This is a genomic window from Cupriavidus sp. P-10 (genome assembly GCF_003402535.2).
Classification (GTDB): Bacteria; Pseudomonadota; Gammaproteobacteria; order Burkholderiales; family Burkholderiaceae; genus Cupriavidus.
This window is the reverse complement of sequence record NZ_AP025172.1, coordinates 1-57,532: the sequence shown is the minus strand read 5'-3', so window position 1 is coordinate 57,532 and position 57,532 is coordinate 1. Positions and strand designations below refer to the sequence as shown.

The 57,532-nt window shown below is 64.1% G+C and carries 51 protein-coding genes (1 of these 51 cut by a window edge); 17 read left to right on the top strand and 34 right to left on the bottom strand.

The window, feature by feature from the left end:
* Window positions 1-1,091 carry the 5' portion of an acyl-CoA dehydrogenase family protein gene (locus CTP10_RS30325; RefSeq protein WP_116318610.1) on the bottom strand. 142 nt of this gene lie to the left of the window's left edge, so 1,091 of the gene's 1,233 nt are visible here — the first part of the coding sequence; it begins with the start codon at window positions 1,089-1,091; the stop codon falls past the left edge of the window.
* Window positions 1,092-1,227: 136 nt separating this feature from the next.
* On the opposite strand from CTP10_RS30325, the gene CTP10_RS30320 reads away from it, so the two are divergent.
* Together CTP10_RS30320 and CTP10_RS30315 are read left to right on the top strand one after the other, a co-directional pair.
* Window positions 1,228-1,923, top strand: a complete 696-nt coding sequence (locus tag CTP10_RS30320; RefSeq protein ID WP_116318417.1) for a TetR/AcrR family transcriptional regulator — start codon at window positions 1,228-1,230, stop codon at window positions 1,921-1,923.
* 428 nt (window positions 1,924-2,351) lie between these two features.
* A complete protein-coding gene (locus tag CTP10_RS30315; RefSeq protein WP_116318416.1) occupies window positions 2,352-3,518 on the top strand; it encodes a porin in 1,167 nt (388 codons plus the stop codon).
* 180 nt (window positions 3,519-3,698) lie between these two features.
* On the opposite strand, the gene CTP10_RS30310 is transcribed toward CTP10_RS30315, so the two are convergent.
* The 10 genes from CTP10_RS30310 to CTP10_RS30265 all read right to left on the bottom strand — a co-directional run bounded on the left by CTP10_RS30310 (window position 3,699) and on the right by CTP10_RS30265 (window position 14,673).
* Window positions 3,699-5,036: an MmgE/PrpD family protein gene (locus CTP10_RS30310; RefSeq protein ID WP_116318415.1), complete on the bottom strand. Its 1,338-nt coding sequence runs from the start codon at window positions 5,034-5,036 to the stop codon at window positions 3,699-3,701.
* A gap of 128 nt (window positions 5,037-5,164) precedes the next feature.
* Window positions 5,165-7,267, bottom strand: a complete 2,103-nt coding sequence (locus tag CTP10_RS30305) for an acetate--CoA ligase family protein (protein ID WP_116318414.1) — start codon at window positions 7,265-7,267, stop codon at window positions 5,165-5,167.
* A gap of 4 nt (window positions 7,268-7,271) precedes the next feature.
* On the bottom strand, window positions 7,272-8,066 hold the full coding sequence (locus tag CTP10_RS30300; RefSeq protein WP_116318413.1) for an enoyl-CoA hydratase/isomerase family protein: 795 nt from the start codon (window positions 8,064-8,066) through the stop codon (window positions 7,272-7,274).
* Between the two features lie 58 nt (window positions 8,067-8,124).
* On the bottom strand, window positions 8,125-9,120 hold the full coding sequence (locus tag CTP10_RS30295; protein WP_116318412.1) for a tripartite tricarboxylate transporter substrate binding protein: 996 nt from the start codon (window positions 9,118-9,120) through the stop codon (window positions 8,125-8,127).
* Between the two features lie 296 nt (window positions 9,121-9,416).
* Entirely contained in the window at window positions 9,417-10,376 is a 960-nt protein-coding gene (locus tag CTP10_RS30290; RefSeq protein WP_233528011.1) for a Bug family tripartite tricarboxylate transporter substrate binding protein, read from the bottom strand.
* 33 nt (window positions 10,377-10,409) lie between these two features.
* Window positions 10,410-11,369 (bottom strand): SMP-30/gluconolactonase/LRE family protein, encoded by a 960-nt coding sequence (locus CTP10_RS30285; protein WP_116318411.1) that lies wholly within the window; start codon window positions 11,367-11,369, stop codon window positions 10,410-10,412.
* A gap of 29 nt (window positions 11,370-11,398) precedes the next feature.
* Entirely contained in the window at window positions 11,399-12,238 is an 840-nt protein-coding gene (locus tag CTP10_RS30280) for an amidohydrolase family protein (RefSeq protein WP_116318410.1), read from the bottom strand.
* A complete protein-coding gene (locus CTP10_RS30275; protein WP_116318409.1) occupies window positions 12,238-13,230 on the bottom strand; it encodes a Bug family tripartite tricarboxylate transporter substrate binding protein in 993 nt (330 codons plus the stop codon). Before CTP10_RS30275 ends, CTP10_RS30280 begins: the two co-directional genes overlap by 1 nt.
* 45 nt (window positions 13,231-13,275) lie before the next feature.
* A complete protein-coding gene (locus CTP10_RS30270; RefSeq protein ID WP_116318408.1) occupies window positions 13,276-14,076 on the bottom strand; it encodes an SDR family NAD(P)-dependent oxidoreductase in 801 nt (266 codons plus the stop codon).
* 42 nt (window positions 14,077-14,118) lie between these two features.
* The gene (locus tag CTP10_RS30265) at window positions 14,119-14,673 is read right to left on the bottom strand and encodes a carboxymuconolactone decarboxylase family protein (RefSeq protein ID WP_116318608.1); all 555 of its coding nucleotides are present in this window, start codon (window positions 14,671-14,673) and stop codon (window positions 14,119-14,121) included.
* Window positions 14,674-14,895: 222 nt separating this feature from the next.
* Between CTP10_RS30265 and CTP10_RS30260 the strand changes: the two genes are divergently transcribed.
* Window positions 14,896-15,780, top strand: a complete 885-nt coding sequence (locus CTP10_RS30260) for a LysR substrate-binding domain-containing protein (RefSeq protein WP_116318407.1) — start codon at window positions 14,896-14,898, stop codon at window positions 15,778-15,780.
* 7 nt (window positions 15,781-15,787) lie between these two features.
* Here CTP10_RS30260 and CTP10_RS30255 read toward each other — a convergent pair whose 3' ends face one another.
* Together CTP10_RS30255 and CTP10_RS30250 are read right to left on the bottom strand one after the other, a co-directional pair.
* Window positions 15,788-17,173 carry an MmgE/PrpD family protein gene (locus CTP10_RS30255; RefSeq protein ID WP_116318406.1) on the bottom strand — a complete coding sequence of 462 codons (1,386 nt, stop codon included), beginning with the start codon at window positions 17,171-17,173 and terminating at the stop codon, window positions 15,788-15,790.
* A gap of 29 nt (window positions 17,174-17,202) precedes the next feature.
* Window positions 17,203-18,207 carry a Bug family tripartite tricarboxylate transporter substrate binding protein gene (locus tag CTP10_RS30250; RefSeq protein ID WP_116318405.1) on the bottom strand — a complete coding sequence of 335 codons (1,005 nt, stop codon included), beginning with the start codon at window positions 18,205-18,207 and terminating at the stop codon, window positions 17,203-17,205.
* A 214-nt stretch (window positions 18,208-18,421) separates the two neighbouring features.
* Here CTP10_RS30250 and CTP10_RS30245 point away from each other — a divergent pair, with 214 nt between their 5' ends.
* Entirely contained in the window at window positions 18,422-19,309 is an 888-nt protein-coding gene (locus CTP10_RS30245; RefSeq protein WP_116318404.1) for a LysR family transcriptional regulator, read from the top strand.
* A 21-nt stretch (window positions 19,310-19,330) separates the two neighbouring features.
* On the opposite strand, the gene CTP10_RS30240 is transcribed toward CTP10_RS30245, so the two are convergent.
* From CTP10_RS30240 to CTP10_RS30185, 12 genes are all read right to left on the bottom strand, one after another.
* On the bottom strand, window positions 19,331-20,215 hold the full coding sequence (locus tag CTP10_RS30240) for an alpha/beta fold hydrolase (RefSeq protein ID WP_116318403.1): 885 nt from the start codon (window positions 20,213-20,215) through the stop codon (window positions 19,331-19,333).
* 282 nt (window positions 20,216-20,497) lie between these two features.
* Window positions 20,498-21,235, bottom strand: coding sequence for a sulfite exporter TauE/SafE family protein (locus tag CTP10_RS30235; RefSeq protein ID WP_334223333.1), 738 nt, complete (start codon window positions 21,233-21,235; stop codon window positions 20,498-20,500).
* 95 nt (window positions 21,236-21,330) lie between these two features.
* Window positions 21,331-22,278: a Bug family tripartite tricarboxylate transporter substrate binding protein gene (locus CTP10_RS30230; RefSeq protein ID WP_233528010.1), complete on the bottom strand. Its 948-nt coding sequence runs from the start codon at window positions 22,276-22,278 to the stop codon at window positions 21,331-21,333.
* A gap of 515 nt (window positions 22,279-22,793) precedes the next feature.
* Window positions 22,794-23,708, bottom strand: a complete 915-nt coding sequence (locus CTP10_RS30225) for a LysR family transcriptional regulator (RefSeq protein WP_116318400.1) — start codon at window positions 23,706-23,708, stop codon at window positions 22,794-22,796.
* 78 nt (window positions 23,709-23,786) lie between these two features.
* Window positions 23,787-24,620, bottom strand: a complete 834-nt coding sequence (locus CTP10_RS30220) for an amidohydrolase family protein (protein WP_116318399.1) — start codon at window positions 24,618-24,620, stop codon at window positions 23,787-23,789.
* A 35-nt stretch (window positions 24,621-24,655) separates the two neighbouring features.
* Window positions 24,656-25,339 (bottom strand): fumarate hydratase C-terminal domain-containing protein, encoded by a 684-nt coding sequence (locus CTP10_RS30215; RefSeq protein WP_116318398.1) that lies wholly within the window; start codon window positions 25,337-25,339, stop codon window positions 24,656-24,658.
* On the bottom strand, window positions 25,333-26,268 hold the full coding sequence (locus CTP10_RS30210; protein WP_116318397.1) for a fumarate hydratase: 936 nt from the start codon (window positions 26,266-26,268) through the stop codon (window positions 25,333-25,335). The genes CTP10_RS30215 and CTP10_RS30210 overlap by 7 nt, the downstream gene beginning before the upstream one ends.
* A 12-nt stretch (window positions 26,269-26,280) precedes the next feature.
* Window positions 26,281-28,029 (bottom strand): L-aspartate oxidase, encoded by a 1,749-nt coding sequence (locus CTP10_RS30205; protein WP_116318396.1) that lies wholly within the window; start codon window positions 28,027-28,029, stop codon window positions 26,281-26,283.
* 1 nt (window position 28,030) lies between these two features.
* Window positions 28,031-28,378: a succinate dehydrogenase gene (locus tag CTP10_RS30200; protein ID WP_116318395.1), complete on the bottom strand. Its 348-nt coding sequence runs from the start codon at window positions 28,376-28,378 to the stop codon at window positions 28,031-28,033.
* On the bottom strand, window positions 28,375-28,710 hold the full coding sequence (locus CTP10_RS30195; RefSeq protein WP_116318394.1) for a succinate dehydrogenase: 336 nt from the start codon (window positions 28,708-28,710) through the stop codon (window positions 28,375-28,377). The genes CTP10_RS30200 and CTP10_RS30195 overlap by 4 nt, the downstream gene beginning before the upstream one ends.
* 2 nt (window positions 28,711-28,712) lie before the next feature.
* A complete protein-coding gene (locus CTP10_RS30190) occupies window positions 28,713-29,447 on the bottom strand; it encodes a succinate dehydrogenase/fumarate reductase iron-sulfur subunit (protein WP_116318393.1) in 735 nt (244 codons plus the stop codon).
* A gap of 219 nt (window positions 29,448-29,666) precedes the next feature.
* Window positions 29,667-30,632: a LysR family transcriptional regulator gene (locus CTP10_RS30185; protein ID WP_116318392.1), complete on the bottom strand. Its 966-nt coding sequence runs from the start codon at window positions 30,630-30,632 to the stop codon at window positions 29,667-29,669.
* A 187-nt stretch (window positions 30,633-30,819) separates the two neighbouring features.
* On the opposite strand from CTP10_RS30185, the gene CTP10_RS30180 reads away from it, so the two are divergent.
* Window positions 30,820-32,334 (top strand): CoA-acylating methylmalonate-semialdehyde dehydrogenase, encoded by a 1,515-nt coding sequence (locus CTP10_RS30180; protein ID WP_233528009.1) that lies wholly within the window; start codon window positions 30,820-30,822, stop codon window positions 32,332-32,334.
* A 217-nt stretch (window positions 32,335-32,551) separates the two neighbouring features.
* The gene (locus tag CTP10_RS30175) at window positions 32,552-32,881 is read left to right on the top strand and encodes a hypothetical protein (RefSeq protein WP_116318390.1); all 330 of its coding nucleotides are present in this window, start codon (window positions 32,552-32,554) and stop codon (window positions 32,879-32,881) included.
* Window positions 32,882-33,210: 329 nt separating this feature from the next.
* Here CTP10_RS30175 and CTP10_RS30170 read toward each other — a convergent pair whose 3' ends face one another.
* The 7 genes from CTP10_RS30170 to CTP10_RS30140 form a co-directional block, all read right to left on the bottom strand.
* Window positions 33,211-33,561, bottom strand: a complete 351-nt coding sequence (locus CTP10_RS30170) for a cupin domain-containing protein (RefSeq protein ID WP_116318388.1) — start codon at window positions 33,559-33,561, stop codon at window positions 33,211-33,213.
* 13 nt (window positions 33,562-33,574) lie between these two features.
* Window positions 33,575-34,957, bottom strand: a complete 1,383-nt coding sequence (locus CTP10_RS30165; protein ID WP_116318387.1) for an NAD(P)/FAD-dependent oxidoreductase — start codon at window positions 34,955-34,957, stop codon at window positions 33,575-33,577.
* A 30-nt stretch (window positions 34,958-34,987) separates the two neighbouring features.
* Entirely contained in the window at window positions 34,988-36,403 is a 1,416-nt protein-coding gene (locus CTP10_RS30160; RefSeq protein ID WP_116318386.1) for an amino acid permease, read from the bottom strand.
* Window positions 36,404-36,565: 162 nt separating this feature from the next.
* Entirely contained in the window at window positions 36,566-38,020 is a 1,455-nt protein-coding gene (locus CTP10_RS30155; RefSeq protein WP_233528006.1) for a PucR family transcriptional regulator, read from the bottom strand.
* Window positions 38,021-38,121: 101 nt separating this feature from the next.
* On the bottom strand, window positions 38,122-39,570 hold the full coding sequence (locus tag CTP10_RS30150) for a short-chain fatty acid transporter (protein WP_116318384.1): 1,449 nt from the start codon (window positions 39,568-39,570) through the stop codon (window positions 38,122-38,124).
* A gap of 31 nt (window positions 39,571-39,601) precedes the next feature.
* A complete protein-coding gene (locus CTP10_RS30145; protein WP_116318383.1) occupies window positions 39,602-40,555 on the bottom strand; it encodes an ornithine cyclodeaminase family protein in 954 nt (317 codons plus the stop codon).
* A gap of 34 nt (window positions 40,556-40,589) precedes the next feature.
* Window positions 40,590-44,018, bottom strand: coding sequence for a molybdopterin-dependent oxidoreductase (locus CTP10_RS30140; RefSeq protein ID WP_116318382.1), 3,429 nt, complete (start codon window positions 44,016-44,018; stop codon window positions 40,590-40,592).
* A 97-nt stretch (window positions 44,019-44,115) separates the two neighbouring features.
* Between CTP10_RS30140 and CTP10_RS30135 the strand changes: the two genes are divergently transcribed.
* The 10 genes from CTP10_RS30135 (at window position 44,116) to CTP10_RS30090 (ending at window position 53,560) form a co-directional block, all read left to right on the top strand.
* Complete coding sequence (locus CTP10_RS30135) at window positions 44,116-45,024, top strand: LysR family transcriptional regulator (RefSeq protein ID WP_116318381.1); 909 nt, start codon at window positions 44,116-44,118, stop codon at window positions 45,022-45,024.
* Window positions 45,025-45,512: 488 nt separating this feature from the next.
* Window positions 45,513-46,496: a tripartite tricarboxylate transporter substrate binding protein gene (locus CTP10_RS30130; RefSeq protein ID WP_411860308.1), complete on the top strand. Its 984-nt coding sequence runs from the start codon at window positions 45,513-45,515 to the stop codon at window positions 46,494-46,496.
* Window positions 46,497-46,503: 7 nt separating this feature from the next.
* A complete protein-coding gene (locus CTP10_RS30125; protein WP_147316195.1) occupies window positions 46,504-47,244 on the top strand; it encodes an RraA family protein in 741 nt (246 codons plus the stop codon).
* A gap of 70 nt (window positions 47,245-47,314) precedes the next feature.
* Window positions 47,315-48,244 carry a 2-dehydro-3-deoxygalactonokinase gene (locus CTP10_RS30120; protein ID WP_116318606.1) on the top strand — a complete coding sequence of 310 codons (930 nt, stop codon included), beginning with the start codon at window positions 47,315-47,317 and terminating at the stop codon, window positions 48,242-48,244.
* Between the two features lie 35 nt (window positions 48,245-48,279).
* A complete protein-coding gene (locus CTP10_RS30115) occupies window positions 48,280-48,918 on the top strand; it encodes a 2-dehydro-3-deoxy-6-phosphogalactonate aldolase (RefSeq protein WP_116318379.1) in 639 nt (212 codons plus the stop codon).
* A 202-nt stretch (window positions 48,919-49,120) separates the two neighbouring features.
* Window positions 49,121-49,663 (top strand): 2,4'-dihydroxyacetophenone dioxygenase family protein, encoded by a 543-nt coding sequence (locus CTP10_RS30110; RefSeq protein ID WP_116318378.1) that lies wholly within the window; start codon window positions 49,121-49,123, stop codon window positions 49,661-49,663.
* A 2-nt stretch (window positions 49,664-49,665) separates the two neighbouring features.
* Window positions 49,666-50,415: an SDR family oxidoreductase gene (locus tag CTP10_RS30105; RefSeq protein ID WP_233528004.1), complete on the top strand. Its 750-nt coding sequence runs from the start codon at window positions 49,666-49,668 to the stop codon at window positions 50,413-50,415.
* Between the two features lie 184 nt (window positions 50,416-50,599).
* Window positions 50,600-51,883: an MFS transporter gene (locus tag CTP10_RS30100; protein ID WP_442875258.1), complete on the top strand. Its 1,284-nt coding sequence runs from the start codon at window positions 50,600-50,602 to the stop codon at window positions 51,881-51,883.
* A 2-nt stretch (window positions 51,884-51,885) separates the two neighbouring features.
* On the top strand, window positions 51,886-52,611 hold the full coding sequence (locus tag CTP10_RS30095) for an SDR family NAD(P)-dependent oxidoreductase (protein ID WP_116318376.1): 726 nt from the start codon (window positions 51,886-51,888) through the stop codon (window positions 52,609-52,611).
* 97 nt (window positions 52,612-52,708) lie between these two features.
* On the top strand, window positions 52,709-53,560 hold the full coding sequence (locus tag CTP10_RS30090; RefSeq protein WP_116318375.1) for an IclR family transcriptional regulator: 852 nt from the start codon (window positions 52,709-52,711) through the stop codon (window positions 53,558-53,560).
* Between the two features lie 12 nt (window positions 53,561-53,572).
* On the opposite strand, the gene CTP10_RS30085 is transcribed toward CTP10_RS30090, so the two are convergent.
* Window positions 53,573-54,652, bottom strand: a complete 1,080-nt coding sequence (locus tag CTP10_RS30085; protein WP_147316194.1) for a YncE family protein — start codon at window positions 54,650-54,652, stop codon at window positions 53,573-53,575.
* Window positions 54,653-54,971: 319 nt separating this feature from the next.
* Between CTP10_RS30085 and CTP10_RS30080 the strand changes: the two genes are divergently transcribed.
* Window positions 54,972-55,772 (top strand): IclR family transcriptional regulator, encoded by an 801-nt coding sequence (locus tag CTP10_RS30080; protein ID WP_116318373.1) that lies wholly within the window; start codon window positions 54,972-54,974, stop codon window positions 55,770-55,772.
* A gap of 362 nt (window positions 55,773-56,134) precedes the next feature.
* Here the strand turns inward: CTP10_RS30080 and CTP10_RS30075 are convergent, their stop codons facing one another.
* On the bottom strand, window positions 56,135-57,532 hold the full coding sequence (locus tag CTP10_RS30075; RefSeq protein ID WP_116318372.1) for a replication initiation protein: 1,398 nt from the start codon (window positions 57,530-57,532) through the stop codon (window positions 56,135-56,137).

Sequence of the window (57,532 nt, the reverse complement as noted above, 5' to 3'; positions counted from 1 at the left end):
AGCGAGCCGCCCGAAGCGCTGGCGAGCAGGTCCACGGCGTCCCACATCATCTTGCTGGCATAGCCCGTGTCGCGGCGGATGCGCGCACGGGTCATGGCGTCCGGCATCTGGCCCGCGGCGGCGGCGGCCTCGATCTCGTCGACGCAGCGCTCCACCATCAGGCGGGCCGCGTCGACCATCGCCGACGCTTCGCCAGCCTGCAGGTGCGTGACGGCGGCTTCCGACTGCTTCGCGTACCACGTGTACTGGATGCCTCGGCCCGGCAACTTCTCCAGGAACATCTCCTGCGCCGCACGGGCGATGCCGAGCGCCGGGAAGGTGAGGATGATGGCGGCCACCGGCATGAAGGCCATGCGGTACAGCGCATCCTCGTCGCCGAAGTGCGAGATGTACTCGCCCGCGAGAATCGACGACAGCGGCGTGACGCGCGCGTCGGGCACGAACAGGTTCTTCACCGCGACGGAGGTGCTGCCGCTGCCGCGCAACGCGATGGTGTCCCAGTCGTTGAGGAACTCGATGTCGGCGGTGGGGATCAGTGCCATGCCCTGGTCCACCACGTTGCCGCCTTCGTCCACGAGCGGAATGCCGAGCAGGTCCCATTGCGCATGGTAGACACCACTGTTGAAGCCCCACATCCCCTCTTCGACGAAGTAGCCGCCTGGCACCCGCTTCACCACGGCCTTGCGCGGCGACAGCACGCCGGCGGTGCGCACCTTGCCGCCCGAGGCGAAGACCTCGTCGCGCGCCGGCTTCGACAGGCAGGCGGCAGCCATCCAGTTGCAGACGTTGATCAGCGCGCATGCCCATGCGGCCGAGCCATCGCCGCGGCCAATCTCGCTGACCACTTCCATGTAGGTGCGCAGCGATGCCTGCAGCCCGCCGGCGGCTTTCGGCACCATCATGTCGAGGATGCCGGCGTCGTCGAGCTCGGCGACGGTCGATTCTGGCAGGCGGGCGATCGCGTCAACTTCGCCGGCGCGGGCGCGCAGCGCGGGCACCATGGCCGCGGCACGGCGCAGCAGGTCGGCGCGGATCGATGCGTCAGCGGAGGCGTTGGTGGATCGGATATCGGTTACGGCAGCCAGCGTCATCAGGGTCTCCTTGGTCTGGTTGGTGATAAGAATGACGTTTTCGTTATTGTAGAAACGGCACCAGATCAGGCAAGATAGGGTTTTCGGCCGCTTCGGCATGAACATTCGTCACTGCAACGATCCGAGGACAGTCAACGTGCCCCCACTCACCTTCGTCCCGACCGAACGCGAAGACCATCGCACCGTCACCGCCCGCAAGAAGCGCGAGGTCATGCGCGCCCGCATCCTGCGCGCGATCATGGATCTGTACTCGGACCGGTCGAAGATTTCCACGTCAATCGAAGACGTGGCCAAGGCAGCCGAGATCTCCCGCGGCACCTTCTACAAGCATTTCGCGTCGCTCGACGAGGCACTGATCGCGGTGGGCCGTGAAGTGACCGACCAGATGACGCAGGACATGCTGCCGATCTACGACGCCGTGACGGACCCTGTGAACCGCGTCAGCACCGGCTTGCGCCTGTTCCTCACGCGCGCGCTGACCGACCACCGCTGGGCAGCCTTCGTGCTGCGTGCAGAACTGGTGGCGCAGGAGTCCGACATGCTGACGTACCTCATGAAAGACCTGCGGGACGGCGCGCTCGACGGCGTGATGGAATTCGACAACCTCCAGGCCGCCGTTGATTCCGTGATGGGCGCGACGGTCGAAGGCATCCGCACGATCCTCCTCAGGCGGACCAAGGACCCCGGGCAGTACATCGACAGTGCGATCCGCATCACACTGCGCGGCCTCGCGGTAGAGAAGCGCCGCGCGCTGAAGGCCACCGAAACCTCGCGCGAACTCGTGGCCGCGCTGCCGCAGAGCGTGCGCCAGACCTGGCGCGCCGGTTCCTGAAGCCGGCCCTCTCTATCGCGCGCGGCGATATTCGTCCATATCGCAATTGCCCGGCCTGGGCTTCGGCTGCGCAAGCCCGGTTGCGCATGACAGAAGCCCGCTACGCGCGAGCCAGTCAGGGAATGTCCCCGGCTCGGCGTGCACAGGTGTCATCGTGACGTTTCGTCGACGCGGCGCATCGGCGCCGCGGTGACACCGCCAGCCGCCCCCCAGGGCCCGCGCGATGGTGCGCCAGGCCCTTCGCACCCCTGCGCCGAAACCGATGACGGATCGTCACGGTGACGAGTGTGCACGCTCAACGCTGCGCATTCCCTAGCTTGTTCCCCGTCTCCCGCCTCATAAGAATGCACACACCGTTGACTCTTGCCGCGCTCCGTCCGCGCGTGGCGGGCATCAAGCAGGCAGACAACCAGAAACGAGGAGACAACATGAGAACGACTACCGCGACCACAGTGCTGGCCACCCTGTCGCTGGCCTGTGCCGGCAACGCCTTCGCACAATCCAGCGTCACGCTCTACGGCGTTGCCGACATGGGCATCGAGTATGTGAACCACCTTGGCAATGTCCCGACTCCGGCCAACGGCTTCAACCCCGGTCCCGCGCATGACGTCGTGCGCGTGACATCAGGGCATCGTGCCGGTTCCCGCTGGGGGCTGCGCGGCAAGGAGGATCTCGGCGGAGGATGGAGTTCCGTGTTCGTGCTGGAGAACGGCTTCAACCTGGACACCGGCACGACGCAGCAGGGACGCCTGTTCGGCCGGCAGGCGTTCGTCGGCCTGACCAGCGCCAGCGTCGGGCAGTTTTCGTTTGGCCGGCAGTACACGTCGATGTTCGAAGCGCTGGCGAATTTTTCGCCCACCCGCTACGGTGGCTACGAACCGGCCGCGCTGCAGTCCGGTGCGGCATTTCGCGAAGACAACATGGTCAAGTACACGGGGCACTTCGGCGCCGTCACCACACTCGCCCACTACTCGTTCGGCACCGGCATGGCGTTGCCGCAGGTTGTCGGCACCGGCTTCGCGGTAGGTGGCAATGGCGAGGTGCCGGGCAGTGCGCGACGCGACAGCGCATACGGTGCGGCCGTCGCCTACAACGGCGGCGCGCTGGGTCTCGTGGCGGCGTATGACCAGGTGAATCCCACCATCGGCACGAGCAGCGGCACGTTCAGGAAAGCCGCGGTGGGAGGCAGTTTCTCGACGGACTCCGTCAGCGTGATGGGCGGCTACCGCTGGGGACAGAGCAAGGGGCCGGCGGGCGGCGACATCCAGCGCGACGACTACTACTGGATCGGCGTGATCTATCAGTTCCGGCCCGCGTTCTCGGTCACGCTCGAATACACGTATGACAACCTTCGCAGCGTCTTTGCCAACACCAACCTGCCAAACCCGTGGCAGCTGACGCTGCTGGCCAGCTACACGCTTTCGAAGCGGACCGAACTCTACCTGTCGACCGCCTACTCGAAGAACGCCGGGCTGATGATGGACTCTGGCCTGACGACCTACGCCAACACGCTCGCGCTGGGCAACAGCCTGGTGCTGGGCAATGGTAAGGACTCGATGTTCGGCGCCGTGGTGGGGATTCGCCATGTCTTCTGATCGTCGCGCGAAGATGCAAGGCCGGCCAGCACCCGGCGTGGGCTGCCCGGGAAGCTGGCGACACCGGCACAGCTGCGTGCGATGGGCTGCGGCGCGGCAACCCAGGGACCAGGATGCGGGAAGTCAGCCTGTGGCAAAAATGCCAAGCATGATCTTGGTCTCCCCGGTGCCGGGGCGCCGTTACTCAGCAAACAGGCTGACCACCGGCTCCGTCTCGACGTGCCAGATCTTCTGCGCCAGCCGGCGGGCACCATCGGCGCCTAACACCGGCGATGCCAGTTCGGTCAGCTTGCCGTCTAGGTCGGCGTCGGACAGCGGGTCCTCCGGATCGCCCTTGCGATTCGGCTGCAGGTAGTCTGCCGTGGCACCGTCCAGGGTTTCGATCTCAACCCTTGCCGCGCGCTTGCCAGGAAACCAGCCATCGATTTCGGGGTCGACCTCGACAGTCATGCAGGCCATCAGCCGGCGTGTCTCGCTATCCCACAGCCGTTCCGGCGCGTAGGCTGACAAGCGTACGCTGCCGTGCACCAGGGCGGCGGCCACGATGAACTTGAGGCTGAACTTGGCTTCGTTCTCGCTCCTGGGATCGAGATAGCAGGCGATATCCAGCGCCGGACGATAAGTGGCGACGCGGATGCGACGGATTTGGGCGGCTTCGATGCCCAGCTTCGCTTTCAGCGCCAGCGCGCCGTCGATTGCCGCAAAGGTATGGCCGCAGCCAATGTGGTTCTTGTAGGTCAGCCGGCAAATATGGAAGTCTTTCCCAAGCGTCAATGCCAGCCCGTTCCAGTCAGGGCCGTCCGACATCGCGCGGCCCATGCCGGTCTCACCGTCGAGCACATCGAGCGAGCCGGTGATGCCGGCGATAGCAGCGCGGGCGGCGAGCAATCCGCCCTCCGCAGCGCGGCCCGCGTGCAGCGGCTTGGACATCGAGTCCATGCGGAACGCCTGCTGCAGTCCGGCGGCGAAAGTCGCCGCGGTCGCCAGCGCGTGGGCAAGGTGATCCTCGTTCGCGCCATAGATGAACGCCGCGGCGGCCGCCGCTCCAAAGGTGCCGACGGTGGCGGTGCTGTGCCAGAAGCGATAGTGGGCCCGGCCCAGCACGACGCCGATGCGCGTCGACACCTCATAGCCGACGACGATGCCCTTGAGCAGCGTCTCGCCGCTGGCGCCCACGTCCTGTGCGGCAGCGATGGCGGCGGCGATGGTGGCGGCACCGGGGTGGTACATTGCATCACGGAAGCTGTCGTCGATCTCGGCAGCGTGGGCGGCAGCGCCATTGAGCAGCGCCGCCGTGCGCGCCGTGGCCCGCTGCCCCATTGGCAGCGTGGCGTTGCCGCGCCCAAGCTCTTCTTCCAGCACGCCCTGCAGGCGCCGGACCGCATCGGTGCCGATGCCCGGGAACAGCGCCGCATGCCAGTCGACCAACGCGCGCTTCGCATGATGCAGCACCTCGGCGGGCAGCGGCCCTGCCTTGATGGTGCTGAAGAACGGCCCAAAGGCCTCGGTTGCGTTCAAGATAGGTCTCCTCAGCCGGCCTGCGCCGGCGTGTCGGGGGGAGTGCTGCAGGTTCGCCAGATGACCTCGCACCCATCGACCGAAGTCATCAACGAACCGTCGCGTTCGTTGCACATGCCAGGGTCTCGTCAGAGCCTGTCGTTGCCGGCCAGCACCGCCACGCCATCGGCGGCCACCACGCCCTGCCCTTCGGGCAGGACGAACACGGGATTCATCTCCGCCTCGACCAGCCGCTCTCCAAGCGTGGCAACCATGCGCGAGAAGGCGACGATCGCTTCGGCCAGCGCCTCAACATCCGCCTTCGGCCGGCCCCGGTAGCCCTGCAGCAGCGGGGCCGTTTTCAGGCGCCCGATCATTTCCAGCGCAGCCTCCCGGGTCAATCCGCACTCGCCAGGCAGCAGCCGCAGCGTGGTATCGCCGAACAGTTCCGCGGTCACGCCGCCCATGCCGAGCAGGATCCCGGTGCCGAGCGCGTCGCGGTGCATGCCGAGGATCACTTCGACGCCCCCCTTGACCATTTCCTGCACCAGGAAGCGTTGTGGCGCGATACCCGTGGCCGACTGCACGTCGCTTGCCATTCTTGCCAGCCGGCTTGCCACCTCCGCAGGCGGGACATTGACTGCCACGCCACCGACATCGCTCTTGTGGGTGATCTCGGCCGACAGGATCTTCAGCACGACATTGCCACTGAAGGCCTGCGCGGCCGCCACCGCCTCGTCGCCATCTGCAACCACAGCCTCCTTGGCAACCGGTATGCCGAAACCGGCGAACAGGGTCTTGGCCGCGGCTTCGTCGATCGAGCCGGTGCCATAGGCGGCGAGATCCGGCAACGGCAGCGTGGGGGTGCCCGTTTCGTCGACCGCGCTGAGATTGCCCGCACGCAGCATCGCGTCGATCGCCACCGTGCATGCCTCCGGCGCGGAAAACGCCGGCACGCCCCGACGATTGAGCAGCGATGCGACTTCCAGCGCATGCGGGCTTACATACGCAATCACCGGCTTGTCGCTGTCGGGGAGGCAGTCGCGAATGGCATTGGCCATCAGGTCCGGCATAGCCAGGCTGGACGAGCCCACGATCACTGCGACCGCGTCATAGCTCGGGCTTTCGAGCAGGATGCGGATCGCGGCGCGGAGCAGGTCAGGCTGCAGCCCGGCCAGTGTCACGTCGATCGGATTGCGGTCGAGCGCCGCGTGGTCGCCCTTCTGCAGCGCGCGCAGTTTCGCCGCGGTCGCCTCGTCCGGCGCCGGCGTCTCGAAGCCGGCCACGCCCAGGCTGTCCGAGACCAGCGTGCCTGCGCCGCCGGTCGAGGTCAGGATCGCCACGCGATTGCCGGTCAGTTTGCGCCCGGTAGCCAGGGCGGCGGGCATGTCGAGCAGGTCCGAGAACGTCTGCGCGCGAATCACGCCGACCTGTTCGAACAGCGCGTCATACATGCGATCCGCACCGGCCAGCGCACCCGTGTGCGACACCGCGGCGCGCGCGCCGCTCTCGGAGCGCCCGATCTTGAACGCCACCACCGGCTTGCCAGCGCGCGCCGCCTTCAGCGCCGCACGGCGGAACGTTTCCGGGTTGCGCACGCTCTCGACATACAGCGCGATCACGCGAGTGGCCTCGTCATCGGCCAGGTAATCGATAAAGTCGGCCAGGTCCAGGTCGACTTCATTGCTGGTAGAAACCAGCTTGGACAGGCCGATGCCGCGCGCCGCGGCGCGCGACAGCAAGGCGCCGAGGATGCCGCCGCTTTGCGACACCACGCCGATGCTGCCGGCCGGGAACTGGTCCATTTCCAGCGCGCCGCTCGCCGACAGCGGTATGTTGTCAGTCAGGTTGACCAGGCCGATGGTATTGGGCCCCAGCAGGCGCATGCTGCCGGCGGCCTCGATCAGTTCGGCCTGACGCCGCGCGCCCTCGGCGCCGGTCTCCGTATAGCCGCTTGCCAGCACGATTGCCGCTCCCGCGCCGCGCGCCGCCAGGTCGCGCACCGCCAGGTGCGCACGCTCGGCGCCCAGGAGCACGATGCCGACATCCGGCACTTCGGGCAGCGAGGCAATGTCAGGATAGCAACGCAGCCCGTCGATCGACTCGACCTTGGGATTGACCGGATAGATCGCCCCGCTGAATCCATGCTTGCGCAGGTAGGAAACCGGACGGCCGGCGGTCTTGGAGGGATCAGCGGAAGCGCCGATCACGGCAACGCTGCGCGGCGAGACGAGTCGTTGGATAGCATTCATGGTGTCAGGCCTTGGCTGCGGTCTTGTTCAGAAAAGCCAGCACGGACTCGCGATGCTCGGTGCTGGTGTAGCAGATGCCCTGCGCCTGGCTGCCCTGGGCAAAGACCTGGTCGGCGGGCAGTTCGAAGGACTGGTTCATGATGCTCTTGCCCAGCGCGATCGCGGTGGCCGAGCCCTGGCTCAGTTCCGACGCCCAGGTCAGCGCATCGGCGATCAGCGCTTCGGGCTTGCTCAGACGGTCGGCGATTCCGAGGGCCTTGGCCTCCTGTGCCCCGACCTTGCGGCCCGTGAAGACCAGTTCCTTTGCCGCCGACAGCCCCACGCGGCGCGGCAGGAAATACATGCCGCCACCGTCCGGGATCAGGCCCCGGTTGATATAGGACCACGAAAACGACGCCGATTCGGAGGCCAGCACGAAATCGCAGCACAGCGCGGTATCGGCACCCAGCCCGGCTGCGGCACCGTTGACCGCGGCGATGGTGGGCTTGGGCATGGTGTGGAGCAGCTTGACGGTGTGATGGACCCGCTGCTGACGGCTCCAGCCGTTGAACCCCACCTCACCCTGCGGCGCTTCCATGCGGCGCTGCATGCCGGCCACGTCGCCGCCGGCGCAGAAGCCCTTGCCGTTGCCGGTGAGCACCAGAGCGCGGATCGCCTTGTCCGCCGCCACACGCTCCAGCGCGTCGATGAATTCCGAGCGCATGTCGTCGCTCATGGCATTGCGCTTGTCGGGGCGGTTAAAGGCGAGCAGCGCGATGCCAGTTTCAATCTTCAGTTCAATCAGGGAATAGTTGTCCATGGTCCTGTCCGGTTCCTTGTTTGCGATCAGTGCGAGCGGTTCTCCACGAGTGCCGCGCTCAGTCGGCCGTGATGTTGGCGTCCTTGATGACCTTGCTCCAGCGTTCGCTCTCGGCCTTGACGTAGCGGCCAAACTCGTCTGGCGTGCCGCCACTGATGGCAAGCCCTTCCTGCTCGGCGCGCTTGCGGAACGCGTCGGTGTGCACGGCCTTCTTCGCCGCGGCGTTCAGCCGCGTGATCACCGCCGATGGCGTGCCGGCCGGCACGAACAGGCCATACCAGCTATCCGCCACGTAATTGGGCACACCGCTTTCCGCGATCGTCGGCACCTTGCTCAACGCGGGCGCCTGCGAGCGCTGCGCGGTCGTGACCGCCACCGCCCGAAGCTTGCCGCTCTCCAGGTGCGGTGCGACTGCGGCTGCGGTGGCGAACATCACATCGACCTGCCCGCCGAGCAGGTCCGTGATCGCCGGCCCGGCACCGCGATAAGGAACGTGGTTCATGTCGACCCTGGCCATACTCTTGAACAGCTCGCCGGCCAGGTGTGCCGAAGTGCCTGCGCCTTGCGAGGCGTAGTTGAGCTTGCCTGGCTTGGCCTTGGCGGCCGCGATCAGGTCCTGCACGGTCTTGATGGGGCTGTCCGGCTTCACCACCAGCACGTTGGGGGAGCGGCCCACCAGCATGACCGGCGCGAACGCCTTCTCCGTATCGAACGGCAGCTTCTTGTGCAGGCTCGGGTTGACCGCGTGGGCCATCGTGGCCATCACCAGCGTGTAGCCGTCGGGCGCGCTCTTGGCCACCGCATCGGTGCCGATGATGGTGCTGCCACCCGGCTTGTTGTCGACGATGACGGGCTGGCCCAGGTCCGCGCCCATGGTGATGCCCATCGCACGTGCGACCAGGTCAGTGCCGCCGCCGGGGGCGAACGGCACCACCATGCGGATCGGCTTGTCTGGGAAGGCCGCGAACGCGGGCAAAGGCGCTGCCGCGGCCATGAGGAACGGGATGGCTGCCTTGGCAAGCCGGCGGAAGAAGCCGGTACAGAACGGACGCATGCTTTGTCTCCTGGAATAAGTCGGAACGCCGCGATCATCAGACTGCATGCACCGGGCGCGTTTCTTTGTTAGAAACAGCTTAAGTCCAGGCGGGCGATTCCACATCCTCCCAATTCCACTGCGTGGAATTTAGTGCCGGCACACCGTCAGCAAAAAAAAAGCCCTGCAGAGCGCACAAACCCTGCAGGGCCAACCCTATTCCCCCAACCAGTCCCAGATCGCCAGCCCGGGGAATTCGGGACTGCAAACCGACGTCGCACCCGCCCCCCGAACCGGACCGGGATCCGGCAACAACATTACTCAGGCTTGACGTTCCGCTCCGCAATCAACTTGGACCACTTGGCCCCGTCCGCACGAATCCGACCGGCAAATTCCGCAGCAGTCGACGGTGCCGGCGTCAGGCCCATCTTTGCCAGACTGGCCTTGACGTCCTTGCTCTCCAACGTCTTGCGGATGGCCTCATTCAACGTCTGCACAACCTTTTGCGGCGTGCCGGCGGGCACCATCATGCCGTACCAGTTCTCCGCATGGACGCCCTTGATGCCGCTTTCATCCAGCGTCGGCACGTCCGGCAGGTATGGCAGGCGTTTGGCCGTGGTCACGGCGACAGGCTTCAGTTTCTTGCCCTCGATGAAGGGCACCAGGCCGGAGGCATCGCCGAAGAACGCATCCACCTGCCCGCCGATCGTATCGGTGATGGCTGGCGCCGCGCCCTTGTACGCCACATGGAGAAACTCCGCCGAGGTCGAGGCCTTGAACAACTCGATCGCCATGTGCGGCATGCTGCCGATGCCGGATGACGCCAGCGAAACCGGGCGGCCTGCCCGGCTCTGCGCCACCAGGTCCTTCGCCGAGCCGATCTTCGACTGCAGCGGCACCACAAGAACCTGCGGCGTGGTGACCACCAGCGAAACCGGCATCAGGTCTCGCTTCGGGTGGTACGACAGGTTCTTGTACAAGGACGGGTTGATGACAATGGCCCCGGCACTGCTCAGGAAGAACACCGAGCCATCCGCCGGTCCCTTGGTGACCGCGCTGACGGCGATGGCGCCGTTGGCCCCGGGCCGGTTGTCGATGATGACCGTGCGCTTGAGTTCCGTCTCCAGTTGCCTGGAAATCGCGCGCGCCAGCGCGTCCGCCGGCCCGCCCGCGGGGAATGCCACCACCATCCGCACCACGTCGCCGGCCATGGCCGCCTGGCCCAATGACATCGCCAGCACCGCGGCCAGCGAACCCTTCAGGAAAGTCCTTCTCATGTTGCAATGCCTCGCTTCTGTGGGTGCTTGCGGTCAGCCGCCGGCCGCGCCTTGCGTATTGACATAAAGCGTATAGATCGACGTACAGGACGCCATGAACAGCCGGTTGCGATGGCGTCCGCCGAAGCACAGGTTGGCGCAGCGCTCTGGCAGGCTGATATGCCCGATAGGTTCGCCATCCGGGGCAAAGATGCGCACGCCGTCGAGTTCGGGCGTGCCCATGCCCCAGCCGCACCACAGGTTTCCGTCAATATCGACGCGAAAGCCATCAGGGGTGCCGGGCCCGGCGTCAATCAGTACCCGGCTGTCGCCCAGCGCCTGGCCGCCTTCGCTGACCTGGAAAGCGCGGATGCGGCGCGGCCGGGTGCGCGACTCGATCACATACAGCACTTCCTCGTCAGGCGAGAATGCCAGGCCATTGGGCCCGCTGACATCATCGGCGACGATGTCAAGGCGGCCGCTGACCGGATCGATGCGGTAAATGCGCTCCGGCAGTTCCGAAGTCGCCTTCTCGCCCTGGTAGTAGCCGGCGATACCGAACGGCGGATCGGTGAACCAGATCGAGCCGTCCGACTTCACCACCACGTCATTGGGGGAATTCAGCGGCTTGCCGTCATAACGGTCCGCGAGCACGGTGATGCTGCCGTCATACTCGGTGCGCGTGACGCGCCGGCCGACATGTTCGCAGGTCACCAGCCGCCCCTGCCGGTCGCGGGTGTTGCCGTTGGCATGGTTTGACGGGCTACGGAACACGCTGGTGTTGCCGGTCTCCTCATCCCAGCGCAGGATCCGGTCGTTCGGGACATCGCTCCACAGCAGGTAGCGGCCATCACCGAACCAGACCGGGCCTTCGCTCCAGCGGCAGCCGACGGCAATGCGGTCGATCGCGGCAAGGGGCAGGTGGTACTTCTCGAAGCGCGGGCTCAGTGCCTGGACGCGCGCATCCGGGTAGCGCACCGGCTCGGCCGGTGCAAGAAGAGAGTGCATGGTCATCGTTGAGCCTGGAGGCTCCGGAAAGAGGGTTATCCGTAGAGACGGGACGGGTTCTCCGACAACACGGCGCGCAGCAGTGAGTCATTGCCGGCCGCAGCTTGCAGCCACCCCAGCAACGCACGGTCGTCCGGCACGGGATAGGACAGGTTTGGATGCGGCCAGTCTGTGCCCCAGATCGCACGGGTGGGCGCCACCGCCAACAGGTGCTCCAGTACGATGCGTGCCTGCGGTGCGTCGAGGTCACCCGCGGTGATGCGGTCGACGCCTGAGACCTTGATCCACACCGATTCATTGCGCAGCAACGCACAGACGTTGTCGAGCTGGCGCGCCAGCGCGGCCTCGGAGACCGCAACGCGCGCCATATGGTCGATGACGAGCTGGGTGCCGAGATGGCCCACGGCTTCGACCGCCCGGACCACATCCCCCGGCGTGCCATGGACCAGGGCATGCCAGCCATACGGGCGGATGCGCTCGACCGTCGCGCGCACGCGACCCGAATCGAAGGCATTGCCGAGATGACTCATCAGGCCGATGCGTACGCCCTTGACGCCCCGTTCCGCCATCTGCGCCAACAGCGTCTCGTCCATGTCCGGCGCAATCACGGCGATGCCGCGATACGCGCCATCGCCCGCATCGAGCGCAGCCAGCAGCGCGCCATGGTCACTGCCATAGCAGGCCGCCTGCACGATCACGCCGTGCGCAATGCCAAGCGACCGGTGCATTGCGCGCAGGACATCGAACGGTGCCGCCTGCGGCGCATACACTGCACCGTCGGGCAGCGGGTGCCGGTCATAGGGTCCGTAGATATGCGTGTGGCAGTCCCACACTGCTGCCGAGGCGGGCATATTGGCTTCGTCGCTGGCTGCCATCAGTTCGCCGTCGCGCCGGTGTCTTTCACCACCTTGGTCCAGCGGGCGTACTCGCCGTGGATCAGGTCACGGTACTGGGCAGGTGTGCCGCCGGTAGGCTCCGCGCCTTGCGCATGCAGCGCCTTGATCACCTCAGGCGCCTTGAGCGTGGCGTTCAACTCGCGGTTGAGCCGTTCGACCACCGGCGTGGGCGTGCCCTTTGGCGCCACAATGCCTTGCCAGGTGCCGGAATCAAACCCCGGCAGCACAGACTCAGCCAGCGTCGGCACGTCCGGCAGCACCGAAACCCGCTTGACAGTAGTGGCCGCAACCGCGCGCAGCTTGCCTTCCTTGATAAACGGCAGCACCGCGTTCAGGCTCCCCGACATCATGAAGTCGATGCGTCCGGCGAGCAGGTCCGGCAGTGCCGCTGCATTGCCTTTGTAGGGGACGTGGTTGAACCTGGTCTTGGTCTTGTCGGCAAACACCACGCTGGTCAAGTGATCGATGGTGCCGTTGCCGGACGAGCCGAAGTTGAGCTGCCCCGGTTTGGCCTTCAGCAGCTTGATGAAGTCGGCCGGTGCCTTCACCGGCGAGTCGGCGTTGACGATCAGCACCAGCGGCACGGTAGCAGCGTAGCCGACGGGCGCGAAGATCTGGTCCGGATTGAGTTTGGTGTTGTTGAAGAGCGCCGGCGAAATCGCAATCGACGAGCTGTTGTACAGAAGGGTGTAGCCATCCGCCGGCGATTTCGCCACAAACTCCGCGGCAATATTGCCGCCGGCACCGGGACGGTTGTCGACGATGATCTGCTGGCCCAGCCGCGTGCTCATATCGCGTGCGATCACACGGGCGAGGATGTCGGTCGGTCCGCCCGCCGAGAACGCCACCACCAGGCGAATCGGCTTGTCCGGGAACGTCGCGGCGTGCGCGCCGGATGCCAGCGTGCCGAGCATGACGCCGGCGATAAGGCCCAACGCCTGGCGGCGCCCGATGCCAAGGGAAGATTTCATTTGCAACTCCAAAGCTCTGCCTGCTAATTCCGCGCTTGATGCTGCTCAGTCGCAGCGTACGCTCATGCCACCGTCGACCACGATCTCCGTGCCGGTGACGAAGCGCGCTTCGTCGGATGCCAGGAACAGCGCCGCATTGGCGGTATCGCGGCCATCTCCCATGAACCCGAGCGGAATACGTGCCTGGCGCTGGGCCAGCAGTGCGTCGACATCACCGCCCGCGCGTTGCCCGGCAAGGCGCGCCTCCACCATCGGCGTATGCATCTGGCCGGGGATCACCGTGTTGACGCGAATGTTCTTCCTGGCGTACTCGACCGCGACGACGCGCGAGAGCTGGATGATCGCCGCCTTGGCCGAGGCGTAGCCGACCTGGGCCGAACCGGTCCAGCGGATGCCTGAGGTCGACGCGGTATTGACGATGGCGCCACCGCCCTGTTGCTCCATGTGCGGCAGCACGTGCTTGCAGGTCAGGAAGACACTCTTCAGATTGAAGTTGAGCTGGCGGTCCCAGTCTTCTTCGCTAAGCTGCACCGGGCCACCCTTGGCCGAGCCGCCGACGTTGTTGACCAGCACATCCACGCGCCCGAAGCGCGCCACGCAGGCATCGACCATGGCCTTGACCGCCGCGGTGTCGGTCACGTCGCACAGATGCGAGTCAAACTCTGCGCCCGCGGCGTCCAGCCGCTCCAGCGTTTCACGCATCGCATCAGCACTTTTGTCGACGGCAAAAATCTTGGCGCCCTCCTGTGCGAAGCGCACCGCAACGGCGCGGCCATTGCCCCAACCGGGGCCGACGCAACCCGCGCCGGTAACGATGACAACCTTTCCTTCGAGACGGCCAGACATACGGAATCCTTTTGTGTTTCGGGGTAACGGTTTGAACGGAAATCAGGCGCGCACCAGCTCCGGCGCGCTTCCTTCCGGGGGCACGACACCAAAGACGTTGATGGTCATCGAGATCAGCGTGTAGTAGCCCGCCAGGCCAACCAGGTCCACCACCTGGTCCTTGCCCAGCACCGCCATCGCGCGCTGGTACAGTTCGTCCGACACATTGCGCGTGGCATGCAGCTCGGTCAGGAACTCATGGATCACGCGCTCATCCTCCTTGACGAAGGCCGGCTTACGCCCGGTGCGGATCGCCTCGACCACGTCTTCGGCCACACCTGCCTTCAGCGCAATGGGCTTGTGGGCCCACCATTCGAATTCCGACATCCAGGTGCGGGCCATCAGCAGGATGGCCAGCTCCGACAGCCGCGGCGACAGCGATGAGTCATAGCGGCAGTACTGGCCCAGCGCCTGCGCACGGTTGGCCAGGCCTGGGCGGTGCAGCCACATCGCAAGCGGCCCGCGAACCTGCCCGCGCGGCCCGGCGGCAATCGCTGCGTAAACTTCCATCTGCTCGGGCGTCAGTTCTTCGGGTTTCAGTGGCTTGAGGCGTTCCATTCGCTTGCGCTCCGTGTCGACGGTTGGAAACGGAACGCAGGCCGGGGCGCTGATGGGGCGCCGGCCGCACAGGATCGGCCTGGCTGTCTCCGCTTCGTTGTTGGTTTGATGGAAGCTATTCTGGTCGCCGACGACGATAGCGTCCAATACAGTTTTAGGAAGAGACTAATTCCGTTCTAGAATAAGTCGACTTCGTCCTCAGCCTTCCGCAGTCCACGCGCCATGCTCGAACTCCGTACCCTCCGCCTCTTCCTCGTGCTCGCCGAGGAGCTTCACTTCGGCCGCGCCGCCCAGCGCCTGCTGATCTCGCAGCCGCCGCTGACCAAGCACATCCAGCAGCTCGAAGAAGACCTCGGCGTGCTGCTCTTCGATCGCAACCGCCGCACGGTGCGGCTGACGCCTGCCGGCTCGGCGCTGGTGCGCGAAGCGCGCCGCATGCTCAACCAGCTCGACGCCACCGTGGAGGCGGTGCGCAAGGCCGAGCACGGCGAGACCGGCCATCTGCGGATCGGCTTTGTCGCGGCAGTGCTGTACATGAACATCGAGCGCATCGTGCAAAAGTTCGAGCACGACATCGGCGAGATCGATATCACCTGGGAGGAGACCAGCACCGCCGAGCAGGTCGATGCGCTGCAGCGCGACCGCATCGACCTGGGGTTCGCGCAGATCGGCACGCCCCCGGGCGAGCTTCGCGCCCATGTCATCCACAAGGAGCGGCTGGTGGTGGCTTTGCCGGCATCGCACCCGTTCGCCAAACGCAAGCGCATCGACCTGGTGCGGCTGGCCGAGATGCCCTTTGTCACGATCCCGCGCGACAGCGCGCCGGCGTACTTCGACCTGGTGACCTCCACCTGCGTTCAGGCCGGCTTCAGCCCGCATATCCGGCATTACGCCAAGCACCTGCTGTCAGTGGTCAGCCTGGTGGGGTTGGGCCGCGGCATCGCGCTGGTACCGGCCACGCTCGCCAAGGCTTCGCTGCCCGGCGTGGCCTTGCTCGACCTTACCGGCGAGCCCGCCATCGCCGAATACTCCGCGATATGGAATCCCGACAACAGCTCGCCGGTGCTGCAGCGCGCGCTGCGTTCCCTCGGCGTGCCGCAGGCGTAGCCCGGCTTCAGGCGACGGATTCGGCGGCGGCCAGGATGTGCCGCACCGGCGTCGTCGCCAGCTTGCCAAATGCGTCGATCAGCATTTCCGCCTGCGCGGGCGCAAGGACGTCCGCCGTCAAGGCGCGGAACTTGTCCCGGATGGCTGCCATGCGCGCCGGATTCTCCGCGGAGCCCGACGGGTTGGCCTGGTACGCACGCAGCGGCTCGCCGTTCTTTGACATCAGTTCCACCCAGCCACAGAAGCTGGCCGGATATAGCGTGTCGAGTTCGCTGTCGCGTACGATCTCGATCGCGTTGGCCAGCGCGACGATCTGCGGGTCCGCCAAGCGGGCCTGCCCGAACTGCGCCGGCAGTACCTCGCCATCCAGCAGCGCAACCGCCAGCGCGTAGCGGGCGCTCATCTGCGCGTTCAGCACACTGCCCGGCGCGTAGCGGTAACCGCATTGCACATCGACAACAGTCGGCATGCCGACGCGAATCGGTCCCTGCCCCGCCCAGTTGGCACGCAGCCGCAGCGCACAATCGACATGCGCATGGGCACTGCCGCAGCAAGCATAGGGCTTGAAGTTGGTCCGGGGCATGTGCCAGTCGCTGCCCAGCCCTTCCAGCAGCCTTTCCGGTTTGGGCGACTCCGAGAACGCCTTGAGCCAGCCGCCGTCGCCGGTCTCGAACAACTGCATCGGGCCGCTCAGGCCACGCGCCGCCAGTTCGGCAGCCATCACGCCGGCCTGCGCGCCGCGCCCCGGATGGAAGCGCTTGGAATCCGTGCCGTCGCAAGCGAATGCAAACAGCCCGCCTGACTGGGTGCCGGCAAGGCCCAGCGCCCATGCGGTGCGCCCGGCGTCGAGCCCCAGCATCACCGCCGATGCCGCTGCAGCGCCCAGCGGCGCGCACACGGCGGTCATATGCCATCCCTTCATCCTGGCCAGCGCCGGTTGCAACGCCAGCGAGCAGCGGATCATGGTTTCGTAGCCGACGGCAATAGCGGTCTCGACCCGCTCGGGCGGCACCTCTAGCGTCTCCGCCAACGCGAAGACCGCCGGCAATACGACCGCGCCCAAGTGGACCTTTGCATTGTGGAAGTCGTCCAGCTCGTAGGCGTGTGCAGCGGCGCCATTGACCAGCGCGGCATCGGCGGCCCGGTACGACCGGCCCGACCGGCCCCATGCGCGTGCGCCGCCACCGCGAGGAGCGAGGTAGCCATCTTCCGCCCAGCCACGGATGGCGTGCGACCAGGGCTCGTCATGCCCGGTCAGGCCGGCGCCGAAGGTATCCAGGGAGAGTCCGCCGACCGCCTGCCGCACACCGTCCGGCAGGTCGGCATTGCGGATGCCGGCGATCCATCCGGCGAGCTCCCGGGTGATGGCGATCGATTGCGTTTGCTGATGCATGCTTGCTTGTCCCCTTCCCTGTCCTTCGCTCAATCGATACGGATGCTGGCTGCCTTGACGATGCCCGCGACCTTGTCGATCTCATCCTTGATCACCACCTTGAACTGCTCAGGCGTGGACTGCACGGTTTCAAAGGCCAGCTCCTCGAAGCGCGTCTTCAGGCTGGCTTCTCGCACGGCCTTGTTGACCTCCTGCGACAGCTTGCGGGTGATGTCCGCAGGCAGGTTGGCTGGACCCCAGAGCCCATACCACGACAACAGCTCAAACCCCGGCAGGCCGCTCTCGGCAACGGTCGGCACGCCGGGAAGCTGAGGGATACGCTTGCTGCTGGTGACCGCCAGCACCTTCAGCCGCCCCGCCTTGACGAACGGATACGCGCCTGGCATCGGCGACACCGCCGCCGACACGTGCCCGCCCATCACGTCGTTCAACTGCGGCACGGCGCCCTTGTAGGACACGATATCCATCTCCAGCTTGAACGCGTGGCGGATCATCTCCTCGGCCAGGTGGCTGGTGGTGCCTAACCCGGAGGTGGCCCAGGTGTAGGTCCGCGGCTTGGCTTTCGCCAGCTTGACCAGGTCGCGCAGCGAGCTGGTGGGGAGGCTGGTGTTGGCGACGACGATCAGCGGCACGTGCCCCACCTGTGCAATCGGGGTGAAATCCCTGATGGCGTCGTAAGGGGCGTTCTTCGCGACCAGCGGCAGGTAGACCTGGCTGGAGGCATTGAAGAGCAGCGTATAGCCGTCAGCCGATGCCTTCGCCACTGCTTCGGACCCGATCATGCCCGACGCGCCCGGTCGGTTCTCGATGACGATTGCTTGCCCAAGCTGACGCTGCAGCTGTGCAGCCACCAGGCGCCCGACTGTATCGATCGAGCCGCCCGGCGTGTAAGGGATGATCATCTTGATCGGGCGATTGGGATACGCCTCACTCGCGAACGCCACCGGCTGCGATCCGACCATCATGGACATCATCGCCATCGCGCCGATCACACCCAGCGCCGCACGCCGCCCTGTTCTGCCTGTCCTGTTCATGGATGTCTCCTTGGTTTTTGCGCGGTTTCCAAGGCTTCCGGACCCTTCTGTCCGCATGGTGCCGCGCTATGCAGGCCACTGTAGGGACGGGCCGGCAGACCGTCCAATACTGTTTCGCTCCATGAGTTATAGGGCTGGCATATGACGCGGCACCGCGCTGCCTTGCCTTGGTTGCGGCTATCCTAGTGCCCTGTCCCGCAAGGAAATCAGCATCATGGAACTCCGGCAACTGCTCTATTTCGTGACCGTCGCGGATGAGCTGAACTTCAGCAAGGCCGCAGTGCGGCTGCACATGTCGCAGCCACCGCTCTCCCAGCAAATCAAGGCACTTGAAGACGAGATGGGCGTGGAACTGTTGGTGCGCAATCGCCGGGAAGTCCGCCTGACCGACGCGGGCCGTGCCTTCCGCGCAGACTGCCGCGCCGTGCTCGAACAGGTGCGCGTGGCCGTGACTACCGCGCGGCGCACGGCGGCCGGCGACATCGGCACGCTGCAGATCGGCATGGTGACGTCAGGCATCTTCCATGTGTTGCCCACCATCCTGACGCGCATGACAGAACGTTTCCCCGGGCTGCATATCGCCGTGACCGACATGGGCTCGGCCGACCAGGCACATGCCGTGATGCAGGGCAAGCTCGATATCGGCATCGTGCATTCGATTCCGACGCGCAGCGGCCTCGGCAAGGCGCCGGTCTTCACCGAGTATTTCACTATCGTCGTGCCCGAGGGCCACGAACTCGCCGCCAGGCCTGCGCTGGCGCTCCGCGACCTGGAGGGCGTGCCGCTGGTGGCATTCTCGCGGGAGCATGCGCCGGCGCTGTTCGACGGCATGATCGCCTCATGCCTGCATGCCGGCTTCAGTCCCGTCATTGCGCATACGGCGCGCAATCCACTGACCACCTTCCAGATGGTCAAGCTCGGCCTGGGCGTGGCGCTGGTGCCGCGTTCCTACGCCCGCGCCGGGATGCCAGGCGTGGTGTTCCGCGAGATCGGCCAGACCGCTGGCAGCATCCAGCTCTATGCAATCTGGCGTGAGCAGGCGCCCAGCGATCTGGTCATGCGGGTCGTAGGCGAAGTGATGAGCGAACCGATCGGGGACTAAGACGCCTCCCGCGACCGTCTGTCAAGCCCCCGCGTTTTGCGCCGGAGTCAGCGCAGCCACATAGTCGATGATCGCGGCCACAATGTCCTCCAGCCGCTCCGGCAGCAACGCATGCGCAGCATCGCGGATGGTGAGGTTGGTCACGCGCTCGCCGAGATAGTCACGCAGTACGTTGGCATAGCGCTGCGGTGCAATCACATCGTACTCAGCCTGCACATTCAGGATCGGCACGTTGCCGCCGGCGAAGAAGTCATCAACCGGTGTGCGCTTCTGTGCCAGCGTCTGCATCGTCATCAGCTCCGTGTTCCAGCCTTGCAGCCACGATGCAGGATCATTGCACGGCGCGAAGAATACGGCGCGCAGGCTTTCCAGGCGCACCGCGTCCGGGAGGCTGGTATCGCCGCAACGCTCGATCTGGGCGCGTACCTCCGGCGGAATCGGCACGGCATCGACGTCCTTCGGCACCTTGCCCGCCGAGCCGGCCAGCAGGATCAGCGAGCGCACCAGGTCAGGCCGGTCGCTGGCCACGGTGCGGGCGATCCAGTTGCCATGGGCATGCCCGACGATAACGACTGGCGCCTGGCCGGCATGCTCGATCACAGCCGCGATATCGCCTGCCCAGTCGTGCAACGTCTTGTCGGCAAGGGGGCCGACGCTGCGGCCGTTGCCGCGCGGCTCCGGGCAGAGCACGCGATAGCCGGAGCCCGCAAGCGGCTCGGCCAGTTCCAGCATGTCGGTTGCGCCACGGCCGAGCGACGGCAGCAAGACGATGGCCGGGCCGGCACCCAGCTCGTAGACCTCGATGGAGATCGCCGCCGAGCGCGGTACTTCGTAGCGCCGGACTGCGCTTTGCTTGTCGCCGGCGCGCGATGTTGCCTGCGCTTGCTGCTCCGTGTTGCCTGGCATGGCCTGGTCTCCTCAGTGTACGGTCAGGACAACGGCGTCCTGCACCTTGTCCGGCCCACTGTACCGAGGCCACCATGCAAATTCCAATATGGAATCTGACTGACAGTTATAGGGCTGGCGTGGAACACGGCCAGCCTTTCAGCCGGCTTAAACAGGCTAGCTTTAGTCAGGCGTGATCCCGAGCTTCGTCACGATCTCCGACCAGGTCTTCACTTCGCGGCCGGGCTGCGCGGCCGCACTCTTCACGTACCCTAGGATGAAGCCTGCCTCCACAGTAATGGCTTAGTGCATCAGCAAGCCACGACAGAGTACCGAAACGCCGCTGGCGCAGAGAAAGATCAGCAGCACGCGACGCACCCGATCGGCGGAAATCCTTTTTCGCAGGCGCGATCCGATCGCAAGGCCGAGAAGGCTGAATGGCATCGCAAACGCCGCGCTACGCAACAGGTCTCCTTGTTGCAAGAGCCCGCTGCCTGCAAACGCGGCCAGACGCGCCAACGCACTGACAAGGATGACAGCCGCGATGGTGGAGCGGAACGTGTCGATCTGCGGCAACCGTCGTGACAGGTACATCGTGTAGATTGGCCCTCCTGTTCCGAACAGCGCACTGAATACGCCGCCGACAACGCCGGCCGGCACTGACCAAGCCTTCGCAGTTTCCTCCGCCCGGGCGGTGGAGGCGATAAGCGTGCGCCCGGTCATGAGGAGTACGAACAGCCCAAGACTGACGAGCAGCCAACGCGAATCGACCCTGGCCAGTACGGTGGTGCCCAACGCCACGCCTAGCATCATGAACGGTATCAGGCGCAACAATTCGGGGCGGGATATCGAGCTCCAGTTGCGCAGACCTACCATCGTGGTCGTCACGAGATCGAGCAACAGCAGCATCGGCACCACAAACTGCAGTGGGATGAACTGCACCAGGATCGGCACGGCCACCATCGCCGCACCGAACCCTGTGAGTCCGAATACCGTGTAGGCTCCCGCAACGGTTGCCCCGAGTATTGCGTAATGTTCCATTCCCATCTGCGCCTAATGCCTCACGATGCCTGAATTTTCCTGCGACTTTCAAAGTTGCCCTCAGTGCATATACGGACGGGTGCCTTTGACGTCGACTAGTTGGCGGAGATCTTCCGCTTCGACACAAGGGTCTTCCAGCGTCCAGATTCCTGGGCAATTTCTTCGGCGAGCCGGCCCTTTGGCGTCAGGGTCTTGGTCATGCCCTGCGTGGCCAGATAGCGTTGCATGCCGGGCTCCGCTGCTGCCTTTTCGAGGTCGGCATACATCTTCGCTGTCAGTCCTTTCGGCGTGCCGGCCGGTGCCATGAGCGCAAACCAGCCATAGAACGAAAAGCCTTGCAGGCCCGCCTCCGCGACAGTGGGAACGTCCGGAAGCAGGGTCGACCGGTCCTTGCCCGTCACCGCCAGCGCGCGCAGGCGGCCGCCTTTAAGTAGCGGGGAAATGGCATTGATGTTGCCCACGGTCATGTCGACCGTACCTGCCATCAGGTCCGAATATGCCGGTCCTTCTCCCTTGTACGGCACGTGTACGACATCGATACCCGCAGCTTCGGCGAACGCTTCACCGGCGATATGCACCTGGCTGCCGTTACCCGCCGACGCAAAGGTCAACTTTCCGGGATTGGCCTTGGCGTAACTGATGAGCTCCGCCATCGTCCTGGCGGGAACCTTCGAGCTAATCGTCACCACCATCGGGCCGCTAGCGATCTTGCTAACCATCTCGAAGCTCTCGGCCGAGTACGGAAGCTTCTGATAGATAAAAGGATTGACGGTGAACATGCTGCCGGAGGCCAGCAACAGCGTATAGCCATCCGGAGCCGACTTGGCAACGACTTCGGCGCCCACGGCACCGCCAGCGCCAGGCCGGTTATCCACCACAACCGGCTGCTTCCATTGCCTGGTGAGTTCAAGGGCCACCGCGCGTGCCAGCAGATCGGTTGCCCCGCCCGAGGCAAAGGGGACGACCAGGCGGATCGGCTTGCTCGGCCACTCTTCGGCATGCGCAGGCACCATATAGAGTGGCGCAATCGCGAACGCAAACATGGCCAAGGCCGTGGACGTGCGGCAGCGAGGCGCATCGACATCCCGGCACAGCCCCTTCACAACGGGATGTAGACGCATGCGGCACAACCACTGTCGCCCTCGTCCAAGCCAAGACCTGACGGCTTTGCTCGTGCTTATTGAGTTCATCATTGTCTCCTTTGTGGCGTCGCATTAATTTGCGACTATCGCGTAATGTGTCGCGCTTCCTTTATCGATCCTGATTAAAAACTCCACCTCGCAAAAACTCGAATATTTAATTTATATTGTCCAGTCAAATTTGTTTTAATTTTTTTTATAAAAAAATACGCCCACCCCTTATTCAAAGAGGAGAATAATGAGCAACTCAGGAACTTATGGAATGACTATCCGTTTCGATATGGATTCAGGAATTCCGACATCGAGACCGGCCGACTGCGACAGCGCCGCCTCTTCTCCGGCAGCAGCTGTAGACCCTGTCCTCGCTACCGTCGAGAACAGTTCCAGCTGCCGGAGCCAGAATCGTACTGCCGCCATGGTCAGCCTTTCTGCACCAGCCTTGGACGACCGTCGTCGGGCGTGCTTGCCGGTGTCGTGACATCCGTCAGCGCGTCCAGCAGCAGCTTCGACAGGTGCGCGCGCGGATTGTCACGCGGAACCAGGATGCCGAGGCGACGCATCAGCGGCGGCGAACCGAACGGAATCGTACGGATCGTCGCCGGGAACTCGTTCTCGACGCCGCGGGCTGGTACCACCGATGATCCGAGGCCATTGGCCACCATCGCGATAACACCCTCGAGCGTGTCGATTTCCATCGTGGAACGGACGGCAATCTGTCGCCGCACCATCTCCTCCTGCACAAGCAGTCCGACCCGAGCCGTGCGGTTAAATCGCACGTAAGGAGTGGTTTCCAGCACCCCCTTGTCCGAATCTCCCCGCGTCGTGACATGCGTGATCACCACGAACTCTTCGTTGAAGAACGGCATGAATTGCAGGTCCAGGCGTGGCACCTCCGGCTCCGTGACGACCGCAACATCGAGCTGCCGCCGGTACACCGCCCTTTCCAGATCGTGGGTAAGCCCGGTGGTCAAGTGAATGTCGATGCGGTGTCCCTGCTGGTGGAGCCGCTTCAATGCCAGCGGCAACACTCCCGATACGCAGGTATGGACAGAGCCGAGCTTGAGCACCCCTCCGGCGGCTTCACGCTTGAGCGCGGCGGACATGCTCTCCCAATGTGTCAGCAGGTCGCGCGCACGGTTCGTGAACGCGAGGCCTGCGTCCGTCAACACGGGCGGCCGGCGGCTCCGATCGAAGATCGTCATGCCGAGTTCCTCTTCCAGGGAACGCATCTGCATGCTCACCGCCGAGAGGGAAAGCCCGATGGCATTGCCCGCCTCGGCAAAACTGCCTCGGTCCGCAATGGCTACCAGTGTGTAGAGTGTCTTGACGTCCATGGCTGACAAATTGGTGTGTGGTTCAGGTCGCTAGCTTGCCGCGCCGCCATTTTGCCGTATGGCTGTGCGCATCGCCGCCTAAATCCCCAGCAGGCGGCGAGCGTTGCCGCCCATCACCTTTTCCATGTTCTCGGGACGGATCGGCAACGTCTCGAACCATCGCTTGTAGTCCCGCACAGGGCAGAACGGAAATGAGCTTGCATACAGCATCCGGTCAGCCAGGAATGAATCTGCGGCCTTCACGTATTCCTCCCAACCGGGCATCCGCGAGAAGTACATATCGGGCGAAAGGTACATATTCGGGCGTCGGAACGCGATGTGCAGGATCTCCGTCACCCAGGGCCAGCCACCGTGAACGACGACGACGTTGAGCTTCGGAAAGTCGGCCAGGACCCGATCGGTTCGAACCGGATCGGAGTAGCTCAGGTCCGGCCCGGCCGTGCCACCCACCATCATGATCACGGGCACGTTCAGGTCTTCGCAGTGTGCGTAGATTGGATACAGGCGACGATCGTCCGCGTACATGGGAATCGGATAGGAGCCCGGTTCGACGTTGATCGCTTTGAAGCCGCTGGCGACCGCTTCCGAGATGGTCTTGCACGCAGCCACGCGGTTGGTCGGATCGATCGATGCCGCACCAATAAAGCGTCCCGGGTAATCACGCACGATCCGCGCCACGTCCCCGTTGGACACGCTTCCCAGCGTTCCGGCGAGGCGCCCCACCACGACACCCTTGTCGACGCCGGCTTCATCCATTTCCTCGAGCAACAGCTCCATCGATTGCTGTTGCGCGGCAGGCGACGGTTCAAAGCCCACCGTCCTTGTGAAGCCGTCGCGGCGCTCGCCAGCTGAGTACATCAGCGTATCGAGAAAGCCACCGAGCGGCGGTCGGAGTCTGAAATCAACGATCATGTCTTGTTCCTGGCTGGTCTGCTAAGGGAATGGGCTTACATCACCTCGTTCTTGCGGTCATCCGTCTCGCCGTACCGGTGCAGCGCCGGCGGCTTGAGACCGGCGTACAGCTTCTCGATTCCGGCGTTAATCACTTCTGCATGCTGTGCAAACAGCGAATTGCCTTTTAGATCGCTCTCGACGATGAATGGCCCGAAGTTTTCGACCTCGAACATCCACATCGCCTGCGCAATGCCTAGTTCGTCGAGCCAGAACACGTCCCGCACCCGCTTGATCCCTCGGCCGAGCAGCGCCCCCGTGCCATAGCCTACGGTCGTGAGATAGATGGCGCCGCCGGGCGCCAGCACGCGCTTGTAGTCATCGGCAGGCATGCCGCCCTTGCCGATGAAGATCCGGCATTCCGTCTTCTCCATCCACTTCGGAATCCACTTGGAGAACCGGAAGCTTGCCGTCGCAGTCACCGCGCCGACGTTGTAGCCACCGTCTTCATCGGGTGCCGCCGCCGGTGAGCAGTGGAAGTTGACGTTGCTGAGCCCACGCAGCTCTACCGGCGGCTCCAGGCCTTCATCGAGCACCTTCTTGTAGATGCCTTCCCGCGCTGTGTAGATCACGCCCGTCAGGTACACGGCCGATCCCAGCTCAAGCCTTGCGATGTCTTCCGTGGTCGCGGGCAGGTTGATGTGGAAGACCTTCAGTTCATCGTCTTGCGGATTTACCATTCGACCGTCTCCCTGCGCAGGTAAGGGGTGAACCACTGGGGGTCCGTGCGATATTCGATGCTGCCGTCTGCGTGAATCCGCGCCGTGGCGCGTCGCGAAGACAGGCAGAACGTGTGAAGGCTGATCGGCATGCCGCCCGTATGCGTATGCCCCACCTCGATATGGCAATCCACGACCATCGACGAGCCCACGAAGCCCATGGCGCCCATGCCGATCGAGTTACCCAGCTTCTTCAGCTCAAGCTCGAGTTCGGCGATCTTCGGATCGGGGTTGCGATCCCCCACCACGCGCAGACATGCCGCCTGCTTGCCGAGCTGCATGCAGGTGTCCTTCGACCCGCCCAGGCCGATCCCGACAATGGCCGGCTGGCATGCCAGGCCGCGCTTGCCAAAGGCGATCAGCGTGTCAAGCACGAACCGCTTGATCCCATCGATCCCGTCGCCCGGGAACAGCATCCGGTAGTCGGTGCCGAACAGCCCGCCCTTGTGCACGGTCGTGATGTCGACCCAGTCGGTGTCCGGCTCGAACGACCATTCGATCTCGGGCGCATTGATGCCGACGTTGTTGTTGTTATCGGTGCGCCAGAGCGGGTGCACGCGGTTTGGACGTAGCGGAACGGCCAGCGTGGCGTCGGCGGTGGCTTTGCGCAGCGCGCGTTCGACTGCGACGAAGCCGCGCTGCACGGAAGCGTTGTTGCCGACCTTGACGTAGTAGCGCGGCAGTCCGGTGTCGGCACACATGGGCCGGCGGTCCTGGTCAGCGGCTTCCCAGTTGTCCTGCATGGCGTGGATGACGAAGCGCGGCAGCTTTCCGGTCTCGGTCTTCTGCAACGCCTGGATGCCTTGCTTGTAGTCTGTGGGGATCTCGATCGCGGCGCGCTTCATGATCTCGAACGCGGCTTCCTCGACCCGATCGATAGCGATGGTCATCGTAACGGTCCTCTATGCTGCAACTTTCGGGGGTTGACCGGCCTCACCGGTAATCAGTGACGTGCCCGGCTTGACGATGTCGAACTTCACCGGAACCATTTCCAGGCGAATATCGTCGCCATCCGCGGTCACGCGGGTGTAGCGGCTGCCGTGCAGGTCACCGGGCTCCGGAAAGTCTTCGCGGAAATGGGCGCCTCGGCTGTTCTCGCGTGCCAGCGCGGAGACGGTAATCACGCGCGAGATGTCGACCAGGCTCTGCAGGTTGAGCCAGTCGTGCCAGGTCACGTTGTAGCGGCGCTCGCCATCGGGTACGCCCATGGCCAAAAGCGCGTCGCGATGCGCGGCGACGGAATCCAGGCCCCTGCGCATCGCCTGTTCGTTGCGCAGCACGCCAACGTCGTCCCACATCGTCTGCGCGAGGGCATCGCGCAATTCGTGAATGGCGCCGGGAGTTTTCGAGAATGGATACTCGGCGCGCTCGATGCCGCTCAGGATGACGCGCCGGTCCGGTTCCTTCCAGTGCTGCACCCCAGCCACATACGCGGCCATCGAATCGCCAGCGATGCCGCCGAACACCGTCGAGTTCGCCACGCCGTTGCCGCCCAGGCGATTGGCCCCATGCACGCCACCGCAATCCTCGCCGGCCGCAAACAGGCCGGGCGAAGCGGTGCTGCAATCGACATTGAATTCCACGCCGCCCATCAGATAGTGGGCGGTGGGAACCACTTCCACACGACCGCCGGCCAGGTCGAAGCCACAATCCTTGCAGCGATTGACCATCCCCGGGAACGTCTTTGCCACCTTGTCGGGCCCGAGGTGACTCATCTGGATATAGATGCCACCCATTGGGCCGGTCCGGCCGGCGCGCATTTCGGAATAGATGCCGCGGCTGACCACGTCCCGCGTCGCACGCTCGCCGCGCGAATCGTAGTTGGTCATGAAGCGGTCGCCGTTGCCATTGATCAGCCAGCCGCCCGCACCTCGCAGACCTTCTTCCAGCACCGTGCCGGTCATGCGGGTGTCCGGGCCGCCGAGCAGCCCCGTCGGATGGAACTGGACCATCTCCATGTCCCGCAGGCTCAGGCCATAGCGCATGGCCATCGCCAGGCCGTCGCAGGTTTTGTCACCAGAGGGCGTGTGGTAGCGGTACATGGTCGGGCCTGCGCCCGTGGCCATCAGCACGGCCTTCGCCTGTACGAAGCGATAGGTGCCGCGACGCATGTCGATGAACAACACGCCAGCGATACCCGATCCATCGGCTGCCGGAATCAGCTCGATGGCCCGGTGCTCCTCCATTTCCTCCACATCGAGTGCCCGCACCTGCTCCATCAGCCGGTTGATGATCTCGATTCCGGTCAGGTCAGCCTTGTGGACCGTGCGGTCGAAGCTCTGGCCGGCAAAGGCCTTCTGGTGCAGCGTGCCGTCGGGATTGCGGTCAAAGAAGCAGCCGATCTCGTTTTCCAGTTCGCGGACACGTTCGACCGCGCCCTCGACCAACCTCCAAGCGAGGTCCTGGCGTGGCAGCCACTTGCCACCTTCGATCGTGTCCATGAAATGGCGCTCGACCGAGTCGCCGACCGACAGCGCCACGTTGTAGCCGCCCTGGACCATGCGCGTGCAGCCGCATTTTCCAAGCAGGCCCTTGACCGCCACGGATACCTTGAGCGCGGGATTTGCCTTCTTGGCGTGCAACGCCGCGAATAGCCCTGCCCCGCCCGTACCGAGGATCAGGATGTCTGTCTTGTGGTTCTCGATTTGCATTTCAGATTACCCCCAGGGCAAAGATCACGCCGACAAACAGCGACAGCGCACCACCCCAACTGATCCATGACAGGCGTGCGTCTCGGGTGGAACTCCATGGCAGCAATTCCAGCGCCAGCAGTCGCAGCCCGAAGCACATGTGAATGGACAACAGCAACACCAGGCCCCATTCGCCGAACTTCACCGCACCCATGTCGGCAAATTTCAGGAACGCGTCCATGCGCGCATGCTCGTCCAGTGCGAGCCCCAGGACATAGAAGTGCGCTGGCAGGAAGATGCCCAGTGCCATGCCGGACAGACGGTGCCCGAGAAAGGCCCAATAGGCGCGGTGGTTTCGTGGCGACTTCATGACAGCAGACCTCCCACAGCCGCCACGGCACGCAAGCCCATCGACAGCAGCAACAGTCCGAACAGCAAACAGGACACGGACGCCGCGCCACGGCTCAGCCGGGCCCATTCGATCAGGATGTTGCGCAGCCCGATTGGCACATGGACCGCCACGCTGATCACGAACAGCGAGTAGAACGGAATCCAGAGCAGGCTGCCCTGCGTGCGCGAAAGGATCTCGGCAGCAGTCAAGCCGCCACGGACTGCGTAGAGAATCACGCCCAGATGCACGAGCACGAATGGCGCCATGACCATTGCGCTGAGACGCTGGAGTGCGAACAGACGCTGCTCCATGATCAGTCGCCTCCCTTCAGGAATTGCAACAGCGCATTTTTCTTGAGCCCCGCAATGCTGCCCGTCGGGCTCAGGCTCACAGGGCAGTGCGTCATGCAATTGCCCTGCGTGTGGCAGGAATTGCAGCCGCTACCCGACGTCGCCTTCTTCAGCACGTCCTTCGGATCGGCGTGGCGTTCGTCGTTGAACAGGGTCCACGCGCGGTTCAGCGCGGCGGGTCCGAGATACTCCTTGTCCCATGACACGACGTCGCACGAGGCATAGCAAACGCCGCAGTTGATGCATTCGATGGCGGCGTCGGCCATCTTGCGCTTCTTGCTTGCCGGGGACACCGCTGCCGGCGGATCGTGGCGCGTCGCCGTGCCGACGAAGGTATTGCCGGCCTTCTTCCATTTGTCGAAGAACTCCGACATGTCGACCACCAGGTCCTTGATGCGGGGCATGTTGCGCAACGGCTCGATGACGATCACGCCATCCTCTTCCACGCGGCTGACGTGCGTGCGGCAGGTCCAGCGTGGCTTGCCGTTCACGGTCATCGCGCAGGACCCGCAGACGCCCACCCGGCATGCGAAGCGGTATGACAAAGTCGGATCGATGTGGCGCTGCACTTCGGTCACCACGTCCAGAACGGTCTGGTTCTCGCGCCACGGTACTTCATAGGTTTTGAAATCCCCTTCCCCGGTGCCCCTGGCAATGCGTACCGCAAGCGTGCGTTGCGCGGCCTTTGTCGCCTCCATCACTCTCTCCTGTCTCATTCAATGCGCTGTCGCGCCAACCTGTTTGCGCGCGAAGACCGGCGCAGGATGACCTTCCAACTGATGTGCGTTCCGTGGCCTTCCGCAGTTGAGTTGAAACAAGTTTAAGTAATCTATTTTTCTGAATCAATAATATATAACTTGATATTTTTTGAATTTAATGGCGAAAAATGGCGCCTGGGCCACTCGTTGTGCGGGTTGTCAGATAAGGTTGGGAGGCGTCGACGAGAAGCCTTGCGAAAAGGTCTCCCGCAAGTAGTCCACAAAGACCTGCGAGACCCGCGAGGCGTGGGCCGAATAGGGTCGAATGGCGTAGAGCCAGTCTCCGAATGCGCCGGTGGAGCGCCACTGTGGCAGAACCTCGACGAGTCGACCTGTTTCCAGAGCGGACTGCGCACTGAAGTCCGGCAGCAGCGCGATACCCAGGCCTTCGATCGCGGCATCGCGCAAGGCTTCGCTGTTGTTGACGGTCAGGGGACCTGTGACTGGCACTGTCACCGGATCAGCATGCCTGGCATTGGCCTCCGCCACCGCAGGGACAAATGTCCAGGTTGGCGTTCCCTGCAGCCGGGGATAGTGCAGGCATGCGTGCTCTGTCAGGGCTTGCGGCGTCCCGGGAGTCCCGCTGGCGCGCAGGTAAGCGCGGCTTGCAACAAGGACCGTGCGTGTTGACGCAAGGGTCCACGCCACGTGGGTTTCTGGCGGCGTCGAGGTATGCCTGACCGCAATGTCGAAGCCCTCCTGGGCCAGGGGCCGCAACCGATCCGACATGTCGAGTTCGAGCTGGATCTGCGGATACCGGCGCAGGAAATCAGGCAGGCGTGGTACCAACTGCTGCCTGGAAAACGCCACCGGCGCCGTGACGCGCAGGAACCCTCTTGGCGCCCCGGCCAGGTCTCGGACATTGGCATAACCTGTGGCGATCTGCTCGAACGCGCCGCGCATGGCATCCACCAGTTGCCGTCCGGCATCGGTCAGGGTTGCACTGCGAGTGGTCCGCTGGACCAGCGTAATCCCCGCCGCCTTCTCGAGATCCGTGATGTGCTGGCTCATGGACGCCTTGCTGACGCCGAGGCGCGCCGCCGCCTTGCTGAAGCTGCCCTGCTGATGCAGCACCACAAGCCAGTGCAGGTGCTCCCAGAGGTCCTCGACGTTGTCCTTGCGCATGCAATGCTCCTAGATCGACACATTCCGATAGGGGTATTTCATATCTATAACATGCTAGTAGCTAAAATTCCTGAACAGTCAGTTCGGCGTTCGATGACTAGCCGTTGGCAGGCCCCCCCCATACACTCCAGAAATCGAAACCGCGGCGGGCATGCCAGATCCCGCCCAGTACTGACAGGAGATGCCCGTGACTACGCCCTATACCAACCCCGCAGATGTCATTCATTTCGTTGCCGGCAAGCCGTACGAAGGCAACGGCAAGCGATCGCAGGCGGTGTTCAATCCCGCCACCGGAGCGGTAGCGCGCCAAGTTCGCCTGGGCACGGGCGAGGACGTGAATGCCGCCGTGGCTTCCGCGCTGGGCGCGTTCCCGAAGTGGGCCGACACCCCGCCAATTCGCCGGGCCCGCGTGATGCTCAAGTTCCTGGAACTGATGAACCGGCACAAGGACGAACTGGCCGCGATCATTACGGCAGAGCACGGCAAGGTGCTAAGCGATGCGGCCGGGGAAGTCAGCCGCGGCATCGACATCATCGAGTTCGCCTGCGGCATCCCTCAACTGCTCAAGGGCGACTTCACGGACCAGGTCTCGACCGGCATGGACAACTGGACCCTGCGCCAGCCGCTGGGCGTGGTGGCTGGCATCACGCCGTTCAACTTCCCGTGCATGGTGCCGTGCTGGATGTTCCCCGTCGCCATCGCGGCAGGCAACTGCTTCATCCTGAAGCCCAGTGAGCGCGATCCTTCGGCCTCGCTCTTCATGGCACGCCTGCTCAAGGATGCGGGGCTTCCCGATGGCGTTTTCAATGTCGTCCAGGGTGACAAGACCGTCGTGGACGCCCTGCTCCATCACAACGACGTCAAGGCCGTGAGCTTCGTCGGGTCCACCCCGATTGCGAACTACATCTACGAGACAGGCGCCAGGCTTGGCAAGCGGGTCCAGGCGCTGGGCGGGGCAAAGAACCACATGGTTGTGATGCCCGATGCAGACATCGACCAGGCCGTGGATGGACTCATCGGCGCAGCGTACGGCTCGGCCGGCGAGCGTTGCATGGCCATCTCCGTGGCAGTGCTCGTCGGCGATGTGGCAGACAAGATCATGCCGAAGCTGGAAGCGCGCGCGCGCGAACTGGTCATCAAGAACGGCATGGAGGCTGACGCCGAGATGGGCCCCGTCGTGACAGGCCAGGCGCTCGAACGCATCGAAAACTACATCGCGCTCGGTGTGGAAGAAGGCGCCAGGCTTTTGGTCGACGGCCGCAACTACAAGGTGCCTGGTCACGAGCAAGGATTTTTTACCGGCGGGACGCTGTTTGACAACGTGACCCCGGACATGCGGATCTATAAGGAGGAGATCTTTGGCCCGGTGCTCTCATGCGTGCGCGTGGATGACTTCGCGCAAGCCGTGAAGCTGGTCAACGCGCACGAATTCGGCAATGGCGTGGCCTGCTACACCCGCGACGGGCAAACTGCCCGCGAATTCGCCCGCCACATCGAAGTCGGTATGGTCGGCATTAACGTGCCGATCCCGGTGCCGATGGCATGGCATGGCTTTGGTGGCTGGAAGCGCTCGCTGTTTGGCGATATGCATGCCTATGGTGAGGAAGGCGTGCGCTTCTACACGCGCCAGAAGAGCATCATGCAACGCTGGCCCAACGATACGGCTCGTGGAGCCGAGTTCGCGATGCCCACTGCTAAGTGATAGCGTGAAGGGGTCGACGCCGGGCGAACAAGCCTGGCGTCGGGAGGCGCCCGTCGGCGCTATGGTGGCTTTCATGAAGTGGTTGCAACGGCTCCCTCAAGATTCTGGCTGGCGTATCGCGCATATGGCGGGGAATTCCATTGCCATGCGCCTGCGAAATGCGTAAGGTGCGAGCGACCGCGGCCTGAAATGAGCCGACCTGCCGAATGGAGTTGCCATGACATATGACATGCCGTCTGCGACCGAAACGACCCCTGAAGGCCTGAAGAGCTTGATCGAGCATATCGGAGTTGCTGCGGCGCAGGGCACCCTTGACCCGGAGTTCGTGCGCAAGCTGGTGAAGCGTATTGCCAATGAGTTCCAGGAAATGAAGGCAGCCAGGCTACCCGGCGACCGCGAGCTTGCGGGGCTCGAAGAGCGCATAGAAGCCCTGTTGCTGGCCGCGGATCGCAAGCACGGCACCAGGCTGACCAAATCGCTGCAGAAGCTGCGGGAGCATGAAATCCCCTTCGCCGGCGGTGAGCCGAACGCGGGCCAGTCGCACTAATCCTGAAGAAAAAGGCCGCCGGCAAGTCTGATGCGCGCTTCATCTTCGACCCGCCTGGCGCGAAGCCGAAGGACGCCACCGGCGTGACGATCAGCGCGCCCGTCAGTGACGATTTCCTGGCAATGATGAGCGCAGTCCAGGCTCGGGTATTCGCAAAGTTCGCGGGCAGCGCAAAGCTCCGGTAAATGGAACGCGAACTCGAGCTCGAACTGCTGCGGGACCAGGTCGCAGGGCTGGTCGGCTTGCCCCGGGTTTCTTCCAGCTGTGTGGAGCCGCCACCCAGGACAAGCTCGTGAGCACGTACCGGCAATTGCTGCTCGGCAGTTCAATCAATAGATCGCGTAAACCTTGCGGACCGGCTCGATGATGTCCCAGCGACCAGTCCAGCCAGGCGGCAGAATGACCAGATCGCCGCCGCAGATCTCGATAGCTTCGCCACTCGAATCGTCGGTAAGGATTGCTCGGCCGGAAATGATGTAGGTGAACTCCGTGTCCGGACGGTCAACGACCGGCCAGCCGCCTGGCAGGCACTCCCAGATGCCCAAGTTGCCCACGGCATCGGGGGCAAGGCGCTGGGTGGCGATTTGCGGGTCTCCGCTATCGGCACCAGTTCGTTGTCCGGCTGGGGTGAGTCCCGCTGCTGCAATATCGCGCGCTTTCACGATGGTGAATTTCTTCATTCAATGCCTCTGCTTAGTGAGCGCCCGTCAGCTTTTCCAGCAGCATGGCGGTGCGCGAAGGTTGGTTGGTTAGCTTCTCTTCATAGTCGCTCAGGCCTGCTGCGAACAGACCACTGTTGACGCCCAGCCACCGCAAGGGCTCAGGCTCCCATGCCGGCGAGTTGTGGTTCACGAAAGGTAGCCTGTTAATCTCCTCGTCGATGCCAAGGATCATGTTTCGCAGAATGCGACCGGCCAGGTTGCTGGTTGCCACGCCGTCGCCTACGTAGTTGCCGGCCCAGGCAATTCGCGTGGATGGGTCCATGCTCACGGTCGGGCACCAATCGCGCGACACACCCAGCGCTCCGCCCCAACGGTGCGTGATCGTTGCATCAGCCAGTTCCGGGAAGAAGTCCACCATCGACGCATGAATCCTGGCGTGTGCCTCACCCATCTGGTCGACGCCGTCCGACATCTTCGAGCCCCATTGGTAGGGCGCGCCACGACCGCCAAATACCAGGCGACCTTCAGCGGTAACCTGTCCATAGACACGCAGGTGCCGCATGTCATTGAAAGCCATCCGGTGATCCAAACGCAGCCGATGTCTAAGCGACTGAGGCAGCGGCTCGGTAGCCAGTACCAGCGAGTAGAGCGGGATGACCGAGCGACGATGTTCGGCCTGCTGGCATGAAAATGCTTCCGTGGCGCGCACAACGGTATCGGCCCGGACTTTCCCTTCCGGAGTAGTAATGCTCCCGGGCAAGATGCTAGTCGCCTCGGAGTTCTCATAGATACGGGCCCCCATGGCTTCAACCAGCGAAGCCAGTCCATGCACCAGTTTTCCGGGGTGAATGAGGGCGCAGTGCTCGGTGTACAGCGCTCCGACGACGCCGGTCGCCTTCACCTTCTGCCACGCCTGGTCCCCATCCAGCGCGTGCCACTGATCCGGAAGACCGAAACGTGTCGATGCCTCTACCGCCGCCTTCACTCTTGTAAGCTGCGCGTGACTACGCGCCAGCGAAATAAAGCCTTCCTTCTTGAAGTCGGCGTCAACTCCCTCCAGCGCCAGCGTGCGCCCCACCTCATCGACTGTCTCGTTCATGGCGCGCTGAAGGTGCATTGCGCCAGCGTGCGAGTACATCTGAGCGACCCTGGAGAGAGAAATCGGAAAGATCGCTGACGCCCATCCACCGTTGCGCCCGGACGCACCGAAGCCGACGATTTCCCGTTCAACCAGCACAACGCGCAACGAAGGTTGTGCCTTCAGCAGGTAGTACGCCGTCCATAATCCGGTGTACCCAGCCCCCACAATCGCCACATCGGCCTCGACCTCTTCGGTGAGCTTGGCTCGTTCTCGACCCAACTGATGCCACAGTGGGCGCAGGGGCAGCTTCAACAATTCAGTTTCCGGGCGCATTTGAGAATCTCACTTCGACGGAGGTAAGGCTTACTTGCCAAGGCTGCTGGCCTGGCGAGCGGGCTCGACATGATTAAGGGCTTGAGGCTTGTCCGATCGCACCAGCTTCATCACGCCATATGCAAGGACGATGGTGACGATTGCGATCAAGCACTGGCCCAGGCTTAGGCGGGTGGCAGGGTTGATGCCCATGCTGACCAGCACCGCAATGATGGCCGCAGTGACGAGAAGGGGCAGCCAGGGGTGAAGCCACATCTTGAATTTCAGCGTGCCCTCGCGTTCCCACTGCTTGCGCAGCTTCAGTTGAGAGAGGCAGATCATCAGGTAGACGAAGAGGAAGACCGCGCCAGACGAATCGAGCAGGAACTGGAACACCGTATCCGGCCACAAGGCTGCAATCACCACGCACCCGTATCCCACCAGGGTTGAGGTGGCAACCCCCCAGACTGGCACGCCGCGACGGCTCTTCCTGGCCAAGCAGGCGGGGGCCTCGTGGTTGGAGCTAAGGACGTGCAACAGACGCGAGGACGTGTAGAGACCGGCGTTAAGCACAGACAGCACAGCAACCAGGATGACCGCGGTCAGCAAATCGGCCGCGCCCGGGATGCCGACCTTCTGCAGCGTTGTAACGAAAGGCGACTTGCCTGGGACGATTTCAGTCCAAGGTTGCGCGACAACGATGAAGAGTGTTGAGAGAACGAAGAAGACGAGGATGCGCGCCATCACGGTATTGACGGCACGGCGAATGTTTTGGGAGGGATTGTCAGACTCAGCGGCAGCGATGGTTGCCACCTCCACCCCGGTCATCGAGAAGATTACCGATACGACGCCGGAGAACAAGGCCAACGTACCGTGAGGGAGAAGTCCGCCATGCTGCGTGAGATTGCCGAAATCCGCCGTGGAGCCGGGCCACAGCTTGAACACATAAGCGCCGGCGATTACCAGGAACACGACGATGGCGGCCACCTTGACACCTGCGAACCAGTATTCGGCTTCCCCGAAGGAATCGACCGACAGCAGGTTAAGCAAGGTCATCAGGACCATGAGGCCCAGAGCTATCATCCAGACCGGGATGTGCGGTAACCAGCCGTTAATGATCTGACCCCCGACTACTGCTTCGAACCCGACGACGATCACCCAGAAGTACCAGTAGAGCCAGCCCGTGGAGAACCCGGCGATGTCGCCGAATGCCATGCGGGAATAGTCCACGAACGATCCCTTTGATGGTCGCGCAGCAGCCATTTCGCCGAGCATGCGCATGATGAGACCGACAATTACCCCGGTAATGGCGTAGGTAATGAAGGCGGCCGGTCCAGTCGTGGCAATCACTGAACTGGAACCGACGAACAGGCCGGCGCCAATGACGCCGCCGAGCGCCAGCATGCTGATGTGGCGAGTTTTGAGCACCCGCTTGAGGCGGGGGTCATGCTCTGATTGGATAGGCATTGCTTGTCTCCTTCGTCATCAGTCGTTGTGACTGTTATGCGAAGGAATACTAAGCAGGCAACGAACCACTGCCTATGCGAAAAAAGATGATGTCGCGGGTCGCCTTTGTACAAATGTATGAAAGGTTGGAAGCCCCCTTTACTGTCCGCACCTTCCGGAGTATCAGGCTTGCTCGGGGAGCAGCCTGGCATTCCTGCCCGCGGTCAACGCGATCCAGAAACGCGCCGTTCCGTCTGTGCTGGTGGGCTTGAGGCCGGTCAGTTGCTCGACCAACTTGAGGCGGTACACCAGGGTCTGGCGATGGATACCCAGATCGAATGCCGTCGCCTTCCAATTCCCATCGTTTGTCAGGAACCGCATCAGGGTCGTCAATAGACAGGTCTCATGGACCCGATCATGTTCAATCAGTGGCCCGAGATACCGCCCCACCAAGGCTCGGGCCTCGGCAAGTGATTTTGGCGCCATAATGAGCCCGGTCTCAGCCTCGCCGTACCGGAGGGCGGTGGTCTCCCGTTCGATGGCCTGGACAAGGGCAAGCCGCGCCTGACGAACGCTCTCCCGGAAGCCTGTCGCCACAGAAATGGGGCCGCTTATTCCAATCGTGGTCCCGTCGCCAAGGCTGCGCAAAATGGCATCCAGCGCCTCCTGCTCATCCATGGAGAGCGCCAGAAGCACATCATCCTGAAAGAGCAGCGGCGTTCTGTTTTGAAGCCCTGGCGCCTGGTGTATTTCGGCAGGTGACCATGGGCCTGCCTTGGCTGGCTGGATGGCCAGACAGACCAGAGTACCCGTCAGGCCGCGTCGCTCCAGCATTGGCCGAACAAAAGCGAAATCCGTATCGTCTTTCAACAAGCTTCGAAGCAGGTCCGCCCCCTCTTCACGCTGGTCGTCGCGATGAATCATCAGTCGTTCAAGCTCCACCGCTAGCAGACCGACAAGGGAGCGGACAACCACAGGGTCCTCAGGAGCCTTCTGCTTTTTGCGGCGTATGACCAAGTTTGCTCTTGTGCGCCCGCCGATGGCGACGCTCTCGGCAGTGGCGGATTGCTCCGGCTTCCGGTGCGGTGAACTGTCGGAGGCAAATAGCGTCACGCCGGAGGCGGCATCCTCGATGCTCAGGCTTATTCCTAGATTTCCTGCCAGGACGGAAAGCCGGCCCGAGAAATCCGCGTGGTCACGCATGGCCTCTGCATAGGTTTGGAAGAGGCGTTGGCTGGCTTTGAGACTCTCGCGCTGCGCCTGCAGGACGCTTTCAATGACGTGGTGCGCCAGCTTCACGAATTCAAGCTCGAAGCTGGCGCCAAGGACAGGGAACATCAGGCGCTCGGCGGTCTCGAGCATCTGTTTCGACAATTTTGGCGCACCGGCTTGAGGCGCGACCACCAAAGCGCTGCAATTGGTCTGAGCAAGCAGCTCAAGCCAGTGCACCTGCTCTTTTGGCGACCTGGGAATGCCAGTGCCAGTCGTCATCACCAGGTTGCCGGCACTCACCCAGCGCCATGGGTCCGGAAGGTCGACTGCGTGCGCCCAGTTGATTAACCGGTGCGTGCCGGCAAGGCCGGCAATCCCTTTCAAGCCCAACGAATCCGTGTCGAGCAGCTCCTGGACGGTGATCACTACAACGCTCCTGGCGTGCAACATAGCAAGAGTGTGAATCTTGCCATGCTGACGGACCGCAAGTAAGACGTGGAACGTGGCCAGCGTCCGTCCGCCAGCCCTCAAGGCATCACTGGGGCATGATAAGGAAGCGTCCTCGCGAACGCCCAAAGCATAAGCAGCACCAGCGGCGTGTGAACAAGCAACTGGGTGAACGTAAAGCCAACCACATCTTTGGCCCGGATACCGAGCACACCCAGCAATGGCAGCATCCAGAACGGATTGATCAGGTTCGGTAGCGCTTCGGCAGCGTTATAGACCTGCACTGCCCATCCCAGGTGCACCTTCAGTTCGTTGGCGGCCTGCATGACGTAGGGCGCCTCGATGATCCACTTGCCACCGCCGGAAGGGACAAAGAACCCCAGCACGGCGGAGTAGATCCCCATCACGGCGGAAAACGACTCCGTGGTCGCCATCGAGACAAAGGCAGACGCCAGATGGTGGGAAAGAGTGGCGCCATCGACGCCGGTCGCCTTGGTCAGGATAAAGGCGATGCCGCCATACAACGGGAACTGGATCAGGACGCCGGACGTTGATGGCACCGACCTCGCAACGGCGCGCAAGAACCGCTTTGGCCGCCAGTTCAGCAGCATGCCCAGCAGCAGGAACAGGAAGTTGTAGGTATTCAGGTTAGAGATGGCAAGAATTGGATCCTTGGCGGAGAACTCCTGGTAGAGCCAGCTTGCCCCCATGGCGACCAGCAGCAGTGTCAGGATGGGGCTGTACTCCAGCCACTCGCCTGGCCGTGACGGCCGCGAAAGGCCTTCGTCCGCATCATTCAGATCGACGCCCATGTCGGCCGCCGTGCGCGCGCGGTCCTCGGTCGGCGCCGAGAAGTATGCGATCAGCAATGATGCGACGATCAGCACCGCAGTCATCGCCATCGATTGCCACAGGAAAATTGTGTCCGAGAACGGGATCACCCCGGTGATATCCAACAGCGACTTGGGCAGGCTGGCAGGATTGGCCTGCAATTGTGCGGCCGAGGAACTCAGCCCCAGCGCCCACGTCGCGCCCATGCCGAGATAGGCAGAGGCACTGGCCGCGCGGTAATCCACCCGGAAGCCGCGGCGCCTGGCAATGGCACGCACCAGCAAGCCACTGAATATCAGGCTGATCGCCCAGTTGAGCAGCGAAGTCAGCAGGCTGACAAGGGCCACGAAGGCTACAGCGCCGCGCGCCGTGCGCGGCAGCGAGGCCAGCCGGGCGATCAGCATCGATGCGGGGGGCGAGACGGCCACAACGTAGCCGGCGATCGCGACCACGGCCATCTGCATCGTGAATGGAATCAGGCTCCAGAAGCCGTCGCCGAAGGCTTTCGCCACGGCCGGCGCCGGTGCGCCCGCCAGCATGGCGCCCGCCGCGACCACCACCACGGCAATGGCCGCGAAGATATAAGAGTCGGGAAACCACCGTTCCGACCAGTCGGTCACGCGTATCGCCAGGCCTTCCAACCCGCCCTGCTGCGGCTTCCCGGCATCCGCAATTGCCATCCCTGTTGTCTCTTTCATGCTGAACTCCTTGGCAGTTTCCTTGATCGTTCTAATGGTTCGCTACGGCTTCGAAGCACATGGCCGCCGCAGCCAGGTCTTCCAGCGCGGTCCCGACCGCCTTGAACACCGTGATCTCCTGCGCTGAGCGCCTGCCCACGTGCTCGGCGCGGCAGAGCCCGGCAAGATCGCTCCTGATATCCGTCCGCGCCAGCACGCCCCGGGCAATGGGCGAGAGCAGGTCGCCGGCCTTGCTTGCCGCCTCTTCGGTATCGACAAATACCGCGGTGCCGTCAAAGCACGCGTCGTCGGCTTCGCGCATTGCCGGCGTAAACCCGCCGATCAGGTCGACGTGGGTGCCGGGGCTGAGGTGCTCGCGGCGGATCAGCGGCTCGGTGGACAGCGTTGCCGCGCTGATGACATCGACCGCACAGGTCTTCGCGTCCAGGCGGCTGACGACATGGGCATCGAATCCGTCGGCACGAAGGCGGTCAGCCAGCCGATGCGCCTGGTCCACGTTGATGTCCCATACGCCCACCCGCTCGATCTCGCGCACGCTCCGATAGGCATAAGGCAGCAGGCTGGCGACCCGCCCTGCGCCAAGCACCAGCATCGAGCGGGCGTCCTTGCGGCTCAGGAAGGAGGCGCCAAGCGCCGACGCGGCGGCCGTGCGCCTGGAGGTAATTTCATTGCCGTCAATCAGGGCCAGCGGCCTGCCGGTTTCGACGCTGTAGAGGATGTAGGTCGAATACAGCCCGGGCAGCTTGCGCCGGTTGTTGCCGGGGTAGACGCAGACCGTCTTGACGCCCATATAACCACTGGAGACGCTCCAGGCGGGCATCAGCAGCAGCGTGCCGCAATCGCCGGGCGTGCCGGGCTTGGCGGCGACCGTGTGGTTGTGCCTGAGCGGCACCTCGCATCCGGACGCAAACGCATCGTTCAGTGCGGGGATCAGGCGGTCGAATGGCAGCGACGCCTGGGTGGTGGGCGCATCGATGTTCAGCATGGCGATACTTCGCAGGGGTGAGTGGAACGACATTTCATGCATCCAGGACCAGGTCGCTTGCCGGCACGGCCTGACACGCCAGGCAAACCCCCGCGTCGTCGGGGGCCTCGCCATGCAAGTGGTGTACCGATCCGGAAACGATCCTGACCGCGCAGCTCTCGCACTGCCCGACCCGGCAACCACTGGGCAGGCAGATGCCGCGCGCCTCGGCGAAACCGAGCAACGGGCCAAGTTCGGAGCGCCACGCGTGCGAGACGTTTGACTTGCGGAAGCGGACCAGGAACGCCTGTCCTGGTTCGACCCGCGGCAGCGCCGGCGAGCGGAAGATTTCCCGATGGATATCGAAACGCGGAATGCCCCGGGCCGTCATGCCCTCGGCAAACGCCGTCATCATTGCCGGCGGGCCGCACATGTAAATCAGCGGACGCAGGGCAAGGAGCGAGTCCGGGACCGCATCGGCAGATACGCGCCCATGCACCTGGAAGTCTTTTCCGGGCACGTCGCTATCGACCGGTGCGTCATAAAAATTGACCACCTTCAGCGTGGGAGTCAACGCTTCCAGTTCACGGATCCGGTGCCTGAAGGCGTGCATGCTGCCGTTCTGGTTCGCATACAGCAGCAGGATCGTGGGCGGCTCCTGCCGGCCAACCAGCGATTCGAGCAGGTTGATGAACGGCGTCATGCCAATGCCTCCGGCGACCAGGACCAGTGGCCTTGCCGTGCGGGTCGGCATGACGAAGCTGCCTCCTGGCGCGCGCAACTCGACGATGTCGCCCACCGCCAGACGCGTGTTGATAAACGATGAGGCGAAGCCAGACACTTCTTCGCCGCTGGCCAGCCGTGCTTTCGCGTGCCGCACCGAAATCGAGTAGTCCCTGCGGCGCGGCACGGCCGAGGGCCCAGTCATCGAGTATGAGCGGATGACCTCCTGCCGCTCGGCACCGACGAAGAGCTTGACGGTCGCGTGCTGGCCCGGCAGGAAGTCCGGGAGCCCGCAGCCGTCGACCGGCGCCATCCGCACGGTCGTGACATCGGCCGCTTCCTTGTGCAGTGCGACCACGCGGAACGGGCGGAAGCCCTCCCAGCGCCTGCGCCGGATATCGAAACCAGTCTCGCGCTCCACGCGGCAGCGGTAGGACCGCAGCGGCGACGAACCACTGATCGGGTCCTGGCGGCGGGCATCAATCAGCCCGTTGAAGTTCGCGCTACCCGCGCCACGCACGGCGATCGGGTCCTGCCCCATGGCATCGCAGCGCTGCCACCAGCCGTACTCGCCGACAACCACGGCGGGGTGGAGGCCGGCATGGACGCGTGCCGTGAACACGGCACTGCCGGATGGCGTCGTCACCCTGACGGGGTCCCCACTGCGAATCGCGCGGGCCGCGGCGATTTCCGCGGAGATATCGAGCTGGGGCAGCATCGCCTTGCGGCGCAAGGACGCCACCCCCCGCTGCTGGCTGTGGCAGTAGTAGCCATTTTTCGCCGACGTCATCAGGTAGGGGAACGGCCCCCAATCACCCTTCCCGTCGTCACACGCCGATGCGGGCAGCCCTGGCAAGGGCGGGTAGCCATGCCTGAGCAGGCGTTCGGAGTACAGTTCGACCAGGCCTGTCGGTGTGTTGAAGGGCCGGCCGGAGTTGTCGACGCGATATTTCATCTCGACGTCTTCGACCGGAACACGTACGCCTTCCGGGGATCGGCGCAGCGCCGCCACGGTCAACCCCATCGGCGCCAGCATGTAGTCCCAGCCGGCTTCCAGGCTGCCGCCGAAGAATGCTTCGCCCAGCCCGATTCGGGTGGCCAGGTCAAACACAATGTCATTGTCCGAGCGGGCCTCGCCACGCGGCGCAACCATGCGCTGGCGCAACTGCACCAGTTGCTCGGCCTCGGCCGACACTTCAAAGCCGATGCGCAGGCCTTCGCGCTCCCAGGGCGTATTCACCGGCAGCAGGATGTCCGCGTACTTCGCGCTCGGGTTCTCGAACAGGTCGCAATGCACATAGAACGCCAGCTCGCGCAGCGCCTGCTCGCCCATGGCGACATCCGGTTGCGAGAGCAGCAGATTGGTCCCGAACGCGACCAGCGACGTCACCGCATACGGCTGCTTGTCCGTGATCGCGCGATACAGGTCGCGCGCGGTCACCCAGCCCTGCGCCGGCGGGCCCAGCGGCCGCTCGTCCAGTCCCAGCGCCTTGCGGGCCTGGTCGGGGTGCAACAGGTCGAAGCGGCTGACGGCGCTAAATGGCGGCTTGCGATAGATGCGGTTGCCGCCGCGGCGGTCGAAGCTGCCGGTCAGGGCATAGAGGCAGGCAATGGCGCGATCCGTCTGGGTCGCGTTCTCATGCTGCCCCACGCCTGACCAGGCGTGATACGCAACGCTACGTGCCGCGCCGATCATGCTTGCCGCGTGGCGGATGTCGCCTTCCGCAATCCACGTCAGCGCGGCCGCGCGGTCGGCCGGATAGCACGCGCACTCTGCCGCATAGAGATCGAACGCCGGCTGGCACAGCACGGTTTCCCCTTCCAGGGTACCGGCCAGCGCCACGGCAAACGTCCCGCGCAACGCGAAGCGCTCCGGCTCATCGCGCATCTGGCCCGCCGCAACCGCCCGCTGCCCGCGTGCGTCCCACGCCACCAGGCTTTCCGCATCGTCCAGGCCGATGTCGTGCCCGCGCAGGAAGGCGCCGTTGTCCTTGCGCACCAGCATCGGCCCGTTGGTCCATTGCCGGACGAAATCGATATCGAAGGCATTGGCCTCGATCATCAGGTTGGCCAGCGCCATGGCCAGCGCGGTATCGCTGCCAGGCTTGACACGCAGCCACTGGTCGGCATCTGCAGCCAGGCTGGTCTGGCGCGGGTCCACCACGATGAGCCGGGCGCCGGCTGCCCGCCCCGCGCCGATGGCCTCCGCCTGCGACAGCCACGTGTTGGTGGGGTTGTGTCCCCAGAGGAGGATCAGCCCGGCATTGCGGTAGTCCGCCGTCGGCATGCCGCAGCCAAAGGTGAAGGCGTGCGCAAAGTCCTTGTGCCAGTTGCAGATCTCGGTGGCGTAGCAGGTGTTGGGGCTGCCATAGAGGCGGACCAGGCGTTCGATCCAGTCGATGCTGTCCGACAACGGCGTGCCGCTGGGTGTCGTCACCGCGAAGGCAACCGACTCGGCCCCGAGCGTGGCGCGCGCCTGCACCAGGCGCCCGGCAATTTCATCGAGGGCCTCTTCCCACGAGATGCGCACCCATCCCGGATCGGCGGCGTCCTTGGGGCTGGTCCTGCGCATGGGGTACAGGATGCGCTCCGCGCTGTGCACCAGTTCGGGCGCGGCCTTGCCCTTCAGGCACATCGCCTTGCCGGTGGGGTGTGCGCTGTCGGGGCGGACCGCAACGAGTGTCTCGCCCTCGACAACGTTGACGGTGCCGCAGCGAGAACGGCACAACGTGCAATACCCCTTCTTTTCCACTTCGCTCATCGCCACGTTCCCACACCTTGTATTCGTGCTGGATGCTAGCTAGCATGGGGCGATATAGCTAATTCATAGTTTTGACATTGCAATATCGGAAAAATCGATGCTTCCGACACTGAAGCAGATACAGCACTTTGTGGCCATCGCGGAGACCGGACAGGTGTCGCGAGCGGCGCAACGCTGCCACGTCTCCCAGTCTTCGATGACCGCATCGCTCAAGGCGCTGGAGGAAGCCGTGGGCGCCCCGCTCTTTTCCCGGCACGCCGCCGGCGTGAAGCTGACCGCCGCCGGCATCCGCTTCCTGCGGCATGCCCAGCAAATCGACAATGCGGTGCGCGATGCGGTCAGCGCCGCCGCGGTGACGCCCACCACGATGTCCGGCTCGATCCGCCTTGGCGTCACCGAGACCATCACGGCCTATGTCCTGCCCAAGCTGTTGCCCGCTCTGGAGCAGAAGTTTCCACGGCTTGAACTCGAGATCCTGGAGAAGCCGCGTGGCGATATCGAAGCGGAGATCCGGGCGGGCCGACTCGACCTGGCCTTGCTGCTGGTTTCGAACTTGCCCGAGATGCATCAGGTCGGCTGCGAAACGCTGCTACGGTCGGCGCGGCAGCTATGGGGCCATCCTGACCATCCACTGATGCAGCAAGAGGAAATCAGCCTGTCCGACGTGGCGCGGCACGATTACATCCTGCTCGACATGGACGAGCATATTTCCACTGTGCTCAAGTACTGGGGGCAGTACGGGCTCTCGCCAAGCGTGCGCCTGCAAAGCTGCTCGATCGAAGCCGTGCGCAGCCTGGTGGCGTCAGGGCGCGGCGTGTCTATCCTGTCGGATCTGGTGTACCGCCCCTGGTCATTGGAGGGGCAACGCATCCTGCGCCGCAACCTTTCAGACCGGCTGCCGTCCATGGATGTCGGACTGATCTGGAAAGCGGACACCGGGCCGGACGCACAAACGGATGCGTTGCGGGAGTTTTTGAGGGTCGCGCTGCTGGAGACAATGCGATAGCAATGCAAGCGCGCTTCCGCGCGACAAATTTACGGGGCTTCCGCACTCACGGCGACCCCGGGGATTGGTGCGGTCGCTTGCCACCTTCCTCCGGATCCGGCAAGGAAGGCGCGACGAACTCATTGCCCTGCTGGCTGCGCCACCGCAAAGCAGTTAGCACAAAGCTTTAGCGCTATGCCTGGCACGGGCAAAACATTCCTCGCCCGTCCTCCCCCACCCTTCTTACCCGATACCTGCGTCAAAGGGAAAACCCTGCTTTTCGCTGCAGTGTGGGCTCGTCTAGACTCTATCCATATTGTAGTCATATAGTCCATATTATGGACGAAACATTATGCCACCCCTTCCAGAATTACTGAAGCACGCTCAGTAAAAGCCACTTGCCGGGCCACGCTGGCCGGCAATCCACCTTGCACAACACCCTGCCGCGCCCTGCGGCAGCGCACCCCTATTGACATACAGATCCACTCATAAGGAAACGGAGACATTTCATGAAACGCCTCGGCTCCCGCTTTTTCTGTGCCATCCACGTCGGCATGGCTCTGCTGGCAAGCGCCAGCACAGGCAGCTATGCGCAAGGTAGCGCCAGCTATCCCACCCACAACATCGAACTGGTCGTGCCATTCCAGGCGGGCGGCGGCACCGACGCCCTGGCACGGGCCTTTGCCGAATCGGCGCGCAAGCACCTGCCCCAGAACGTCATCGTGATCAATAAGCCGGGCGCAAGCGGCGCGATTGGCTGGGCCGAGGTGGCCAACGCCAGGCCCGATGGCTACAAGCTCTCGCTGCTGACCGCCGACATCGCTATCGTGCCGCACCTTGGCCTGACCAAGCTGACATACGAAAGCCTGATGCCGGTCGCGCGACTGAATGCCGACCCTTCGGCGATCACCGTGCGCGCCGACTCGCCCTACAAGACCGTTGAAGCTTTTCTCGATGCGGCCAGGAAGGCCCCGAATACGATCCGCATCGGAAATGCGGGCAACGGTTCCATCTGGCACCTTGCCGCCGCCGCGCTGGAAGACAAGACCGGCACGAAGTTCAACCACATTCCATTCCAGGGCGGAAACCCCGCGGTGCTCGCTTTGCTTGGCGGCCATATCGACGCGGTAACGGTGAGCCCGGCCGAGGTCTACCCCTACGTCGCCGCAGGCAAGCTGAAGACGCTGGCCGTCATGTCGGACAAGCGCGTCAAGGGCTTCGAGAACGTGCCGACCCTGAAGGAAAGCAAGGTGGATCTGTCGATCGGCACCTGGCGCGGCATTGCCGTGCCCCTGAATACGCCGCCGGAAGTGGTCAGCGTGCTGCGCGCGGCGATTGCCAAGACGGCGCGCGAGCCAGCGCTCAAGGAAATGATGGACAAGCAGAACCTCGGACTGGCTTATGCAGACCAGGACGAGTTCAAAGCCGCGGTGGCGAAGGACAACGCCTACTTCAAGTCGCTGATCGAGCGCGTCGGCCTGAACAACAAGTAGTACCGCATTGGCCCAGGCGCAGCGCGCCTGGGGTCTGTTCGGCTTCCAGCAACTTCAAAAGAGAATATCGATGGGCATCGTCGTCAACCCAAGTCCGCCAGTAGATCAGGCGCTGGTCGCCAAGTTTGTGTCCATGGCCGAGGTCATGTCGCTGTCATGCGTCGTCTCCGATGCGTTCGAGCGCGCTGGCACCATGCGGCACGATATCAAGCCCAAGGCCGCGGACAAGAAGATCATCGGCACCGCGCTGACCGTACAACTGCGTGCGGGTGACATTGTCGATTGCCTGGACGTGTTCGACCTCGCCCGACCAGGCGATGTGATCGTGATCGATGCCTTCGGCGAAACCGAGACCTCGATCTGGGGCGGCCTGATGACCGGGCTGGCGCGAAACGCCGGCGTGGTCGGCGCCGTGATCGACGGCAGCTGCCGCGATACCGACGAAGCCAGGTTCCTGGGCTTTCCGATCTCTGCCAAGGCGTCCGGCCCGCGTCAGGCCCACACCGCACTGAGCGGGCGCCGTGAGCCGCTGGCCATCAACGTGCCAATCTCGTGCGGCGGCGTCATCGTCAATCCGGGCGATCTTGTGATTGCGGACGAGATCGGCGTCGTGGTCGTGCCGCAGGCCAACCTGGCCGAGGTCTACGAGCGCGCCACGACAATAGCGCGCAATGAAGAAGCCATGCGAGCGCTGATCCTGGAAGGAAAGACGTTCCAGGACCTGCTAGCCACGTTTGGCCGGATCTGAGCATGAGGCCATGCTGCATGCCTGCGCAGGCGCAACGCCCGGCCATGCGCCGAAGGCCGGAGGCCCGGCAATGAGCACTATCGAGGCCGCCAGGCTCATTGCGCTGGACTGGGGCACCTCGTCGCTACGAGCGCTGTTGCTTGGCGACACCGGCGCGGTACTCGCGCAGCGCACGGTGCCGATGGGCATCATGCGCGTGCCGCCCGGCGGCTTTGCGCAGACCTTCGCGCAGGTCGTCGGCGACTGGCGCCACGCCAGGCCGGAGTTGCCGGCGATCGCCTCCGGGATGGTCGGGAGCGCCCAGGGGTGGCAGGAGGCGCCGTACTGCCGCAATGCCGGACTGGCTGAAATCGCAAACGCATTGCAGCGGGTGCCGTCCGGCGATGGCGGCATCCTGCACATCGTTCCCGGGCTGTCCTTCGACCGGCCACGGCCGGAGGTCATGCGCGGCGAAGAGACGCAGGTCATCGGCGCCATGGCGTTGCAGCCGGCGCTGTGCGATGGCGCCAGGGTGGTCTTGCCCGGCACCCACAGCAAGTGGGTCGACGTGTCCGAAGCACGCTTGACTGCGTGCCAGACCTTCATGACCGGCGAGTTGTTCGCGGTCCTGCAACAGCACTCGATTCTCGGCCGCTTTGCGCAGCAAGGCGCTGCCACGACCGGGCCGGATGACGCGGCTTTCGATGCGGGAGTTTCGGCAGCAAAGGAAAACGCAGGTGGTATCGCTCCCCTGCTGTTCTCCGCGCGTGCGCGCGTGCTGCTCGGCGCAATGCCTGCATCCGCCAGCCTCGACTACCTGTCGGGCCTGCTGATCGGCGACGAGCTGCGCTGCATGCTGGACCGAGCGGCACCGCGTGTCGTGCTGATTGGCGAGCCGAGCCTGGTAGCCCGCTATCGCCGGGCGTTCGTCAGCTTCGGCATCGACGATGTCCCCGCCATCGCCGGTGCGGCGGAGGCCGGGCTCTGGTACATCGCCAGGCAGGCAGGCCTTGTCGGCTGACACCGCTCGCCTCTCCAGTTCAACCAATTTTGACGATGCAAGACTTTTTCTCCCGCTTACCGCTCGTCGCTATCCTGCGCGGCGTCACGCCCGATGAAGTCGTACCGATCGGCCGCGCGCTGGTCGCGAGCGGCTTCGCCATCATCGAAGTGCCATTGAATTCGCCCCAGCCGCTCGAAAGCATCCGGCGCCTGGCCGAAGCCCTTGGCCCTGAAGTCCTCGTCGGGGCCGGCACCGTGACGCAGCCCGGGCAGGTCGATGGCATTCGCCAGGCCGGTGGACGCCTGGTGGTGATGCCGCACGGAGATCCCGCAGTGGTGCGCGCCGCCAAGGCGGCCGGCATGCTTTGCGCACCCGGCGTGGCAACGCCCACCGAGGCATTCGCGGCACTGCAGAACGGCGCCGATGCACTCAAGCTGTTTCCGGCCGAGTCGCTGCCTCCGGCGGTACTGAAGGCGTGGGCCAGCGTGCTGCCTCATGGCACGCGCATGCTGCCGGTCGGGGGTATCACGCCGGAAGCGCTGGCGCCCTATCTGCGTGCCGGTGCCGCAGGCTTTGGACTGGGTTCGGCACTGTACAAGCCGGGCCTGGACGCCGATGCCGTCGGTGCAAACGCGGCTGCGTTCGTTGGGGCATGGCGTCGGATCGCACCGCCCGCCGTGGCCGAACCGTAGCCTGCGCGGCCTTTATCCATATCCCTGGCGATTGTTTCCTGCACCCCAGTCCTGGTCCGCGTTCCGCGATGCCCGGCGAAGCCGGGCCGCGTGATTTTTACCGCTTCAAACCGCTCCAACAAACCTTGACAGGCCCCACGATTACTTCCACAATTTGTCCATATTGAGGACTAAATGTCCACATTATAGACAGGAGAACCCCATGCAATCCAATGAAGCGCGCCTGGACGCCAGCGGCAACCCGGCCCTGATGCCCTACCAATACCCCAACCCTGCCGAAGCACTGAAGGAAATCGTCGTGCCCAACGCGATTCCCGAAGACGAGCGCGTCTGGGTGCCGCAGGCCGAGAACGTCTGGTTCCGGCCGCTGTGCCTGAATGTGTCGCAGGGGTACTGGATGAACCTGCTGCGCGTGCGCAAGTCCGGCGTGCTGTCCCGCCATCGCCATCCTCAGGCGGTCCATGGCATGGTGCTGAAAGGAAGGTGGCGCTACCTCGAGCACGACTGGATCGCCACCGAAGGCAGCTATGTGTTCGAGCCGCCGGGCGAGACCCATACGCTCTACGTGCCCGAGGATGTCGAAGAAATGATCACGATGTTCCAGGTCAACGGCGTGATGTACTACGTCGACCCGTGGGGCAAGCCGATGGGCTACGAAGATGTCTTCACCAAGCTCGACATGTGCCGCAAGCACTATGAGGCTGTCGGCCTGGGCGCCGGCTATGTCGACCAGTTCGTGAGGTAAGCATGGCAGCCAGCATGCAAGGCGGCGCTGCCCGCTACGACTTTGCCGGCTCGGTGGCCGTGGTCACGGGCGCCACCGGCGGCATCGGGCTGGCGGTGGCGCGCGAACTGGCACGGGCCGGCGCCCAGGTCGTCAACTGGGACCTGCAGGCCGCGCCCGATGCCGACGGCATCGCCGGCATGCGCGTCGACGTGACCGATGACGCCGCCGTCGCGGCCGTTGCGGACGCCACGCACCAGCGCTTCGGCCGCATCGACGTGCTGGTCAACAACGCCGGCTTTGCCGGGCCAACCATGCCACTGGCCGAGTTCGATCCCCAGGTCTGGCAGCGCGTCATCGACGTGAACCTGACCGGCGTGTACCGCGTCTGCCGGCATGTCGTGCCGCGCATGACCGCCGCTGGCTACGGGCGCATCGTCAGTATCGCGTCGCTGGCGGGCAAGGAAGGCACGCCCAATGCATCGGCCTACAGTGCCGCCAAGGCCGGTGTGATCGCGCTGACCAAATCGCTGGGCAAGGAACTGGCAAAGACTGCGATCCGCGTCAACGCCATCGCCCCGGCCGCGATCGAGACGCCGCTGCTGGCGCAGATGTCGCCCGCGCATGTGCAGACCATGATCGACAAGAGTCCGATGGCACGCCTGGGCACCGTGGATGAAGTGGCCGCGCTGGCGCTGTGGCTGTGCAGCGGCGCCTGCACGTTCAGCACCGGTGCCGTTTTCGACTTGTCCGGCGGCCGGGCCACGTACTGATAGCCCGCAAAGCAATACGCGCAGCAAACCCGCCGGCCGCGCGTCGCGCGCACGGCCGGCGCATTCAAGCAGATCAGCAATAGCAGGAGACAAGGCATGCCACGCCCCCGCGCCTCGGCATGTCCATCGAAGTATGACGCCCCCCTCTACCCCTTCCAACCAGAAAACCCGCCGCATCCAGCGGATGCAGTGGATCGCCGTGCTGTTCCTGACGCTAGCCGGCATGGTCAATTACCTGGACCGCAGCACGCTGTCGATCGCCAACCATTCGGTGTCGCAGGAACTCGGCCTGAGCGCTTCCGAAATGGGGCTGCTGCTGTCAGCCTTCTCGCTCGCGTACGCTTTCTCGCAGCTGCCGATCGGCGTGATGCTTGACCGCTTCGGCGCACGGCTGATGCTGGGCCTCGGCATGTTCATGTGGTCGCTGGCGCAGCTCACCGGCGGGCTGGTGTCGTCGCTGCACCAGTTCATCGTGGCGCGCGTGTTCCTCGGCATCGGCGAGGCGCCCCAGTTCCCCGCCGGCGCCAAGGTGGTCAGCGAGTGGTTCGCCAAGCATGAGCGGGGTGGCCCGACCGGCCTGTTCGTCGCCTCCTCGACCATCGCGCCGATGATCGCGCCGCCGCTGCTGACAACGCTGATGCTGGCCTTCGGCTGGCGCACGATGTTTGTCATCATGGGCGCGCTCGGCATTGCCGTCTCGATTGGCTGGTACCTGGTCTACCGCAATCGCAACGAGATCGCCCTCACCCAGGGCGAACTGTCCTACCTGTCCAGCGGCGAGGCCGACGACCGGCAGGAACGCCGCATGACCATGGCTGAATGGCGCGGCCTGTTCGCGCACAAGACCACCTGGGGCATGATCTTCGGCTACATGGGCGTGATCTACATGGTGTGGTTGTACCTGACCTGGTTGCCCGCGTACCTGGAGCATGAACGGCACCTGTCGATTGCAAAGACTGGCTGGATCGTGTCGATCCCGTATGTCTTCGGCACGCTCGGCATGGTGGGCGCAGGCTACTTCGCCGACTGGTTGATGCGCCGCGGCGTGAAACCGGTCACCAGCCGCAAGTGGCCGATCTGCGTCGGCCTGCTGGGTGCGGCGGCCTTCACCGTGCCGGCCGCCTACACCCCCAGCACGACGCTCGCGGTGGCCTATATCTCGCTGGCCATGTTCTTCGTCAACTTCGCCAGCGGCGGTGGCTGGGCACTGGTCAGCGTCGCCGCACCGCGCCGGATGGTGGGCTCGCTGTCGAGCCTGCAGAACTTCGGCGGCTACTTTGGCGGCTCGTTCGCCCCGCTGGTCACTGGCATCGTGGTTGACCAGACCCATTCCTTCGTCAATGCGCTGCTGATCAGCGCCGCCCTGGCCGTGGTGGCCGCGTTCATCTACCTGCTGGTCGTGCGCGAGCCGATCGGCGAGCACGATGTAGCGGCGCCGAACGGCCAGCCCTCGCCCTCCGGAGCCTGAACATGACTTATCAATCCAACCTGCTGCAACACAAGACCGCACTGGTGACCGGCGGCACGACCGGCATCGGCGCGGCCATCGCCGCGCGCCTGGCCTCGCTTGGCGCCACCGTCACCGCCGCCGGCCTGCCTGCGCCGGCCGGCACGCCCGAGCCGCCCGCCGGCGTGCGCACGGTGAACCTGGACGTCAGCAGCGACGAGAGCGTGAAGGCCGTGGTCGGATCGTTCGAGCGCCTGGACATCGTGGTCAATTGCGCAGGCGTGATCCGCCGCCAGGCTGAGCTCGACCCGGAAGTGTTTGCCCAGGTGATCGATATCAACCTGATCGGCACCATGCGCGTGTGCGCGGCCGCGCGCGAACGCCTGAGCGCCACGCAAGGCTGCATCATCAATACCGCATCGATGCTCAGCTTCTTCGGCGGTGGGCTGGTGCCCGGCTACAGCGCCAGCAAGGGCGGCGTCGCGCAGCTGACCAAGTCGCTCGCCATCGCGTATGCGGCCGACGGCATCCGCGTCAATGCGATCGCCCCCGGATGGATCGCCACGCCGCTGACGCAGGCACTGCAGGATGACGACGGCCGCACGGCCGCGATCCTGGAGCGCACCCCGCTCAAGCGCTGGGGCACGCCGGCGGAAGTCGCCGACGTCGCGGTGTTCCTTGCCACGCCGGCAGCGGCATTCATGACCGGCGCGGTCGTGCCGGTGGACGGCGGATACCTGACGGCCTGAGTTACCGGGTATGCCGCGGGCTCTCCTGCGGCAAAAGAGGTGCGCAGCCCCTCGGCTATAATCGCCGAGGTAGTTTCGCGCCCTTTTCTTCTTGCTCATGCCCAAGCCTGTCTCACCGAAACGCGCACCTGCCGCCAACGCTCCGGACGAGCCCAGCGGCGTTTCCGACGCCGCCAAGGCCACCGGAACCGCCGCGTTTTCCAAGTTCATGGCGGTGCTGCAGCTGGTGGCCGACGCCGCCGAGCCGCAGACGGTCGGGCAACTGAGCCGCGCCAGCGGCTATCCCCGCCCGACCGTCTATCGCATCGTCGGCGCGCTGCTTGCCGAAGGCCTGGTCGTCGAAAATCCGCGCACGGGAACCCTGACGCTTGGCCCGCGGCTGATCAGCCTCGCCAGCCGCAGCTGGGGGCGTTCCGACCTGCGCGTCGCGGCCGCAGACGCCCTCAAGACCCTGCGCGATACGACCCGCGAAACCGTGCACCTGGCCGTGCCCAGCGAGCTTGGCATGGTCTATATCGAGAAACTGGAAAGCCCGCAGGCAGTGCGCATGGCATCGCGCATCGGCACCCGCGTGACGCTGTACTCCAGCTCGGTCGGCAAGGCCTACCTGTCGGCACTGCCCGAAGCGCAGCGCGAAGCGTTGCTGGCAAAGGTAAAGATGGAGCGCTTCACGCCCAACACCGTCACCGACCGCAACGAGCTGCGCCAGGAACTGGTGGAAACCGCCGTACGCGGCTATGCCGAGGATCGCGAGGAAAATGAGCCGCAAATCTTTTGCTACGGCGCGCCCATCCTCGGTCCGGACGGCACGCCGGTGGCAGCGATCTCGGTCAGCATCCCGCTGTTCCGCCGCAGCGACTCGCCACTGGAGTCCTATGTGAAGCCGCTGCGCGAGGCGTGCCAGGCAGTCAGCGCGGCGATCGGCCCGGTGCCGGGCGAGCTGCTGTAGCCAAGGCGGCCGTCACCGGCGTTTTGCGATGGCGATGCCATCGGGCCGGCCAACGGGGATGCGCGCGACCTCCTCGAGCGTCTTCAGGTCGATGACGGCAACGAAATTGTCAGGCGTGCAGGACACCAGCGCACGGTCTGCATCCGCGTCCATGTAGATGCCGGCTCCCCGACCGGTCTTCATGAGCTTGATTAACGTGCGGGTCGCTGCGTCATAAACGGCCAGCGCGCCGGTCTTTACGCTGACCAGCATGACGCGCCGGCCATCGGGCGTGAACTTGATGCGGTGCGCGCCATCGACGCCACTCTGGATCCTGGCGGAGACGGTGCGCGCCGTGGTGTCGACAATCGAAATCGTGCCGGCAGGCGTCACCGTCCAGAGCTCACGGCCGTCCGGCGACACATCAAACCCTTCAGCCCCCTGCCCCACCGGCACCAGCGTCTGGACCCAGTCCATGCGTGGCTGGGCGCCGGCTGGCATTACCCCCGTGGGTGGCATGGCGGGCGGGACCATCTGGTTGTCGAGGATACTGACAGTACCCGATCCCACATTGGTGGCGTACACGTGCTTGCCATCGGTGCTGACGTGGATCATGTGGGTCGTATCCTGGCCGGTACCCATGATCCATTCGATCTTTCCGGCCTCCGGGTTCAGGCGCGCGACCGCCTTCGAGCCTTGCGCGGTGAACCAGATCCGATTGCCCACCAGAGCGAGCCCGTGGGGGCCGAGCAGCGGCAAGGTATCGATCGGTGCACGCGCCGTTCCCGTGGAGAGATCGATCACGTCGATCTCATGATAGGCGCCATAGCCCGGATTCGAGATGTATGCCGTGCTGCCGTCCGCCGCCACCTCGATCTCGTGAGGATCCGGGCCGACAGGAATGCGCCCGACCAATGCTAGCGAATCAACGTCCCTGACCTCAACGACGTGGTCCGTCTTGGAAATGATCAATAACGCGTTGTCGGGCACGCCGGCAGTCGCTGGCAATGGTGCCCCACCGGCGACGACCGTCGCGCCAACTGCGAACAGCCAGCGTTTCGCAAAAGATCTACATTTCACTATCAGCCCGCCTTCACCCAATTTCCACGGCACTCCCACCCTCAACATGATGGGAGCCAAAACAGAGATGGTATGCGTGACTCCGTCTGGCAAGAACAACCCACTCGTGATGACTTCAATAAGACTTCCTTATGCCCGGGGGAATGACCGCCGATCACGCTTGCGCAGGGACTGCCATCGGAGCGGCAAGGCCAGTCCTGATCGACAAAATCGGCGCGAGGCCCTGCACACCGTTTCATTGCTGCGCTGACCGGGACGCGCCAAGGTTCGGGAGGAATGGCGAATGGATTTGCAGGCCGCATTGATAGCACCCGCAAAATTCCATCAGGTGGAAAGTGTGCTAGATTGCGCCATGTCCTCCACCCCGCTCGAAAAACCACGCCGACAGCACCACGAAGACCCCGTACTGAACCGTTCGCTGGTACGTGGCGTGGAGATCCTTCGCGCGTTCCGTCCGGGTGCGGATCAGCTTGGCAACGGGGAGATCGCGGAACGCACCCAGCTTTCGCGCGCCACTGTCAGTCGCCTGACCAAGACGCTGGTTGAAAGCGGGCTGTTGGAGCATGATCGAGACCGCCGTACCTACCGGTTGGCCGCACCGGTGCTGAGCCTCGCGCATGCGATGCGCGCGGGGTCACCCGTGCTCGGCGTGGTCGCCCCGTTAATGCGGGCTTTGGCCGAGACGATGCGCATCAACGTGGGGCTGGCAACCGCGGACCGCGACGAGATGGTCTATCTGGAATCGGTTCGCTACAACCGCAAGGTGGCGCTGCGCAATGTAGTTGCCGGGCAGCGTGTGCCGATGGAACTGACCTCGCTTGGCAGGGCCTACCTCGCGGTGGTGGATGGCGCGCAGAGGCGCGCGCTGCTCGCGCAGTTTCGGCAGCGGCGCTCCGCCGACTGGCACCGGCTGCGCGAAGAGATAGACGCCGCCAAGCTCAGCGTGGATGCGAAGGGCTACTGTGCTGCCACGTGGCAGCCGGAAGTCGTCGCTCTTGCCGCGCCGCTCGTCCTGCCGGGGCGACCCATCTACGTGCTGAACGTCAGCGTCACGACCACGGCCGACATCTCGGCGGTGGAGAAGCAACTGAGCGGGCCGCTGCTCGCGCTTTGCGAGAAGGCGAAGACCGCGCTGCTGACCGCCGACAGGTAAGGTCCGGCGTGACGCCGGCAGGTCACCATTCTGTGGTCCAGCGTTGACGGCGCCTTGCGATTCCGCGCGTGAGGTTTCACCGCTGACGCTCCTTTCTGTTTGGCAACCCATATTGCATTGGCGATACGCACTCTACGCTGGTTAGACGTGGTGGGTTGCCCCAGGCTCGCCGCGCTTGTCCCGCCGCGCCTGCGGCTCCGCGGCGGGGCTTTTCTCGGCGACACGCTTCACCGCCCCGAGTTTCTCCAGCCGTGCTTTCTCGCCTATGCAAAACCCTCGTAGATTCAGCCCGAAACGAAAAAGCCTGGAGGAGCGCTCCAGGCTTTGCTCGGTGACATGAGATTTCTCTCGTCCCGCGGCCTTCAGGTGCGCGAAGAAGCCAAACGCCCGAAGACGAATTGTCCGAGATACCATGCCAGCTCTGAGTTCGCCAGGATGATGTCTTCGGATACGGACGATGCTTCCAGCCTCATCCGCTTCAATACAAGCTTGCCCTCGCGGGAGGCCAGCCATGCCCGGACAAAATCCTGTCGCGCTTTACTGTCCGCTGCCCCGAAGTACTCCCGTCCTTGGCGCGACTCTTCGTTTATGCGAGCGCGTGTCTCATCTTCACGCGATGCGACACTGCGCTCCACACTTGTCTTGGCCGCGATCTTCGCGATTTCCTTCTGTTCTTCCTCGACAACCAGCTTGGTCTGGACCTGGACCATTGTCCGTTCCGCCTCTGACATCCGCCAGTTGTCGCGCAAGGCCTTCATCAGATAGCCAGCGGGACTCTTCTTTACCTGGCCGCGATTGAGCTTGAAGCGCGTGTATTCGATCGCCTGCAGGATGCGATCATCGTTCCATGTCTCGCGGTTCTCCGAGATCTCGCCAAACTGCCGGGTCGACAGGTTGAACTCGTCCTTCAGGATCTTGTAGATCTGGCTGGCATCGGACAGGCTTGCCATGACGGCGTCCGCTGTGTCCTTGCGCTTTAGCAGAAACCGGATCCGGTCGACCTTCTTGGAGGACGTCGACTCTGTCTTGGTCTCATAGGTGAGTTCGATATCCGAGATCTCATTGATTTCACGGACCGCAGGCTCCAGCCAGTCACGCTTGAAGTATTTGAAGATGGTGGCATTCGCGCCCATCTTGCCCGGCCAGGTTCGCATTTCCTCGAGTTTGATCCAGTCCGTACGCCCATTGGGGACGCTCGGCAGGACCTTGTCATAGATCGCGCGTGCAAGACTGCGCGTAAAAGCGGTTGAGATGCGAAGGCTGAGCCAGTGAGACTTGCGAGGGTCTCGAATATGGGGAATCAGGCTGTGGTGCACATCGAAGCGAATCCGGCCGCGGTGCATCGCCACCATGCCGATCAGCTGGACCTGGATCCAGATATCGTTCTCGTCGGGCTCACGGTCTGACGGTGTATTTGTCACCCGGATCTTGGCATTCTGCGCTTCGTCCGCGATGGTTCGCAGATGCTTCAGGTTACGGCTGTCATAGCGCATCAACCACTTGAAGTAGTTGAGTTCGACGTCGTACTGGTCCGGAGTTTCCGACTCTTGGGCGACGATGAAATACGCGGCATCCAGGAACCGTCGCGCCGCCAGCCCCATGTTGACAATTTCCGTGAAGAAATTGTTTCTCTGGTAGCCGATTTCGCGGTTCGCCTCATTGATAGGCAAGCCGAGGTCGAACATGTCCTCGAACAATGCCAGCGCCATTTGGCGAGGTGTGGACCTCGCTCTGACTTCCACCGGATTGTCCGTCGCCAT

Bases quoted from the DNA above. Each gene is read 5' to 3' on its own strand.
- CTP10_RS30270 (WP_116318408.1), bottom strand. From the start codon at position 14,076: ATGTCTGGCCGTCTCGAAGGAAAGGTTGTCATCGTTACCGGCGCGGGT.
- CTP10_RS30210 (WP_116318397.1), bottom strand. From the start codon at position 26,268: ATGACCATCGCTATCGATCGGGTCGAGGAAGCCGCGTTCGAGATCATG.
- CTP10_RS30275 (WP_116318409.1), bottom strand. From the start codon at position 13,230: ATGAAATCTTCCCTTGGCATCGGGCGCCGCCAGGCGTTGGGCCTTATC.
- CTP10_RS30280 (WP_116318410.1), bottom strand. From the start codon at position 12,238: ATGGCAGCCAGCGACGAAGCCAATATGCCCGCCTCGGCAGCAGTGTGG.
- CTP10_RS30160 (WP_116318386.1), bottom strand. From the start codon at position 36,403: ATGCCTATCCAATCAGAGCATGACCCCCGCCTCAAGCGGGTGCTCAAA.
- CTP10_RS30080 (WP_116318373.1), top strand. From the start codon at position 54,972: ATGTCCTCCACCCCGCTCGAAAAACCACGCCGACAGCACCACGAAGAC.
- CTP10_RS30205 (WP_116318396.1), bottom strand. From the start codon at position 28,029: ATGCAAATCGAGAACCACAAGACAGACATCCTGATCCTCGGTACGGGC.
- CTP10_RS30245 (WP_116318404.1), top strand. From the start codon at position 18,422: ATGGAACTCCGGCAACTGCTCTATTTCGTGACCGTCGCGGATGAGCTG.
- CTP10_RS30305 (WP_116318414.1), bottom strand. From the start codon at position 7,267: ATGAATGCTATCCAACGACTCGTCTCGCCGCGCAGCGTTGCCGTGATC.
- CTP10_RS30075 (WP_116318372.1), bottom strand. From the start codon at position 57,532: ATGGCGACGGACAATCCGGTGGAAGTCAGAGCGAGGTCCACACCTCGC.
- CTP10_RS30165 (WP_116318387.1), bottom strand. From the start codon at position 34,957: ATGCGCCCGGAAACTGAATTGTTGAAGCTGCCCCTGCGCCCACTGTGG.
- CTP10_RS30195 (WP_116318394.1), bottom strand. From the start codon at position 28,710: ATGGAGCAGCGTCTGTTCGCACTCCAGCGTCTCAGCGCAATGGTCATG.
- CTP10_RS30090 (WP_116318375.1), top strand. From the start codon at position 52,709: ATGCCCAAGCCTGTCTCACCGAAACGCGCACCTGCCGCCAACGCTCCG.
- CTP10_RS30170 (WP_116318388.1), bottom strand. From the start codon at position 33,561: ATGAAGAAATTCACCATCGTGAAAGCGCGCGATATTGCAGCAGCGGGA.
- CTP10_RS30255 (WP_116318406.1), bottom strand. From the start codon at position 17,173: ATGCATCAGCAAACGCAATCGATCGCCATCACCCGGGAGCTCGCCGGA.
- CTP10_RS30215 (WP_116318398.1), bottom strand. From the start codon at position 25,339: ATGGTAAATCCGCAAGACGATGAACTGAAGGTCTTCCACATCAACCTG.
- CTP10_RS30190 (WP_116318393.1), bottom strand. From the start codon at position 29,447: ATGGAGGCGACAAAGGCCGCGCAACGCACGCTTGCGGTACGCATTGCC.
- CTP10_RS30315 (WP_116318416.1), top strand. From the start codon at position 2,352: ATGAGAACGACTACCGCGACCACAGTGCTGGCCACCCTGTCGCTGGCC.
- CTP10_RS30230 (WP_233528010.1), bottom strand. From the start codon at position 22,278: ATGTTTGCGTTCGCGATTGCGCCACTCTATATGGTGCCTGCGCATGCC.
- CTP10_RS30250 (WP_116318405.1), bottom strand. From the start codon at position 18,207: ATGAACAGGACAGGCAGAACAGGGCGGCGTGCGGCGCTGGGTGTGATC.
- CTP10_RS30260 (WP_116318407.1), top strand. From the start codon at position 14,896: ATGCTCGAACTCCGTACCCTCCGCCTCTTCCTCGTGCTCGCCGAGGAG.
- CTP10_RS30130 (WP_411860308.1), top strand. From the start codon at position 45,513: ATGAAACGCCTCGGCTCCCGCTTTTTCTGTGCCATCCACGTCGGCATG.
- CTP10_RS30120 (WP_116318606.1), top strand. From the start codon at position 47,315: ATGAGCACTATCGAGGCCGCCAGGCTCATTGCGCTGGACTGGGGCACC.
- CTP10_RS30265 (WP_116318608.1), bottom strand. From the start codon at position 14,673: ATGGAACGCCTCAAGCCACTGAAACCCGAAGAACTGACGCCCGAGCAG.
- CTP10_RS30220 (WP_116318399.1), bottom strand. From the start codon at position 24,620: ATGATCGTTGATTTCAGACTCCGACCGCCGCTCGGTGGCTTTCTCGAT.
- CTP10_RS30185 (WP_116318392.1), bottom strand. From the start codon at position 30,632: ATGCGCAAGGACAACGTCGAGGACCTCTGGGAGCACCTGCACTGGCTT.
- CTP10_RS30225 (WP_116318400.1), bottom strand. From the start codon at position 23,708: ATGGACGTCAAGACACTCTACACACTGGTAGCCATTGCGGACCGAGGC.
- CTP10_RS30100 (WP_442875258.1), top strand. From the start codon at position 50,600: ATGCAGTGGATCGCCGTGCTGTTCCTGACGCTAGCCGGCATGGTCAAT.
- CTP10_RS30200 (WP_116318395.1), bottom strand. From the start codon at position 28,378: ATGAAGTCGCCACGAAACCACCGCGCCTATTGGGCCTTTCTCGGGCAC.
- CTP10_RS30135 (WP_116318381.1), top strand. From the start codon at position 44,116: ATGCTTCCGACACTGAAGCAGATACAGCACTTTGTGGCCATCGCGGAG.
- CTP10_RS30295 (WP_116318412.1), bottom strand. From the start codon at position 9,120: ATGCGTCCGTTCTGTACCGGCTTCTTCCGCCGGCTTGCCAAGGCAGCC.
- CTP10_RS30285 (WP_116318411.1), bottom strand. From the start codon at position 11,369: ATGACCATGCACTCTCTTCTTGCACCGGCCGAGCCGGTGCGCTACCCG.
- CTP10_RS30140 (WP_116318382.1), bottom strand. From the start codon at position 44,018: ATGAGCGAAGTGGAAAAGAAGGGGTATTGCACGTTGTGCCGTTCTCGC.
- CTP10_RS30115 (WP_116318379.1), top strand. From the start codon at position 48,280: ATGCAAGACTTTTTCTCCCGCTTACCGCTCGTCGCTATCCTGCGCGGC.
- CTP10_RS30300 (WP_116318413.1), bottom strand. From the start codon at position 8,066: ATGGACAACTATTCCCTGATTGAACTGAAGATTGAAACTGGCATCGCG.
- CTP10_RS30145 (WP_116318383.1), bottom strand. From the start codon at position 40,555: ATGCTGAACATCGATGCGCCCACCACCCAGGCGTCGCTGCCATTCGAC.
- CTP10_RS30235 (WP_334223333.1), bottom strand. From the start codon at position 21,235: ATGGAACATTACGCAATACTCGGGGCAACCGTTGCGGGAGCCTACACG.
- CTP10_RS30150 (WP_116318384.1), bottom strand. From the start codon at position 39,570: ATGAAAGAGACAACAGGGATGGCAATTGCGGATGCCGGGAAGCCGCAG.
- CTP10_RS30095 (WP_116318376.1), top strand. From the start codon at position 51,886: ATGACTTATCAATCCAACCTGCTGCAACACAAGACCGCACTGGTGACC.
- CTP10_RS30110 (WP_116318378.1), top strand. From the start codon at position 49,121: ATGCAATCCAATGAAGCGCGCCTGGACGCCAGCGGCAACCCGGCCCTG.
- CTP10_RS30290 (WP_233528011.1), bottom strand. From the start codon at position 10,376: ATGAGAAGGACTTTCCTGAAGGGTTCGCTGGCCGCGGTGCTGGCGATG.
- CTP10_RS30105 (WP_233528004.1), top strand. From the start codon at position 49,666: ATGGCAGCCAGCATGCAAGGCGGCGCTGCCCGCTACGACTTTGCCGGC.
- CTP10_RS30175 (WP_116318390.1), top strand. From the start codon at position 32,552: ATGACATATGACATGCCGTCTGCGACCGAAACGACCCCTGAAGGCCTG.
- CTP10_RS30240 (WP_116318403.1), bottom strand. From the start codon at position 20,215: ATGCCAGGCAACACGGAGCAGCAAGCGCAGGCAACATCGCGCGCCGGC.